This window comes from Nocardia sp. NPDC127606 (genome assembly GCF_042671725.1).
In the GTDB taxonomy this organism is placed as follows: domain Bacteria; phylum Actinomycetota; class Actinomycetes; order Mycobacteriales; family Mycobacteriaceae; genus Nocardia.
In genome coordinates this window covers 1-56,671 of the sequence record NZ_JBHXWQ010000005.1, presented here as the reverse complement: position 1 = coordinate 56,671, position 56,671 = coordinate 1, and the positions used below count along the sequence as shown (strand labels likewise).

Genomic DNA, 56,671 nt, shown 5'->3' with positions numbered 1-56,671 from the left:
CACCGCATGCCTCGAGCGCCTCGTCGGCCAGGACACGATCGATGAGATCGTCGTCGTCGACAACGGCAGCACCGACAACACCCGCGAGATCGTCGCCGACCTCGCCACCCGACATCCCAAGATCGAGCTGATCTGCGAGCCGCAGCCCGGCGTCGCGTTCGCTCGCAACACCGGCTTCGACAAGGCTCGCGGTGACTACCTCGGCCGCATCGACGCCGACACCCTCGTCTCCCCCGACTGGGGCGCCACCGTGCGCGCCCACCTCGACTCCTACTCGGACACCATGGCGGTGACCGGCATCAGCACCTATCACGACTCCCCGATCGGCATCTTCCTCGCGGCCGCGATCGGCGGGCAGGAACGGCTGGGGATGATCAAGACCCAGCCCGTCGGCAATGTGCACGGCGCCAATATGGCGATCCGGCGCTCGGCCTGGGAGCAGGTGCGTTCGGCCACCACCACCCGCCGCGACCTGCACGAAGACCTCGATCTGGCACTGTGCCTGTCGAAGGCGAAGCTGCGCATCGACCAGCTGCCGACGTTGCGAGCCGAGATCTCCGCGCGCCGTCGCAAGACCCCGCCGGACGTGTGGTGGAAGTACCAATTGCGCGGCCTGCAGACCATCGCCAATCAGGGCTACGCCATCGTGCCGTTCCATCGCGCGGTGATCACCGGCGCCTGGATCATGCACACCTCGCAGTGGCCGATCTACCGGGCGTGGGATTTCGATCGCAAGCGTTTCTCGCTGCGACCGGGGCGCCCGCGCGTTTCACCCGTCGGCGACTGAGGCTATTCCTCGGGCGTCACATAGGGATTGGGCACAGTGGGCGGGAGCAGCGCGATCGCCGAGATGCGCTGCATCCCGCACACCACCATCAGGTCCACCACGATCGAGCGCAGCTGCGCGAACACCACATGCGCCGACAAGCCCGCCCCCACCACAAGTTCGGGACGGGCAGACTTGGCGACGCTGCGCAACGACTTGAGAGCTTCGGCCTGATCGGGTTGCTCGCCCGGATCGGCCAGCATCATCTTGCGGACCACGTCGGTGGCGTGGCCCAGCTGGTCGACCAGGTCGATCAAGCGCGGATCGAGGACCTCGTCGTCGCGGACCAGGGTGAGCGAGCGGCGAAGCAGCACACGGGTATTGCGGACCGCGTTGTCGAGCGGGTCGGCCGCGTTGTGGATGCGTTCCAAACGTTTTCGGGAATTCCAGTACAGCGGTGAGATGCGGCTGATCTCACGGCCGCCCGCGAGCGCGTCGCGCAGGGCGTCGATCTGGGGCTGGGTGTCGCGGACCGCCGACAGCGAGTCGGCGACCTTCGTCGAGTTCTGTTCGAGCAGGCCCTCGGCGCAGGTGATCATCGATTTACTCATCACCGACAGCACGTCGGCGGCGTGTTCGCGGGCGCGGCGCACCGGGTGCAGTGGGATCAGCGCGACCATCACCACGCCGACGAGTCCGCCGATCAAGGCGTCGATCATGCGGTTCGGACCCGCGCCGGGCGCCTGGTTCAAGGTCGAGACCAGCACGGCCGAACCCGCCGCCTGCATGGTCATGAGCGCGCCGCTGCCGAGAAAGACCGACACCGCCATGGCGCCGCCGACCACCAGGGCCACCTGCCAGACGCCGGTCCCGACCTGGGCGATGAACAGGTCGCCGATGCCGATGCCGACCGCGACACCCACCACCAGTTCCACCGACCGGCGCACTCGCGCACCGAACGAGATACCGATGGAGACCACGGCGGCGGTCGGCGCGAAGAACGGCTCGATGTGGCCGACGAGGTTGTGGGCGATGAACCACGCCAGCGCGGCGCCGAGCGCGCACTGGATGATCGGGATCGCCGAGAGCCGCAGGCGCTCGATCGACGCCCGGTACCGGCCGACGGTGCTGACCTTGGCGGCCGCGACAACCGGCGTGGCAACGGCGACGAAAGGCTTGTGTTCGCTCACCTACGACTCGGACCCGACCGCTGGCTCAGTCCAGGCCGAGTTCGTTCGCCGCGCGCGGGTCGCAGTCTTCGAGCAGGTCGAGGCAGCGCGCGTACTCCTCGGTCTCGCCGATCGTCTTCGCCGCGCTCGCCAGCGCGCCGACGCTGCGCAGGAAGCCCTGGTTGGGTTCGTGGCTCCACGGGACGGGGCCGAAACCCTTCCAGCCGTTGCGCCGCAGCAGGTCGAGGCCGCGGTGGTAGCCGGTGCGGGCGAAGGCGTAGGCCGCGACGGTGTCGTGGTTCACCTCGCCGCCCGCGCGTCGCAGAGCGGCCTCTGCCAGCTGGGCCCACGCGATCGACGCGGCCGGGAACTGCGCCGCGACCTCGACCGGGTCGGTGCCCGCGGCGATGGCGTCTTCGGCGTCGATCAGTTCGGGAAGGAGGACCGGCTGCGGTCCGAGCAGGTCACCGAAGGAGGTCATGGGTTCATTGTGCACCGAGGCTGTGGCAGATGGTGACCGGCCCGCACCTTCGAGGCCTGCCTTCCCCTTCGCCGCGGCCGTGCGCGAGAGACTTGGGACCGCTTCGCGGCTGTGCCTATTAGGCTGAGCGCAGAGTGCAACGTTCGAGCCTGAGCGAGGGGTACAGAGGTGTCCGACCCGACCGACGAGAACAACCCGGCAGCAGAGTCTGCCGGTCCCGGCGCGCCCGGCCAGCGTGACGATTCGTCCGCGTCCCCTCCCGGCGCACCGGAGTCGGTCACCGAGCCGGACCGGGCGACGAGGCCGCCGGTGAGTCCTGATGAGACGGTGGTGATCCGGCGAGGAGATCTGCCGGGTCGACCCGATGACGGTGCGCGCGTGCAGGACGCACGTTCCGGTGGGACGCAGCCCGCCCCGGGGCCGGGCGACCGACCTGGTGGCGCGCAGCGCCCGGGTGGACCCGTGGCTCCCGGTGGATCTCGGGTGCAGGGTGGGTCTGCCCAAGATGGACCTCGCGCACCGCAGGGTAACGCCGCTGGTGGGCGGCCGGGTGGCACTGCGCCCGGCGGACAACAGCCTTCGGGGCCGGGTGCACAGCAGTCGTGGGGCCGGCCGGGGTTCACGCCCGGAGGGGCGCGGCCGGGAGCGGGACAGCCGGGCAATGTCGCTGGTGCTCAACAACCTTCAGGTCATCCGGGCAATGCGCCTGGTGCACAACCGCATTCGGGTCAGGGCGGGCCGCGGGCCGCGAGTCCGGTCGGCCGGCCCGGTTCGCCGCAGGGCGGCGGACCACAAGTGGGACGCGGACCGAGCGGTGGACCCCAGGCGGGATACGGGCCGGGCGGTCGTCCCGGTTCGCAACCGCCGGCGGGGCGCGGGCCGAGTGGGCCGGGTTCTCAGCAAGGAGGCGGACCGCAAGCAGGGCGCGGGCCGAGTAGTCCGGGTACCCCGCATGCAGGTGGACCGCCAGCGGGACGCGGGCCGGGTTCTCAGCAAGGTGGTGGACCGCACGCGGGCTATGGACCGGGCGGTGGCCCGGGCTCGCAGCAGGCCGGTGGACCCCGTGTCGAGGGCGGCAATGCCGGTGCGCCCGGTGCTCGGCAGCCGGGCGGACCGGGCCCTGTGAGTGGTGGATCACAGCCTGCCGGACCGGGTGGCGATTCGCGAGTCGGTGGTGGCTCGCCTTCCGTCGGGCGGCAAGGGAACGTGCCCTCGGGTTCGAATGGCCGACCAGGCGAGCAAGGGGCGGAACAGGATTCAGCTGACGGCGGCTCGCCGTTGGCCGGATTGTCGAAGGGGTTGCCCGGCGGGAGCCGGGGCGACCAAGCGAAGGTTTCGGGCCCTGCGGCGCGGGACGAGCAGGGTGCCAACCTCGCCGGACCGGACGCGCCGACGACCGCGATGTCGATTCCCGGGCGGAATCCGACGGCGGGGCGCGGGGGTTCGGCGGATGACCGCACGGTGAAAATGGGTGGCTCCCAGGCGAAATCGGCTCAGGCCGATGTGCCGACCGCCGCGATGAACAGGGCCGATCTCGCAGCGGCGACGGATGCGGAGTTCGGCGACGAATCCGCACCGGATGACACAACCGCACGTGGCGCGGTGGCCGGAGCAGCGGCGGCAGGTGCCGTCGCCGCAGGTGCCGCAGCGGCGGCGACAGCGAGTGGCGGGTCCGACGAGGCGTCGGATGCGCGGGGCTCGAAGTCGAACGCCGAGGACAGCTCCGACACGCAGGCGCAGGACGGCGACAGCTCCACGGAAGGGGCGGCAGCCGAAGCTGATTCGAGTGCGTCGGCCACCGCGGAGCAGAAGGACGACCCGACTGCCGCTGCGAACACCGAGGCCGACTCGGTCACGACCACCGGGTCCACCGCCACAGAGCCCGCAAGCACCGCGCCCGCAAGCACCGCACCCTCGCCTGCCGAGCAAGCAGCGGACGCCGAGGCAGCAGGATCCGAAGCCGTCAAGGCCGGTGCTGTTGCGGGACAGGGTGACTCGCGGGGCGACAAGCCGGTCGACGTCGACGCGACCGAGAAGTTCCAGACCAGTGGGCCGAAGGACGCAGGCCCCCGGTCCGGGTCCGGGTCCGAGGATCGGACCGTGGCGATGCGGACAGTGAGTTCGGCGGACGCACCGACCACCGCGATGCCGGTGCAGCGGCCGAAGACCACCGGGCCGGGCGGGACCGACCGGGTCGTGCCGCCCGCCGGTGGGCGGCCGGCGATGACGCCGCCGCCGAATACGCCGCGCGGTCCTGCCGGTCCCCGACAGGCAGGACAGCCCGGGATCGGCGGTCCTGCCGGTCCGGGTCAGCACCCCGCGGGTCCGGGACAGCAGGGACCTGCGGGTCCCGGCCAATACGGACAGGGACCGGTTCAGCAGGGACCAGCACGAGGTCAGCAAGGCCCCGGTCAGCAAGGGCCTGCGGGCCCGCGCCCCGGCGGACCCGCGGCGGCCGGTCTGTCCGGACTCACGGCCGCGGGCAATCAGTCCCCCGGTGGCCCCGCCCCGGCCGAATCCGATCAGCAGGGAATCGAGGAGACTCAGCCGTCGCCGCCGCGCGGGCCGGGTGCGCCGCAGCGGACGGGCGGATCGGCGCCTTCGCCCGCGGATATCCAGCCGACTCGACCGGCCCAGCAGTTGGCCGAGGGGCAGCGGCAGGTGGCTCCGCCGCAGCGGATCGGGGTCCAGCAGAGTGAGGAGCCCGGTGAGGCCGGGGCCAAGCGGTCCAAGAAGTGGTTCCTGGCTGCCGGTGGCGCCTCGGCGCTGGTCGTCGCCTTGATCGCGACGGTCGTGGCACTGATGGGCGGTGCGGACGATTCGCCCGAGGGACAGGTGAAGGCGGTGATCGGGGACTACACCGACGCGCTGCGTAGCGGTGACCTGGAGGACCTGCGGGCGAGTACGTGTGGCGAGCTGCACACGTTCTATCAGGGCATCACTCCCGAGCAGTTCAAGGGCGTGCACGAGGTCTCGACCGAGCGCGGTTCCATTCCGGTGGTCGACAGCGTGGACGCGGTGCGGATCACCGGTGACACCGCCCTGGCCCAGGCCACGGTGTACACCACGGCGGACCCGTCGAAACGGACCGCGCGCACGTTCGACCTGCAGCGCACCGACGGTAGCTGGAAGGTGTGCGACCCCGCGGGAACTCCCTGATCGTGCGCCGACCCGTCGTAGTGGGCTCTTCTGCCTGCTATGACGGGTCACACATAACTGGTGATCCAGACGGGTGAACAAGTAAAGTTTTCCGGATCATGAGCAGGGAACAGACAGTGGAGCAGCCGGACATCGATGCTGTGGTCCCGGATGCGACGCTGGTCGGTCAGCGCTTCGCCTTCCGCGATCACTACGAAGTCGGCCGCGAGAAAATCCGGGAATTCGCTCGCGCGGTGCAGAATCTGCACCCCGCCCATCAGCAGGAAGTCGACGCGCGCAAGCTCGGCTACGACGGGGTGATCGCCCCGCCGACCTTCGCGTCGGTGATCGGCATGACCGCCACCCGCGCCCTGCTCGACAGCGTGCTCACCGAGTACGACCTGTCGCAGGTGCTGCAGACCGACCAGGTCTTCGAGTTGTTCCTCCCGATGCTGGCGGGCGACCGGATCAGCACCGAGATCGAGATCGAGTCGATTCGCCAGTTCGCCGACAACGACTTCATCAATGTCGGCTTCAAACTGCGCAACCAGCACGACCAGGTCGCCGTGCAGGGCACCACCACGATCGTGGCCCGGCGCGGCATCGAGGTCGACCCCAACATCGTCGAGGCCGTCGAGAACATCAGCATGCATCCGCGCCCCGACACCATCGGCGGCGTCGGCACCGGCGATCTCCTGATCCGCCACACCGGCCCTGCCCCCGCGCTCCCCGTGCGCGAGATCGTCGCGGTCAACACCACCCCCGAATTCGACTCGCTGGCAAAGGGAACCGAACTTCCCCCCGCCACCGCCCGCCTGACCCGCGGCGACCTGGCCAACTACGCGGGCGTGTCCGGCGACCCCAACCCGATCCACTTCAGCGACCGCGCCGCCGAACTGGCCGGGCTCCCCACCGTGGTCGCGCACGGCCTGCTCACCATGGGTCTTACCGCGCAGTACCTGACCGACTGGCTGGGCGACCCGACCGCCATCGAGAAGCTGAGCGTCCGCTTCTCGGGATTCGTCCCGGTTCCCCCCGCCGAGGCAGGCGTCATCGAATTCTCGGGAAAGATCAAGTCGATCGATCCCGACCGTCGCGCGGCGACCGTGCTGCTGAGCGGAGTCTCCGAGGGCCGCAAGCTCTTCGGCCGAGCGGCAGCCGAAATCCGCCTGACGTAGCACCTGCCCATCCCAGGTCGGCCACGACCCATGGCCGTGGCGGACCTGGGACCCGGGCCTACTTCACCGCGATGAACACCAGAACAGTTCCGCCGATACGGATTACATCCCCATCGGCCAGCAGTGCCCCGTTGTCGATCGGCACCTCGTTGACATAGACCCCGTTGGCCGAGTGCAGGTCCTTGATCAACAGCCCGGCACGGCTGGGCATGATGTGCGCGTGGTACCGGCTCGCCTTCGGATCATCGAGAACGAGTTCGTTATCCGTCATCCGGCCGATCCTGATCCCCCCGTGGGGAATCGGCAGCGTCCGCCCGTCAGCGAATCGCAGATTGCCGTTGCGAATCGACTGCGGCACCTCGGTGACAGTCTCGGTCATCGCCGCGGCCACCTGATCAGATCGCCTGGACGCCAACACATTCAACGGTTCCTGGCGCAGCACCTGCCGCTCCAGCTCGATCAGCGCGGCCCCTGGGTCGATTCCCAGTTCCTCGGCCAGCACGGTGCGCACCCGCCGGCACGCCTCCAGCGCGTCCGCCTGCCGCCCGGACAGATACAGCGCGGTGATCAACTGCCCCCACAGCGGCTCGCGCAGCGGATGCTCGTTGGTCATCGACACCAACTCGCCGATCACCGAAGATGCCCGGCCGCAGGCGATTTCCGCGTCGACGCGCGCGGAGACGGCAAGCAGCCGCTCCTCGTTCATCGCGGTGGCGAACCCGTCGGCGAATTGCAATCCGGCCAGGTCGGCCAGTGCCCGCCCGGTCCATTCCCGCAGTGCCGCACCGAAAAGATTGGCGGCACCAGGGTGGTCCCCGACGTCCAAACACCGCGAACCCGCTTCGCGCGCGCTCTCGAAACGTCCGAGATCGCACGCGGTATCGGGGATTTCGAGCCGATAGCCCGCACCCTCGGTCCGCAGCACCTGCGCGGAGTCGATCCCCGCATTGCGCAGCGCTTTGCGGATATTCGACACGAACACCTGCAGGCTGGCGGCGTAGGAATCCGGCGGATCCTCGTTCCAGACCATCTCGGCGAGCACAGCAGAAGACACCGCGCGCCGCCGATTGACGGTGAGCGCGGCAAGGAGAGCGCGCGGCTTGGGCCCGCCGACCGCTACCGGCTCGCCGCCGACGAGCAGTCGAACGGGCCCGAGCACACGGACATCAAGACTCATGAGCTCGGGCCCCGTTTGCTGGTACGAAAATCAGGAACCGCTGACGGAGCGTCCGGCCGACTTCAGGTCGTTGCACGCCTCTGTCACGCGCGCGGCCATCGAGGTCTCGGCCTTCTTCAGGTAGCTGCGCGGGTCGTAAACCTTCTTGTTACCGACCTCACCGTCGATCTTCAGCACACCGTCGTAGTTGGCGAGCATGTGACCGGCGACCGGGCGGGTGAAGGCGTACTGGGTGTCGGTGTCGACGTTCATCTTCACCACGCCGTAGCGCAGCGAGTCCTCGATCTCGGACTTCAGCGAGCCCGAACCACCGTGGAACACGAAGTCGAACGGCTGCGCACCGGACTCGAGGCCCAGCTTCTCGGCCGCGACGCGCTGGCCCTCGGCCAGCACCTCGGGCTTGAGCACCACGTTGCCCGGCTTGTACACACCGTGCACGTTGCCGAAGGTGGCGGCCAGCAGGTACTGCCCGTTCTCGCCCGCGCCGAGCGCGGCGATGGTCTTCTCGAAGTCCTCGGGCGAGGTGTAGAGCTTGTCGTTGATCTCGGCCTCGACGCCGTCTTCCTCGCCGCCGACGACGCCGATCTCGACCTCGAGGATGATGTTGGCCGACTTACAGGCCTTCAGCAGCTCCTGGGCGATCTCGAGGTTCTCGTCGATCGGGATGGCCGAGCCGTCCCACATGTGCGACTGGAACAGCGGGTTCAGACCGGCGTTCACGCGGTCCTGCGAGATCGCGATCAGCGGACGCACGTAGGTGTCCAGCTTGTCCTTGGGGCAGTGGTCGGTGTGCAGCGCGATCGTCACGTCGTACTTCGCGGCGACGATGTGCGCGAACTCGGCCAGTGCCACCGCGCCGGTGACCATGTCCTTCACACCGAGGCCGGAGCCGAACTCGGCGCCACCGGTGGAGAACTGGATGATGCCGTCACTGCCCGCGTCGGCGAAGCCCTTGATGGCGGCGTTGATCGTCTCCGACGACGTGCAGTTGATAGCCGGGAACGCGAACGAGTGCGCCTTGGCCCGGCCGAGCATCTCGGCGTAGACCTCCGGGGTCGCGATAGGCACAGCAGTGACCTCCGTCTTGTGGGGAGCAAAAACCAATTCTGTCAGGCCACACCCTAAATTAGGAAGGCGACGGCGAGATCACCCGGTGGGGCGAGGTTCACCCGCAGGGCACTCATGTCACAGATCGGACCGGTACTGTGGGGGCCGTGACTTTGCTGGCGGTATCCGATGCGGTGACGAACAACCTTGCGTTGACCCAGTTGCTGGACCCGATGTATCTGCTCCAGGAAACCTGGCTGAAGAACGCGGTGCTACCGGCCATCCTGGCGATTGTGTTCATCGAGACGGGTCTGCTGTTCCCGTTGCTGCCCGGTGACTCGCTGCTGTTCACCGGCGGCATGCTCGCGGCGCAGCCGGGCTCGACCCTCTCGATCTGGGTGCTCGTGCCGTTGGTGATTCTCACAGCCTTCGCCGGCGACCAGTGTGCGTATTGGATCGGCCGCAAGATCGGTCCGGCCATCTTCAAGAAGGAAGACAGCCGCTTTTTCAAGAAGCACTACGTCACCGAGACGCACGAGTTCTTCGAGAAGCACGGCCCCAAGACCATCATTCTGGCCAGGTTCGTGCCGATCGTGCGCACGTTCATGCCGGTGCTGGCGGGTGTGTCGAAGATGAGCTACCGCAAGTACGTGGCGTTCGACATCGTCGGCGCGGTGCTGTGGGGTGGCGGCGTCACGATCCTGGGCTACTTCCTCGGCAACGTGCCCTTCATCCGCGACCACATCGAGGGAATCTTCCTGCTGATCGTGTTCGTCTCGATCCTGCCCGCGATCATCACGGTCGGTAAGAAGGTGCTCGAGCGCCGCAACGCACCGGCCGCGCCGGCGCAGAGCGGCGAGCTGGCTGCTTCGACGAACGAGACGCACTGATCCCTGTGGCCGCAGTACCGTCGACCCTCGCTATGGGCAGCTTCGATCCGCTGATCTCAGCAGGCCCCGCTGTGGTCTGCACGGTGGTGCTAGTTTTCGTCTTTCTCGAATGTGCGTTCATCATCGGGCTGTTCCTGCCCGGTGATTCCATGCTGATCACCGCGGGCATCGTGCTCGCCTCGCACGCCAATGGCGAGGCGCAGGTCTGGGCGTTGTCGGTGGGCACGATGCTCGCCGCGATCGCGGGTAATCAGGTGGGTTATGTCGTCGGGGCGCGGACCGGGCATCGCCTGGTCGCGCGCAAGAACGGCCGGTATATCAACACCAAGAATCTGGCCAAGGTCACCGGTCTGCTCGAACGGCACGGGTTCCTCGCGGTGCTGGTGGCCCGCTGGATTCCGTGGGTGCGCACGCTGTGCCCGATGGTGGCGGGTGCGGCCGGGATGGATCATCGGCGCTACACCGTCGCCAGCACGCTCGGCGCGGTCATCTGGGCGCCGGTGCTGTTGCTGATCGGGTACTACGCGGGCGAGTTCCTCGAGCAGGTCCCGTGGCTGATGCCCGCCGTGATCGGCACGCTGGTCGTCGGTCTGATCATCGGCACCGTCCTCGGTATCCGGCACTACCGCCAGGAGATGGCGAGGCCGGTCGAGGATTACGACCTCGAGCCGAGCGTCGCGGTCGAGTCCGAGCGCTGAGCTACAACCCGGCCGCGGTGACCTGGTAGGCCGCTTCCATCAGCATCCAGCCGGACAGCTGCACGGACAGGTCGCGTTCGGGCACCGCCGAGGCCGTCACCGAACCGCCCGCGGTGAATTTGCCCGCGCCCGCGGTGCCGCCCGGCAGCCTGGCCGGTTTGCTCCAGTCGAATCCGAACAGCGGCTCGCCTTCGAACTCGAGCCGGTTGGCCCAGGCGGCGGTGGCCGAGGCTTTGACGATGGCCGCGGCGGTGCGCCGATCGGTTTCGGCCTGCTTGCCCTCGCCGGGCAACATCAGCGCGACCACCGCGAGGTAGCGCGCCAGCACGCCGTTGAACAGGCCACCGTCACCGCCGCCTCCGCCGTTGATCACCTGGCGGGTGGTCATGCGCTCTTCCACCGCGGCCAGCAGGCTGCTGACCCGTTCTATGTGGCGTTCGTCGTCGTCGGTGTGCACGGCCAGTTCGGCTTCCAGACCGAGGACCACACCCTGGCAGTAGCTGAACACCGGGCGTTCGATCTCGCCCGAGGGTAGGTGGATCCCGTCGAGGATCAGGCCGGATTCGGGGTCGCGGAGGGTGGCGTCGAGCCAGTCGGCCATCTCTCGCGCGCGCTCCACCCGGCCGAGGCGTAAGAGCGCGATGCCCGCCGGGCCGTTGGCGGGGGCGTTGAAGAAGTCCGATTTGATCCGCCACGGAATGCCGCCGCCGACCTCGGGTTCCCAGGCGCCGTAGAGCTTCTGCTCGAGGGCGAGCAGGCCGCTGCGGGCCGAGGTGAGCTCCTGCGTGCGCTCGGCGCGTTCCAGGGCGATGGCCAGCCAGGCCATGTCGTCGTAGTAGCGATTGGTCCAGCCGGTGATGTTGCGTAGCCGGATGCCGCGGGCGATCGCGCCGATGCGCCTGCGGCGGGCAGGGGTGGGGACACGATTGGCGGCGTCGACCGCCACGTCGAGCAGGTGGGCCTGCCACCAGTAGTGCCAGCCCGCGAACGCCCGTTCGCGACGCGTCGCCGGCCAGCCGACAACTCCCAATTCCGTTCCGGGACAACCCCACAGCGTCCGCAGATGCCGCGAGACGATCGCGGACTCGGCCATATCGGCACGCTCGGACCACAGCGCCGGGGTGGGCACGGATCCGGCGCGATCAGAGGGCTGGGGGCGCCGGCCGCTGCGCGAGGTCATGGCTCCATGGTGCCAGGTGGTACCGACATTCCGTGCCCATTCCGTTACCAGGCCGCAGACAGGTCGGCGTGTTGGCGGATCCAGGCGTGCATGGCGATGCCCGCGGCGACACCGGCGTTGATGCTGCGGGTCGAGCCGAACTGGGCGATCGAAACGGTCAGGGCCGCTGCGTCTTTCGCGTCGTCGCTGACGCCGGGGCCCTCCTGGCCGAACAGCAGCAGGCAGTCACGCGGCAGTTCGGCGGTCTCGAGCGGGACCGCGCCGGGCACATTGTCGACGGCGACCACCGTCAAACCCTCGCGCGCGGCGAACTCACGCAGTTCGGCGAGGTCGCTGTGGTGGACGAGATGCTGGTAGCGGTCGGTGACCATGGCGCCACGACGGTTCCAGCGCCGTCTGCCGACGATGTGCACCGCGGCGGCGGCGAAGGCGTTGGCCGTACGAACCACGGTGCCGATGTTGGCGTCGTGACCGAAGTTCTCGATGGCCACGTGAAAGGGGAAGCGGCGGGCGTCGATGTCGGCGACGATCGCCTCGCGGGTCCAGTAGCGGTAGGCGTCGACGACGTTGCGCCGGTCGCCCTCGGCCAGCAGAACAGGGTCGTAGCGCGCGTCGGTGGGGACGGGGGTGCCGTATTCCTGCTCCCACGGACCGAGGCCGTGCGGGTGCTCGCCCCACTCGGTCGGGCCCGCGACCTCTGCTTCATTCACCCGGCAATGCTAGGCGGGGGCTCGCTACGACGAGGAATCGGCCATCGCGCCGACGACCATCAGCACCAGGGCGGCACCGAAGATCAGGACGGTGAAGGCCAGCAAGCACGTGCCGACGATTCCGAGGATGTACCCGGCATATACCTGTCTGCGGCCACCGATCTGTCCACCGGAGCCATCGATTTCGGCGAGCACGCTGCGGCCCTTGAGCCAGGCGAACGGAGCGCAGAATCCGCACAGCGACATGCCCAGCACGCCGAGGATGAGGACGGTGGTGGCCTGCGGATGCTCGGGCGGCGGGCCGTAATAACCCTGGGGATAGCCCTGCGGATAGCCCTGGGGCCCGTTGTCCGGGTAACTCATGTCCGAAGCGTAATCGTGACAGCCCCGAAGCGCCGTTTATCCTGGAGGGACAGAGTCTTTTCGGTGGTGAGCGTGATGGATCATGCGCGGGTATCGCGGGCGCTGATCGGCGTCGTAGCGGGGTATCTGATCGCGCTCGCGGTGTGGTTGGGGTGGTTGGCGCCGCACGCACCACCGGGAACGGCGCCGTTCCAGGTGATGATCATGGTCGGGCTGTTCGGTTCGGCGTGCGGGATCGCGATGACCTGGGCTTCGATGCCGACGCGGGCGGATCGGCGGTTGCTCAGGCACGGGCTCGAGGGGTGGGCGCGCATCGACGGGGTGCATCCGTTGAGCCGGACCGATCACGCGAGTGAGCTCACCGAGTTCGAGGTGGAACTCACGGTGCCCGGGTCCGAGAGTTATTACGGGACGATCGTGGTGGATGTGATGCCGGTACACAAGACGAGAATGGTTGTCGGGCAGACAGTTCCGATTCGGGTGGACCCGCAGGACCGGGATCGGATCATCCTGGCGCTGTGAGCGGGGCGTGTCCGTTCGTCCGCGCGGGGGCAACAGCGGGCTCCGGGCTGTTCGACGGCGCGGGAGACGGGAGGCCGACGATCGGGCGACCGCGGCGGAGGGTGCGCTGCCAGCGCAGGGGGTCGAAGACGGCCGGGTCGGTCTCTTCGATGAACGAGCGGATCAGCGCGACGAAGCGGTCGGGGTCGAAGTGATGCGGGAAATGACCTGCGCCCGCGAAGATTTCGATGCGACTGCCAGGGAAGGCGCGGTGCGCGCGATCGGCGTGACCCGACGGGATGACGGTGTCGCGGGTGCCGCCGACGACCAGCGTGGGGAGGTGGGCGGCGAGATAGCCGCGGTCGAGCATGGTGATCGTCTGGCCGCGGCGGTCGGCGGCCGCGCGGATGGTGCGCAGGAAGGCGTTGCGGGCGCCGGAGTCGGAGAGGTGGCCGTAGAGGCGGAGCACGTATTCGGCATCGGGACCCAGGCCCAGGCCTCCCAGCGCGGTGACGATCGGCACCGCGGCCGTCACCGCGGTGCGGACCGGCCAGCTGGTGATCGCCATCAGCGCCGGGCCGGCGCCCGCCAGTGTCGCGAGCCGGAACGCGGGGTGCACCCCCGCACCCATTCCCGCCGGGCACACCAGTGCGATCCGCTCCACCTTCTCGGGAAACTGGTAGGCGAACTGCATCGCGACGCCGCCGCCGAGCGAGTGCCCGACGACCGTGATCCGCTCGATGCCAAGGATGCTGAGCAGATCGCGCATGCCGTTGGCGTAGGCCGCCACGGCGTAGTCGCCACGCGGCTTGTCCGATTCGCCGTGACCGAGCAGGTCAGGTGCGATCACCGTGTAGTGCTCGGCGAGCGCGTCGAAGACCGGCGCCCACGTCCCCGAGCTGTCGGTGATGCCGTGGATGAGCAGCAGCGGCGGACCGGTTCCGGCCATCCGGAACGCCCGGCGATACCCGTGCACCTCGATGAACTGCGCTTCCCCACTCATCTACGAAGCGTGCGCGCGAGGTGTTGCATCGCGACGACACGGAAGTAAGCGGCACGTGACACCCCGTATCAGGAACCCACCGACTATCGGTGCACAACCTGGGTCCGGCTCGAATCCCTGGGCGGCGGAACCGTGAGGAGGTATTGCGCGGCGGCGTACGTCGCGAGAATGACGCCCTCGGTGACCCGGCGGGTGCGATCGTCGCGGGCGAAGAGGCGCCGCAGCACGATCAGGCCGTCCGAAATCGTGAACAGCAAGGCGCCGACACCGAACCCGCTGCGCGGGTCCGCGTTCGGAATGTTCAGGCCCGCGATGTTTTTCGCATCCGGGGCGAGAGCTGGGTCCGAAGCGAGGGTCGCGGCCGTGCCCAATGTCGCGCCGTAGGCGGTGAGCGGCAGGACGAGGTTCGGGGCTTTGGCGCGCAGCAAGCCCGCCGCGCCGACCCAGGCCACCACGCGCGGGAGGGCGATCTCGGGGCGAGGCCGGGCACCGCGCTTCCACCACAGCAGGGAGTAGCCGGTTTGCATGACCGCGAAGGACGACGCGCCCGCGATGAGGCGGCGGTCGTCGTCGGGGTCGAGCAGCAGCACATCGCCGACCGTCGCGGCGGCGAGCGAGCCGAGCAGCAGGCGGCGTTCGGCCGGATCGAGATCGACGCCGCTGGTCACCGTGTCGGCGGCGAGCAGCGGCATCAGCAGTGGCTTGGCGACCCATTGCAGGCGGTCACGACCGGTGACGGCACCGAACACGGTGACCGCCGCCGCCCCCAGATAAGCGGCGCGCAACCCTCGCATCTCAGAAGCTCGGTTCCTTCGGGGCGGGCGGCAGGGTCACTACCTGGCCCGCGTAACTCAGACCCGCGCCGAAGCCGAGCAGTAGCGCGAGCTGACCGCCCTTCGCCTTCCCGGTGACCAGCATTTCCTCGATCGCCAGTGGCACCGAGGCGGCGGAGGTGTTGCCGGTGTTCTCGATGTCGTTGGCGATCGGGACGCTCTCGGCCAGGCCGAGATTCTTCTTCATCAATTCGTTGATCCGGGCATTGGCCTGGTGCGGGACGAACACCTCGATGTCCTCCTTGGCCACGCCGGAGGAGTCGAGCGCCGCGGAGAGCGCGCGCGGCAGCGTGACCGCGGCCCAGCGGAAGACCTTCGGGCCCTCCATGTGCAGCGACATCCGGCCGACGGCCTCGACCGCCGGATCGGTGCCCTGCAGGGCCTGGGCCTTGTTCATGTACTCCAGGAAATCGACGTCCTGGGCGATGGCTTCGGCGTTCTCGCCGTCGCTGCCCCAGACCGTCGGGGAGATGCCGTTGTCCTCGGCCGGGCCGACGACGACAGCGCCGGCGCCGTCACCGAAGATCATCGCGGTGCCGCGGTCGGTGGGGTCGAGGCCGACGGTCATCGTCTCGGCGCCGATCACCAGCACGTAGTCGAACGAGCCGGCGCGGATCAGGTCGGCGGCGACACCGAGTCCGTAACAGAAGCCACCGCAACCGGACGTTAAATCGAAGGCGGCGACCCCGTTGAGGCCCAGGTCGAAGGCCACCGAGGGCGCGCCGTGCGGGGTGAGCTTGAGCCAGCTCGACGTGCACAGGATGACCGCGCCGATCTTGGAGCGATCGATCGGGGTGTTGTTCAGCGCACGCTCACCGGCGGCCGCGGCGATCGACCGGATCGTCTCGTCGCCACTGATCCAGCGCCGGTTGTGGATGCCGGTGCGCTCGAAGATCCAGTCGGGCGTCGAGTCGAGGGTCTCGCACACTTCGGCGTTGGTGACGATGCGCTGCGGACGGTAGGCACCGATCCCGAGCATCGCAACGTTGTCGCGACCTTTGTTTACTGCAATGCTCACCACAGGTGACTCACACGTCCTTCAGACTTTCCGGACAGACCACGTCGTCGTCCGGGTTCGGCGTTGTTCAGGCTATCCCAGGGCGAGATCGTCGAGACCGAGGATGGATCGATATTCCAGCCCCTCCTCGGCAATCACCTGGTCAGCACCGGTTTCCCGGTCGACAACGGTGGCAACGCCGACCACGATCGCGCCCGCGTCACGCAATGCGCGCACCGCGGTGAGCGGCGAGTTGCCGGTGGTGGTGGTGTCCTCGACGACGAGCACGCGCTTGCCGACGATGTTGGGGCCCTCGATCTGGCGCTGCATGCCGTGCGCCTTGGCCGCCTTGCGGACCACGAAGGCGTCGATCGGGCGACCCGGCGCGTGCATCACGGCCATCGCGACCGGATCCGCGCCCATGGTGAGCCCGCCGACAGCGTCGAAGTCCCAGTCGGCGACGAGCTCGCGCAGCAGCGTTCCGATCAGCGGCGCCGCCTGGTGGTGCAGCGTCGCGCGGCGCAGGTCGACGTAGTAGTCGGCTTCCTTGCCCGAGGACAGCGTCACCTTGCCGTGCACGACCGCGAGCTCGCGCACGAGGGCGGCCAGCTGGTCGCGATCGGCCTTCGTGAGCGCCTGACGTGCTTGGTCGATCATCTAAGTCATGTCCTTCCGCGTGCGTTGAAGAGTCCGCGATTCATGCGGGTCACCAGGGTGCGCGGGACGAAGCCCGCTACCGCGGTGAGCACCTTGTACTGCACGCCGGGCACGCTGATCACCCGGCCGGAATCCAGATCCTGCAGGCACCCGTCGACGACCTGGTCGACGTCGAGCCACAGGCGCTTGGGCAGCGAACTCATCTCGATGCCCGCGCGCTCGTGGAACTCGGTGTGCACGAATCCGGGGCACAGCGCTTGGATGCGAACACCGGTGCCCACCAATCCACCCGCTAAACCCTCCGTGAAGGATACGACGTAGGCCTTGGAGGCCGAGTAGGTCGACCCCCGTCCGGGGATCAACCCGGCCACACTCGCCACATTCACGATCGAACCCGCGCCCGCCGCGATCATCGGCGGCAGGGCTGCCCTGGTGAGTTGCAGGACCGAGGTGACGTTGACGTCGAGCTGAGCCTGCAGCTCCGCGGGCTCGAGGGTCCAGAACTCACCCGAATGCGCGAAACCCGCGTTGTTGACGAGGAATTCGATGCCCTGGGCCGCTCGGGCCGCGACGCGAGCGCGATCGTCGTCATCGGCCAGGTCGGCGACGAGGACTTCGGCCGACGTGGCGAAACGGCGGGCCACATCGTCGGCGAGTTCGCGCAGGCGTTCCTCGTTCCTGGCGACGAGGACCAGGTCGTAGCCGAGGGCGGCGAGACGGTGGGCGAAACCTTGCCCGATGCCGGACGTCGGTCCGGTGATCATCGCGACGGGGCGGCGTTCGCCCGGCAGGCGTAAAGGACTATCAGACATCGCTGGTCGATTCCGGTCGACGGGGTACCGCGACGACTACCGCGGCAGGTGGATCACTTCGGAACAGGGCCCTGGTAGGGGCGGAAACCGGGGTGGAACGGTCCACCCGGCTGACCCGATTCCGCGTCGTCGAGCGGTGGCTCGGCGCGGGGACGCGGCTCGGGGACGACGGCCAGCGACGGGCGCTTCGGCGGTTCGCCGAGCGGGCGTCGGCCGGGCGCGGGCTGGTCTTCGAACTCGGGGTCGTCGAGATCGGGGTCGTAGTCGGCGGGGAGTGCGGGGGCGCGGCCGCCGATCGGGGCGCGATCGTCTACGGCGCGGGTTGCGGCGCCACGCGTCGCGGAGGGCTCATCGTCTTCGGGGAATCGGGCCGCGGAGCCGCGGGGGGCGTAGGGCTCGTCATCGGAGTCGAGTTCGTCGGGGCCCGGGAAACGGGCGCGGCCGCGTTCTTCCACGTCGGCGTATTCCGCACGGCCCGAAGCGAATTCGCGATCCTCGTCTTCTTCGTCGTACTCGGGGCGGAATCCGGGTGCGAGATTCGCACTCGACCGCGGACGGGTGAACTCGTTCGGCTCGGCCACCGGGGGCAGCACGTGCAGTAGGCCGGACAGGCGGAGCACCACGTCGATGGCGGTCTCCCAGTCCTTGGATCCGCTGCCGACGGGGAGCATGCCGAGGGTCCAGTTGCCCTCACTCCACAGCATCTGCACGGTGTCGGACAGCGACTCGATGAAGCCGACCATCCGCTGATCCACCGCGTGGCGCGCGATCTCGGGGTCGGTGGCGAACACGACCCGGTCGCCGATGGCGCCGAGCAGTTCCAGATCGTGGTCCTTCGGCGGCGCCGCGGTCTTGAGCCGCATGTCGACATCGATCTCGGAGCCGATCTGGCGTCGCACGGCCACCAGGGTCGCGGCGTCCTCCAGGTCGAAGAGCACGAACTTCTCGCCCTTGCGAATACCGGAGACCACGTCGACCGCCGAGAGGTAGCCGAGCTTGGCCAGCGCGCCACGGCGCCACGTCGAGGCGAGCGCGGGCTCCACCGACACGTAGGTGTAGCCCTGGGACTTCGCCCACACCTGTCTCGCGTGTCCGGTGCGCTGCCGCTGGACCCGATCGAAATACAACAGGACGACCGCACCCACGAGTGCGATCGCTGCTAACCCGAACCACATAGCCGTCATCGTCGCCTAGCCTATCCAGCCGTCGCCGTGATTGCCCGGTAGCACCGGGGATTCGACGCGCGGGTCGCTCATCGGGGGCCGCCCGGCAACGCCGTACTGATAATGATCTTGGCGTGGATCGACCCGTCTGGGTTCTTGTCGCCCTGCACCATAACCATGTCGCCGACGGGAAGCTCGCTCGCCTTCGTGCTGGTCAGCGAGATCACCTGGGTGGCATCGTCGATCAGCACTCGTACGTCGGATCCACCGAGGGTGCTCATGGTGATCTCGGTACCGGTATTGGCGGTGATACTGCCCATGGTGGCGCCGAGGTCTTCGCCGCCGCCGAGACCGGGCAAGCCGGGGAGTCCGCTCGCGCTCGGCGGAGAGCCCGGAGTGGTTTGTTTCTGTGTCGGCGGGACGAGCAGTTGGCTGGTCGTCGGCGCCGAGGCGGTGTTGTCGTCCGAGCCGTTCCCGCTCAGCACGAGACCGGCCAGCACCCCACCGACCGCGATCAACGCCAGCACGCCCAAGCCGAGCGCGATCCACAACCCGATGTGACGTTTGGGCGGTTCGTCCTGGTCACCGTCCTGCGGCCGCGGCGGATAACCCGGCGGCGGCGCGGCGGGATAGCCCTGGCCATAGCCGGGTGGCGGTGCCTGGTAGCCCTGGTCGTACCCGGGCGGCGCCTGCTGCGGCGGAGGTTGAGCCGCGGGATAGCCACTTTCGTAGTCACCCCATTGCGCGTCGTGCGGCGGCAACGCCTGCGTCGGGTTCGACGGTTGCCCCCACTCGTCGAACGAATTGCCTCCGTACGGCGTGGTCGAGTCGGTGCCCGGCGAACCCAGCCGTTCGGTCGGCGAATCCTCCGGGCGTTGCCCCCACGGATCGTTCGGGTTCGTCATGGGCTCCAGGGTAGGACAGCCCGGTGCGTTTGGGAGGTCCCTACGCACCGGGCTGTGGATAAATCACGAGCTGTGGACAACCTCGCGTTCGACGACGAGCTTGTCGGTGGCGTCGTCCACACTCACCTTCACCGTGTCACCGTCGGCGACCGAACCGGACAGGAGCGCCTTGGCCAGGCTGTCGCCGATGGCCTGCTGGATCAGCCTGCGCAAGGGCCGGGCGCCGTAGGCCGGGTCGTAGCCGCGCACGGCCAGCCATTTCTTCGCCTCCTCGGTGACATCGAGGGTCAGCCTGCGCTGTGAGAGCCGTTTCTGCAGCTGACGCAGGTTGATGTCGACAATCGACTCCAATTGCTCGGCGTCGAGCGCGTGGAACATCACCACGTCGTCGAGCCGGTTGATGAACTCCGGCTTGAACGCGCGCCGCACCGCCTCCATCACCTGATCGCGGTCGCCACCGGCGCCGAGATTGGAGGTGAGAATGAGGATCGTATTGCGGAAGTCGACCGTGCGACCCTGGCTGTCGGTGAGCCTGCCTTCGTCGAGAACTTGCAACAAAATGTCGAAGACGTCCGGGTGCGCCTTCTCGATCTCGTCGAACAGCACCACCGAATACGGTCGCCTGCGCACCGCTTCGGTGAGCTGGCCACCCTGGTCGTAGCCGACATATCCGGGCGGCGCGCCGACGAGGCGAGCCACCGAGTGCTTCTCGCTGTACTCGCTCATGTCGATGCGCACCATGGCGCGTTCGTCGGCGAACAGGAAGTCGGCGAGCGATTTCGCCAGCTCCGTCTTGCCGACACCGGTCGGGCCGACGAACAGGAACGAGCCCGTGGGACGGTTCGGATCGGCGACACCGGCGCGCGCCCTGCGGACCGCGTCCGACACGGCCTGCACCGCTTCTTCCTGCCCGACGACGCGGCCCGCGACCTCGGTCTCCATCCGCAACAGCTTGGCGGTCTCACCTTCGAGCATGCGCCCGACCGGCACACCCGTCCACGCCGAGACGACGTCGGCGATGTCGTCGGGAGTGACCTCTTCGTTGAGCATCACCTCGCCACTGGCGGCAGTGCCGCTCGCGGCTTCGGCGGCGGCGAGTTCCTTCTCCAGCGCCGGGATCCTGCCGTAGCGCAGCTCGGCGGCCTTGCCCAGATCGCCGTCACGCTCGGCCCGCTCGGACTCCCCACGCAGCGCCTCGAGCTGCTCTTTGACCCCGCGCACCGAGTCGATCGCGTTCTTCTCGTTCTGCCAGCGCGTGGTGAGCTGACCAAGCTTCTCCCGGTCGTCGGCGAGTTCCTGACGCAGCTTTTCCAGACGCTGCTCAGACGCGGCGTCGGTCTCCTTCTCGAGCGCGACCTCCTCGATCTCAAGGCGTCGCACCGCCCGTTCCACCTCGTCGATCTCGACCGGCCGCGAGTCGATTTCCATGCGCAGTCGCGAGGCCGATTCGTCGATCAGGTCGATCGCCTTGTCGGGCAGGAACCGCGAGGTGATGTAGCGGTCCGAGAGCGTCGCGGCCGCCACCAGCGCGGAGTCGGTGATCCGCACGCCGTGGTGCACCTCGTAGCGCTCCTTGATGCCGCGCAGGATGCCGATGGTGTCGGCCACCGACGGCTCGCCGACCAGCACCTGCTGAAATCGCCGTTCGAGCGCGGCGTCCTTCTCGATGTACTTGCGGTACTCGTCGAGGGTGGTCGCGCCGACCAGGCGCAGCTCGCCGCGGGCCAGCAGCGGCTTGATCATGTTGCCCGCGTCCATCGCCGAGTCGCCGGTGCCGCCCGCGCCGACGATGGTGTGCAGCTCGTCGATGAAGGTGATGATCTCGCCCGCGCTGTTCTTGATGTCGTCGAGCACGGCCTTGAGCCGCTCCTCGAATTCACCGCGATACTTCGCGCCCGCCACCATCGCGCCGAGATCGAGCGAGACGACCTTCTTGTTGCGCAACGACTCCGGCACATCGCCTTCGATGATGCGCCGCGCCAGCCCTTCGACGATGGCGGTCTTGCCGACGCCGGGTTCGCCGATGAGGACGGGGTTGTTCTTGGTGCGCCTGCTGAGCACCTGGACGACGCGCCGAATCTCGGTATCGCGCCCGATGACCGGGTCGAGTTTGCCCGCGCGAGCCGCTTCGGTGAGGTCGGTGGAGTACTTCTCCAGTGCCTGGTAGCTGGCTTCCGGGTCGGGGCTGGTCACGCGGGCGCTGCCGCGGACCGTGGCGAACGCGTCGCGCAATGCCTCCGGGCTTGCGCCGTGCTTGCGCAGCAGCTTCGCCACTTCGGAATCGCCGTCGGCCAGGCCGACCAGCAGGTTCTCGGTGGAGACGTACTCGTCGCCGAGTTCGGTGGCCAGTCGCTGAGCGGCCGTGATCGCGGCCAGGGACTCCCGGCCGAGCTGGGGTGTGGTGGTGGCGCCGGTGGCACGCGGCAGTTTGTCGGCGATGTCGCCCGCCTCGCGTTCGACGGTCGCCGGGTCGACACCGATAGCCTTGAGCAGCGGTGCGGCGATGCCGTCGGTCTGGTCGAGCAACGCCACCAGCAAGTGCGCCGGACGGATCTCCGGATTGCCTGCGGCGGAAGCGGCCTGCAGAGCGGCGGTCAGCGCCGCCTGCGTCTTGGTGGTGGGATTGAACGAGTCCACGAATCTCCTTGTGTGTGTCCGGTATCGACTTGTTCAACGCTCACAAAGTTGAGTCTGTTCCGCTCAACTTCAAAAATTTTCACGGACTTCGAATCCGGGCTTCACGGTACGCCGCGACACCACCGAAGACGATCAATCACTGCATGTCGAACGGCTATCCGCCTAGGATTGCGGTGCCCGGCTCCACCCGAAGATGCGAGGAGTTCACCCCCTATGCGCGCGATCGTGGTTCAGAAGTTCGGCGCCACACCCGAGCTCGCCGATGTGCCGGTACCCGACGCGGGTCCCGGTGAGGTTCAAGTGGCGCTCGACGCGGCCGGGGTCAACCCGTTCGACCTGAAAATGGCCGATGGCATCCTGGAGGGCAAGATGCCCACCGACTTCCCGATGATCCTCGGCGTCGACGGCGCGGGCACCGTCTCGGCGATCGGCACGGGCGTCACCAAGTTCAAGGTCGGCGACAAGGTGGTCGGCAAATTCCTGACCGCGCCCGCGGGCCACGGCAGTTGGGCGCAGTACGCCACGGTCCCCGAGGACGCGACCCTCGTCCCCATCCCCGACGGCGTCACCACCGTGGCCGCGGCGGCGCTGCCGGTCGCCGGCGTGACGGCCCAGGATCTGGTGGACGCCGCGCACATCCAGCCCGGCCAGACGGTGCTGATCGTCGGCGCGACCGGCGGTGTGGGTTCCTTCCTCGTCCAGCTGGCCAATATCGCCGGCGCCCATGTGATCGCGACCGCCCGCGGCGACGCCACCGACCAGGTCGCGCGCCTCGGCGCCGCCGAGACTGTCGACTACACCCAGATCCGCCCCGCCGACCCGAATTTCGACGATCCGGACCCGGCCACCCGCAAGGACTCGAGCATCACCGACGCCGTCCGCTTCACCCACCCCGACGGCATCGACGTCCTGTTCGACCTGGTCAGCTCCGCAGGCGATTTCGCCTCGCACGCCACGCTCGTCCGTCGCGGCGGCCACGCCTACTCGACAACCTGGGCAGCCGACGAAGCCGTGCTGCGCGACCGCGACATCACCGGCGGAAACTTCGAATCCAAAGGCCGCTCACCGGAATTGAGCCGCCTGCTGTCCCGGGTCTCCGCAGGTGATGTGGTCGTCCCGGTGCAGATGACGGTCCCGCTGGAGGCCGCTCCCGCCGTCCTCGGCCAGGGCAGCGCCCGCGGAAAAACCGTCCTCGCCATCTGATCCACGCCCGATAGGGTCGTCATCCCTAGTTCCTGTCCGAGGTCGGAGAGTTCATCAGCTGCGGCGCGGCTGCGGGAAGCACTGCGGCGCCGATAATCCCCGAGGTCGTCGTAGCGGACGCACGCCGCGACGAGGAGTGCTCGATCAGCGGGGGAGGTAGGTGCCGGTGCGGGCTTTGGTGGCTGTGGTGGTGAGGATGGTGGCGAGGGTGGATTGGATTCTGGTGGGGGTGGTGGGTTTGGCGATGAAGGTGGTTTCGCCGTAGAAGACGTAGCGGCCGTCGCCGGGGATGTCGTGGAGTTGGAAGTCGTCGCGGCCTTCGGTGTGGCGGTTGTCGACGCTGGCGTGAGCGTAGACGCCGATGTGGGTGAGGGTGGTGGTGGGTTTGGCCAGGAAGGATTCGAGTTGTTCCCGGGGGGTGGGGTTCCAGCGGTCGCGGACGTGCGGGCGGGGAGCCGCGAGTTCTGCTGCGGTGACGCGGATTTCGCGGCCCTTGCCGGGGGCGACCTTGGGGAGCGTGGACAGGACTGCGCCGGCCAGGGCTTCGGGGTCGAAGAGGTGCAGGGTGATGTCGCCGGGGTTGGTCTCGTCGCCGGGGGCCTGGACCGCGAGCGAGGCGTAGGTGTCTCGGGTGCCGCCGTGGGCGCGGATCGTTTTCACGCCCTTGGCCGCGCCCGCCACTTCGACGCGGGCGTGAGGGGCGAGCAGGGCGGCCATGGCGCGGTCGAGATCGCTGTCGAACTCGGCCATCAGGTTCTCCGCGGCCTTGCTGCGCAGACGCAGGACCTCGGCGTGGGTTTCGACGTCGGTATGGCGGTGATGCAGGGGGTACGGAAGGACGTCGCGGCCCGCGGCTTCCCACAGGGTGCGGAAATCCAACGCGGAGAGATGCCAGGTACGCACGGGAGATCTACTCTGTTCCATCAGGATTGGCGACTAGTCGGCGCCGATGACGGGCGGGACCATCTTGGGCAGGGTGTCCAGACCGGTGAGTTCGTCACCGTTCTCCTGAGTGATGAGGTAGTCGGGGATCCCCTTGGTCGATTCGTCGTCCTTGCCGCCGCCCTTACCCGCACCGGGGCTCATCATGCCGGGCATACCGGAACGGCCCGCTGTGCCCGCGCCGGTTCCACGGCCCCCGGCGGCGCCGGTAGACGTCGGGCTTCCGGCAACCGCACCACCCGGCGTTCCCGCGCCCGGTGTGCCCGCACCCGGCGAACCACCGCCGGGCGAGCCTGCGCCACTCGGTGATCCGGACGGCGAGCCCGAACCGGGGACGGTGGAGCTCGGGGTGGTCGAGGCGGGGGTCGTCGAGGCCGGCTCCGTCGACTGGGGAGTAGTCGATTCGGGGGTGGTCGAATCGTCGGTCGAATCGTCGGTGTCGTCCGGGTCGGTGGTGGGAGTGGTCGACGCCGGGGTGGTGGGCTGCGTCGTCGTGGACTGGGTGGTGGACTGCGTTGTCGAACCCTGAGTCGTGGATTGTGTTGTGCTGCGCTTCGTTTCGGGTTCGCCGCCGTCTTCGACGGTCTTCGGGATGGGGATCACCGGGACTTTGTTGTCGGACTCGTAAATAACGGGGGCGTAGACGGTTTGGAGGATACGAACGGCTTCGACTCGCGCGTTCTCTTGCGCGACATCATCATTGCGCCACCCACGGCCGGTGAGTAGAGCGCCGACATTGTCGAGACCGCTGCGGTGCTCAGGCTCGTGGGGGACGAGGCGTTTTGTCGGTTCGAGGCCGGTGCGGAGTTCGTCCAGTTTGGTGGCCGTGAGCGCGGAGGCGGTCGTGACCTTCTTGCCCGTGGCGTCGTAAGCCGCAACGGTTTGCGCGGCCGCGTTCGCTGCGGAACCCGCCCAGACATCGGGCGACATGCCGCGCGCTATCTGCTTGCGGAATTCGTCCAGGGAAGTGCTGTTGCGGGTGGAGATTTCGTTCCACGCGGTGATCAGACTGTTGACTGCGTCGAGATCGATCTTGTCGACCTTGGTACGCAGTTCCGCGACAGTTCCCGGGAAACCATCGTTCTTCGCCACGGTGACGGGGCGGTACTCGCCGTCGAAGCCGAGGTCGCCCGCCTTCTTTCGGTTGCTGTCCCGCTGAGTGTTGTACTTGTTCTGGATGTCTGCGATGTCGGAGCTATCGAGCTCGCCGTCGTCGCCGGAAAACGGAGACATGACGAAGTTGCGGAGGCCGCCGAATAGATCGATGCCGCCGATGCTCTGCATGCCGGTCATGTCAGCTCACCTGCCCGGTGACGTAGTCGAGGGCATTGGCGTTTTCGATGTCTTTGCCTGCGATGCGTTTGAAGGAGATCGCGAAAACTTCGCGTAGTTGCTCCACAGCTTCGATGTCCTTCTTCACCACGGCGTCGACCGAGTTCTGGTCGCCGGTCGCCTGAAGGAGGAACTTCTTCTCGAGGTCCTTGCCGATCTGGAAGTCACCGAAGCCGCTGACGTTCTGCACTCGCCGGGTGATGCCGAAAATCTCTCGGAGATCGGCCAGGCGATCATCGCACGCCTTGAACATATGGAATGCCGCAGCTTCGTCGTTCAGATAGACCTCGCCCGCCTTCGCTTGGGCGAGCAATGCACTGTAGGCGGTGTTTTCACTCACGAACCCTCCCCGGCTCAGTTCGGAAAAATCGGAACGAGCACTTCACCGACCTGCTGCAGATAATCGCAGGGATCGTTCAGACCGGTCTTCAAGGGCGAATTGAGGATCTGCAGTTGGACGATGCCCTGCTCGGCAGGAAAGACCACGTCACAACCGAGATCCTTCGATGCACCCGTGACCTTGAACTCGCGCCCTGCACGACCCGCGATGGTCACGTCTTGGAAGTCGACGTTCCCAGGCTTCTGCTCGAACTCATCCACAGTCTTGTTCGTGGTGTACACGGTCAGCGCAAAGTCGGGCGAATCCCATGCGCAGATCTCCCACCCCGACATCGGATGCCCGCCGAGACCCTTCTCCTCCGTAGCCGGATCCACCCCAGCCTCACTCAACGCAGCATCGGATATCTCCGTGCACGGATTCCACAACACCGGCTCGGCCGTGGTCGTCGCCCCCTTCGACGTCGACTCCCCCGAGTCGCACCCGACCAGCCCGACAACCGCCAAACCGGCAACCACCATCGCCGTACCTGCGCGTTTCATCCCCACCCCTTCCGGCCGAGTACTGCCTTGACCAGGCACATTAGCACGGTCAAACGACCAGAGCCGGGGCCGCGTAAGTTGTCCGATCATGAGCGAACTTCGACTTTCGGCGCCGTTCGACGGGCGCAATCCCGAGGGCAAACCGGTGGTGAACCGGTCGGCGGTGGACTCCGATATCCAGGATCGGGTGCTGTCCTACCTCGAGCACGCGCCGGTGATTCTGAGCGCCCGCGGCCACGACGCCGACGAGTTCGACCCCACCCGGCGCGACGTGCCGTTGAACTTCCATACCGACGGCGCGTTCGTCTGGCCGGGCGCGGTTCCCTACTACCTGCGCAAGTACGGGCTGCCGCCGGAGGCCGCGCTGGTCCAGCACATCGTCGGCAAGGGGTTCGAGGTCGGGGAGGTCGACGAGGGGGCACGGCAGGCGGCGCTGCGGAAGGTCGCCGACTGACGCGGTCTCAGCGCAGGCGGTGCGGCAGCGCTGCCAGGCCGGGGCCGCGCAGGTTCGTCACGGCGACCGATCTGCCGGTCATCAGCAGCAGGAGGCCGAGGATGGGGCCGTGTACCGGAGTGCCTGCGCCCGTTGACCATTCGATGTCCTGGGCGTGGACGATCACGTCGAAGAAGATGTTGCGGTAGCTGGTCACGGCAGGCAGGCGGCGCGAGGCCGCGTGTACGCGGATCTCGCCGGCCAGGTTCCTGTTCGTCCCGTACCGGGAGATGGAGCGCCGGGTATTCGCCGCGCTCACCGCGGGCGGTCACGCCGAACTCACCCCGGCCAAGGCCCTGCTCCGTGAAATCACCGACCCTTACGCATGAACCGGCCGTGGGCAACGCGCTACCAGCTTCGCTGCACCGTCGCCTTCGAGCCGGCTACCAAGCTGCTCGCCGGGACATCATCAGCGACGACCGCACCCGCGGCGATCACCGCGTCGCGACCGATGCTCACGCCGGGCAGAATCATCGCGCCCGCGCCGATCCACACGTTGTCCGCGACGTCGATCGGCGCGCCGGTGAGGAAACGGCGTCGTTCCTCCGGGTCGACGGGATGGCCCATGGTGATGAAGGTGGCCTTCGGACCGACCATCACGCCCCGACCCAACCGGATTCCCGCGTAGTCGAGGAACGTGCAGCCCTGGTTGATGAACACGCGCTCGGCCAGGTCCAGGTTCAGGCCGTGATCGGTATAGAACGGCGGGTAGATCGTGAGACCCGCCGGCAGCGGACGGCCGAGGATCCCTTCGAGCAGCGCCGCCTTCCCCGACTCGTCGTCGAAGGGCAGCGAGTTCAGCCGGGACGTCAACGCGCTGACCTTCAGCACCCGCTCGTGCATCGCCGTGAACTCGGCACCGAGCACCCGTTCACCCTGGGCCAGGAGTTCGGGATCGTGAATCAACATGAGATTGTCGCTCGCCATCGGTCGATTCTCACGCACCCCCGTTCGATAAGAGATACTACGGTATGCGCGCTCGGATCTGCCGACGGAAGCTATTGCTGCGCAAGGCATCTCGATCGGGTAGCGTCGCGCACAGTGTGAGTTCGGACAGCTATGACGGGGGAACCCATGGTTGACATTCTGCAGGTGGACGCGGACGCGCTGCGGGAACTGGGCAAGACATTGACGGGGCAGGCCGATCTCCTCACCGGCATCACAGTAAATGTCACCGTCACCATGCCCGGCTCGCCCGTCCACAGCGTCACCACAGCGATCGATGAGAACGCGGAGGCCGCGTTCCACGCGATGGGCGAGCGCATCGGGCAGATGGCCCGCGTAGCCGGTTCCGGCGCGAAGACATACGAAGAAGTCGACCAGGCCTTCGGGGAACAATCCCGAAAGTTGGCGTGAGTCGACCGTGGCAACGATCAGTCATGTGCGAGGCTGCCAGCCCTCGACCATGGTGACCTTCAGCACGGCCCTCACCACGGGCACCGGCGAATTCACCAAACAGGTCGGCAACATGGCCTCCGCCGTCGACAAGACCGTGACCGGATGGAAGGGCGTCGCGAGCGCGGCGGCGTCGGCCGGTTCGGTCTCGCAGAAATTGATCGGCACCCGAATCGACGAAGTGGTCACCTCCGTCGCGGAGTACTACAAGACCTTCGGGACCCGGCTGGACGGGACGCGCACGTCGGTACTCGACATCGTCGACAATGCCGCGCCAGCGGCAGGCATGAAGGTCGCCGACGACGGCACCGTCACGCCGCCGAAGTATCCGGCGACCGAAAGCACGATGATGACCTTCATCATGCAGGCCAAACTGAATGGTCAGGCGGCCTTTTTCCAGGGCCGGCTGACGGGATTGCTCAAAGACTTCAGCGACGTCGAGCAGCATGCCGCCACCGCGATCAAACTCGGCGTCGACGCGCTGCAGCAGCTCAAAGACAAACCCACCGTGTCGATACCGGATCTGCCCTCGCTGACCACCACCCCGGACGGCCGATACCGGATCGGCGACCCGAAGGCGCCGACACTCGAGCACGACGACACCTTCATCTACAATTCGAAGGACTCCAACTTCCAGGACTGGCTCAACAAGCAGAAGTGGCAGGCCAAGCTGCTCGGCGGCGAGTACATCAAGTCCGAATTGGACGATGCCACCGCGTTGTACCGGCACTACTGGGACAACAACGGCAAGAAGATCGCCTTCGACTACGACGAGGCCTACAAGGAAGATCCCACGGTTCGTGGCTCCGTCGATACCGAGGTCGCCAACATGGCCGCCGCCGCGGACTATTTCGCGAGAACGGGCAACAAGAACTTCAAAATCACCGGTGATCCGACAACCGGCAGCACGAGTACCGAGAATTGGCAGAAGACGATCGGCGATTACCAGCAATGGAGCCACGCCAATGCCCGCGTCGAAGGTAACCGGGTGGTCATGGACGTCACCGTGGAAGCGGCGGACTACTACAATTTCGACAAGGACAAGAGCGATATCGCCACCGGCGCACCGGATTCGGACAACGGTCGCTTCGCCGAGATAGGCTGGGCCAAACCGTTCGAATCGCACGGCAGCGTCACCCGGACGGTGTCCTGGGAACTCGGGCAGCCACCGTCGAGCGGCGTCACGGCTGAAACGTCGAGCCCCGACCGCAACCCGGGTCGCGAGGACCGCTCCGACGGCCGCAACGACGGCGACAGCGGCCGCATGCCCGACAACGATCGCAGCACCGGAGAGGGTCGCCCGAAGTGAGAACCCCGCAGCGCGTCGCCTCGATCGTGGCGATTCCGCTCGTCACGCTGGCCGTGTTCGGCTGTTCCACCGCACCTTCCGACTCGAATTCGCAGGAAAGGACCAGCAGCGTGTCCAACGAACTGCGCCGCGACCCGGAGCCGATGCAGAAATACTTCCCGATCATCGGCAAGCCGGTCGAGGTGTTCTGGCTGGGCCGCAACAACGCGAGTGGCGCGCCCGGCCTGACCACCTACTGGGTCGAGGCGGTCGTCGAACTCGAACCCGACACCGCCGCCGCCCTGCGCACCGGCCTCGTCGCGCAGGCACAGCCACCGGCCCTGCCGGACGTGTTGCGCACCGAGGTGCCCGCGGGCTCGTACGTCACCGGTCCCGAATTCGACACCGCGCTCGGCGGCTCCGCCGAATGGAACGGCACCGCGACCGGATACCTGCACACCGAGAAACCGATCCTGGTATTCACCGCGACCTCCGGCGGCTGAGATGGCGAGTCGATACGACGAGCTGGGCCTCAAAGTCCAACGGGCCCAGCATGCGCTGGAGAAGATCCGTGGCATCGGCACGGTCGACGGGGTGACCGTCGAGGTCGATGCCGAAAGCCAGGTAGTCGCGGTGAGCGGCCCGCACGGCGAGAAGATCCTCGCGGCGTATCGGCTGGCGGTACTGGAGATGCAACCCCGAGTCACCGCCGCGATGCGCGAACTCGCGGCCGATCCCCGGGTGGAATCGACAATGGCGTTCATCGCCGACGATGCCGTCGCGATCGAGCTTCCGCAGCCCGAACCCCACGACGAGGAAGACGAAGCCGGCATCTTCGAACGCGGCTGGTAGCCCACCCGAGATCACCGACACGTATCGATGATGGGGAGAGCGTGCCGATCGGCGCCGGGGGGTTTACGATCCGTGCGGCTGGGAACAGGCGTACCTGCGCATTCGTTGCGACTATGCGCGGCTGCGGATCGCTTCGCGGCTGCGCATCACGATGCGTGACGAGCATCCCTGCACCGAGACGACGGTTTCGGGGGATACTGGGGAGGGTGGCACCGACGGGTGAGCCACATTGCGGCAATTGCAGAGAAATGGAGCTTGACGACGTGGATGCGCGTTCGCTTGCGCTGGTCCGCGCCGATTTCCGCGGGGTGTCGGAGACACCCGGTGGGTCCGAGCGGCTGATCAGCGCTTTCTACGGTCACCTGTTCGCACAGGACCCGAGGTTGCGTGAGCTTTTTCCGCCTGCCATGGACATGCAGGCCAAGCGGATCACGACGGCGGTGCAGTTCGTCCTCGACCATCTCGAGGACTTCGAACGCGCCCAGCGCTTCCTCGAGCAACTTGCCCGCGACCATCGCAAGTACGGGGTCGAGGCCGACCACTACGACATGGCCGGACGCGCGCTGCTCGCGGCGTTGCGCACCTTCCACGGCAATCGCTGGACCGGAGAACTCGATGAGGGCTGGCGTGACATCACGCTGCTGATCTCGGCGTCGATGGCGATCGGCGCCAACGAGGACACCTCGCAGCCGTACTGGGACGCGACCGTGGTGGGTCATCGGCGGGTGCTCGACGATCTGGCGATCGTGCGGTTACAGGCCGACGGGCCCATACCGTTCAAGGCCGGACAGTATGTGCCGGTCGCGGTGCCGCAGCGGCCGAATATGTGGCGCTATTTCTCCCCCGCCATCCCCGCGAACCCGTATGGCGAGATCGAATTCCATGTGCGGCGGATCAGTGGCGGCTGGGTGAGTCCGGCGATCGTCAACGACACCAAGGTCGGGGACCGGTGGAAGATCGCCGGGCCGCTCGGTGGGTTGCACGTGGACCGGGAGTCGGGCCGCGACGTGCTGATGATCGGCTCCGGCACGGGCATCGCGCCGTTGCGGGCGCAGCTGATCGAGATGAGTCAGCGGGGGATCAATCCGCGCGTGCACTTCTTCATCGGCGGACGCTATCCCGGCGACCTCTACGACGTGGACAACATGTGGCAGCTCTCGCAGTCCAACCCGTGGTTGACCGTGGTGCCGGTCTGCGAGGAACACACCAATCCCTGGTGGTATCCCCAGGATTCGGGTGAGACGCCGATGGGCATGCCGCGCCGCCTGGTCGGTAATCTAGGAGCGGTGGTGACCAGCTTCGGCGCGTGGTCGGACCGTCAGATCCAGATCGCGGGATCGCCGTCGATGATCGCCAACACCCGTTACGCGCTCCAGCGGGCCGGTACGTCGAGTGAGATCATCGCCGCCGACCCCGTCTGAACCCGCCCGCGACATCGCGAAAGAGGCTGATGAGCAACGCTTTTCCCGACCCCGCCTGGACGGCGACCGTCGTCGGTCACCACCGCTTGCGCCACGACCTCGCCGTGATCCGGCTGATCGGCGATTTCGTGCCGTTCGAGGCTGGGGGTTCGGTGGAGGTCGAGGTGCCGCAGCATCCGGGCGTGCGGCGGCGGTTCTCCCCCGCGCTGCCGCCCTCGCTGGACGGCAAGCTCGAGTTCCATGTGCGGACGGTGCCCGGTGGGTGGTGTTCGAGTTCCATCGTCACCGACACCAAACCCGGTGACCAGTGGCGAATCAACGCGCCCCATGGGGTTTTCGCGATCGATCCCGATGCGGTCGAGGTGGTGATGATCGCCGGCGGTACCGGGCTGGCGCCGATGCGCGCCCAGATCCTGGACCTGGCCCGTCGCGACACTCCGCCGCGCACCTATCTGTTCTTCGGTGGCCGCTCGCCCCGCGACCTCTACGCCAACGACATGCTGTTCCTGCTGTCGGGCGAATTGCCGTGGCTTTCCGTCATTCCGGTTGTCGAGAGTCCGGATGACCCTGCGGTGCGCGATGAATGGCACGAGCAGACCCGCTCCGACGTGGGCTTCAGCCCCGAAGAAATGCTGCACGGCACCCTCGCCGACGTCGCCGCCGCGCACGGCCCCTTCACCAAACACCAGGTACTGGTCTGCGGTTCACCCGCGATGGTCCGCACCACCGTCGACCGTCTGGTCGAAACGGGAACTCCCCCGGCCAACATCATCTCCGAAGGCGCCTGAGAACCACGGGCCGGTTTCGCGGCCGGCCCGCGGTCAGAACAAGGGGTCGTGGCGGATCGATTGGGCTTGGGTGCCTGCCGCCATGAGGCGGAACTTGGTGGTCTGGACCATCGAGGGCGAGCCGACGATTTGGACATCGCGGTCTGCCCAGGGGCCGTAGCTGGCGACGACCTTGCCGATTTGGCCGGTCATGCGGGGTTCCAGGCCGGGTAGATCCGGCTGGGGTTCGCCGGAGTCGTAGTACCACCAGGGGTTTTCGTCACTCTCGGTGACGGGGGTGACGGTGAGCCATTTGTTGGCGATGGCGAGCTGGCTCAGGACCTGGAGGTCGTAGAGATCGCAGGGGTGGTGGCCGCCGACGAACAGGTGGACCTTCGGGTTGACCCGGCGCTGGGCCATCGCCATGATCTGCGCGCGCAGGGGGGCGATGCCGGTGCCGCAGCCGACCATCAGCATCTTGCGTTTGGTGTTGCGCGGCACGCCGAGGCCGCCGAGGGGTGAGCCCAGCGCCCACTGATCACCGACGGCGGTGTGCGCGACCATGGCGGGGCTGACCCAGCCGCCGAGCACGCCGCGCACGTGGAACTCGATCTCGCCGTTGGGATTGGCCGGGTTCGCGGGCGAGAGATAGCGCCACATCCGCGGCCGCGAGGGGATCTGCACGCTGAGGTACTGACCGGCGGCGTACTGCATCGGCACGTCGAGCTGGACCCGGACGATCGAGAGATTGCGCAGCACCTCGCGATGTTCGACGACGGTGCCCGTCCAGGTAGCCGGTGTGGTCTCCTTGTCGGCGGCGCTGATCATCGCGCCGCTGATGGTGGCCAGACCTTCGTCCCACGCGCTGGCGACCTCGTCGGTCCACATCTCCGCACCGGCGAACAACCGCATGGCGGATTTCAGCGAGTTGGCCACGGCCACATAGTGCGCCGGTTGCACGCCGTATTTGCGATGGTCACGCCCGAGCTGGGCCAGGAACGGCAGCAGCTTGTCGGGCTCTTCGAGCCGGTCGAGGGCGTAGGAGATCGCCGTGACGAGTCGGTCGCGCTGGGAATCCATGGCAGCCGGGAAGTAGTCGCGGACACCGGGGTAGTCCGTGAAGAGGATCGAGTAGAACGACCTCGACAGCTTCTCGGGTCCACCTTCTTCCGCAGCAACCGCCTTGAACGTAGTACGGATCAAAGCGACAGTCCGCGAATCCATATGTGTCACAACCTCGTTTCGCCATCGAACGCTAGCCGCGCCGGCGAGTGACGGGCTGGGAGGACACTCGTCAGCAGCCGATGCGAGAAGTCTAGGCGAGGTTTGCCAGCTTAGGAATCGTACTCTTAAACATCACGCATGTAATTCGCGAAATACCAGGCGGTTCCCAGTAGTTTCTCATGAAAACATACCTGAAGCCCGTTAATTGAGGGTGAACAGCCGCTCACGATTCTCGAAACCGCCAGGCATATCAGGCAATTGGTGACCAATGGCCCTGGTAGAGCGACCCTTCCGCAACGTCGACCGCAGGTGGCAATCCGACGCGCCGAGCCATGACACGCGGGGTCGGCGCACCGGAGTGGCTGGTCGAGGGCAGCGAATTGCCTTCCCATTGATCCGAATTCAGCATCCGGACAGCAAACTTTTGGACGTCCACGGTGACAAATCCCCACCTCAGCGCGCCGAGACGCCACTTTCGATCAGCAAGATCACGAATAAGTGAGTTGCTGGAGAGTCACCAGCCGGTCGCCGGGGGTTGACCGGAGACGAACGAGCCCCCGGCTCGCACCCGCCACAGCGGATGGGCGAACCGGAGGCTCGTCGAATCGAAGACGACTCAGCGCCGATGCCGTGGCTGCCACACCACGAGCGCGGTACTGCGTGCGGGCGGCGACAGATCGGGCCGGTAGCCCGCCCGCAACCGCTCCATCTCCGCGCTCATCTCCTCGACGCGCTGCTGCAACGCCTCCACCTGATTGGTGAGCTCGATGATGCGCTTGATGCCGGCGAGATTGACGCCCTCGTCCTGCGACAGGCGCTGCACCTCGCGCAGCACCTCGACATCGCGGGCCGAATAACGGCGTCCGCCACCCGAGGTCCGTTGCGGGGTGACCAAACCCAGCCGGTCGTAGGTACGCAACGTCTGCGCGTGCATCCCCGCCAGTTGAGCCGCCACCGAGATCATGAAGAACTCGGCACGCGCGGCGGCACCCGAAACGGACTTCGGATCATCGGACATCGTCAAGCACCCGCCCATCCCGCACGCGGTTCGAAGCCACTGGCCTTCTCCGCCTCCTGGTAGCGCTTGAGCGCATCGGTGGCGTCGGAGTCGAGCGATTGCGGTACCGCGACCTTCACCGTGACCAGCAGGTCACCGGCGCCGCCCGCCGCACCGCGCTTGGGCACGCCACGACCACGAACTCGCAGGATACGCCCGTCGGCGGTGCCCGGGGGCACCTTCACGCCGACCCGGCCGTCGAGCGTCGGTACGGAAACTGTTGTCCCCAGTACCAATTCGCTGTAGCTCACCGGGAGCACCAGGGTGAGGTCGTCGCCCTGGCGGCCGAAGACCTTGTCCTGGCTGACGTGCACGGTGACATACAGATCACCCGAAGGCGCACCGCGCAGACCCGCCTCACCCTGACCGGCCAGCCGGATCTTCTGACCGTCACTGACGCCCGGAGGAATCCGGACGGTGATGGTGCGGGTGCGGTTCTGGATACCGGTGCCCGAGCAGTCGGTGCACGGGTCGTCGATGATCGACCCGGTGCCGCGGCAGTCGTCGCAGGGCTCGCTGAAACCGAACGCGCCCTGATTGCGGCTGACCACGCCCGCACCGTTGCAGTGCGGGCACACGCGCGGGCTGGTGCCCGGCTTGGCGCCGCTGCCGTGACAGGTGGTGCACGGCGAGGGACTCGTCATCCGCAGCGGAACGGTGACGCCCTGGGCTGCCTCACGGAACCCCAGCGTCGTCTCGGTCTCCACATCGGAGCCGCGGCGCGGACGAGCCGCCGCCCGGCCACCGCCGCCGCCACGGTTGAACAGCCCGCCCAGCAGATCGCCGAGCCCGCCGTCGCCCGCGGCGCCGGTACCACCGGCCTGACCGAAGATGTCGCCGATGTTGAAGTCCTGCGAGAAGCCGCCGCCGGCACCGGGACTGAACCCGCCGCCGCCGTAGGCTCGTCCGCCACCGCCGCCGCCCGCGAACATGCGACGCGTCTCGTCGTACTCCTTGCGCTTGGCAGGATCCGACAGCACCGCATTGGCTTCGCTCACGGTCTTGAACCGCTCCTCGGCCTTGGTGTCACCCGGGTTGGAATCCGGGTGCAGGTCGCGGGCGAGCTTGCGGTAGGCCTTCTTGATCTCGTCCTGCGAGGCGCCGGAGGAGACACCCAGCTCCTTGTAGAAGTCCTTTTCGATCCACTCCCGTTGGCTCACCGGGCATCTCCTCCTTTCGCGTTCTTATTGACTGTCGCCGGCATCCGGATCCGATGCCCCCGCGGCCTCGGCATCGGTTACCCCGACCAGCGCGTGCCGAAGCACCCGGTCGCCGAACCGATAGCCCTTGCGCATGACGATGCCGATCACCGGGTCGGCGCCCGAACCCTCGTGCTGCACTGCCTCGTGCAGCGTGGGGTCGAACGGGTCACCGGTGGCACCGAATTCGACGAGACCCTGTTTGGTGAGCGCGGTCTCGAGCTTGTCGGCGACGGACTTCAGCGGGCCGGAATCGAGGTCGCCGTGCGCCCTCGCCCGATCCAGATCGTCCAGCACCGCGAGCAATTCGGTGACCACCGACGCCTTGGCGGCGTCGATGTTGGCCTGACGGTCGCGCTCGACCCGGCGGCGGTAGTTCGCGTATTCCGCGGTCAACCGCTGCAGGTCGGCGGTGCGCTCGGCCAGCTCGTCGTTCTCCGGCTCGACAACGTCGGCGTCGAGGGCGGAGTCCGCCGTGGCGGCCTCCGCGTTCTCGTCCGTGGTGTCTTCCAGGATGTCGTCGACCAACTCCTGCTCCGAGGAGTTCGCCTCGGTCACTTCTTGTCCGTGTCGACCGGCTCGTCCACGACCTCCGCGTCGACGACCTGATCGTCATCGGCCTGGCTCGGGCCCGCACCGTTGCCGGACTGCGCGTCGGCGGCGGCGCTGGCCTCGTAGATCGCCTGGCCGAGGGCCTGCGACTCGGTGGCCAGCTTCTCCACGGCCGACTTCACCGCGGAGATATCGGTGCCCTCGAGTGCCTGCTTGGCCTCGGCGACCGCGGTCTCCACCTTCGCCAGCTGATCGGCGGAGACCTGTGCGCCACCCTCGCTCAGCTTCTGCTCGTTGATGAACTTCTCGGTCTGGTGCACCAGCGACTCGGCCTGGTTGCGGGTCTCGGCCTCTTCACGGCGCGCCTTGTCGTCGGCGGCGTGCGCCTCGGCGTCGGCGACCATGCGGTCGATCTCTTCCTTGGACAGACCGGAGCCGTCCTGGATCTTGATCTTGTTTTCCTTGCCGGTGCCCTTGTCCTTCGCGGTGACGTGCACGATGCCGTTGGCGTCGATGTCGAAGGTGACCTCGATCTGCGGCACGCCGCGCGGGGCCGGGGGCAGGCCGGTGAGCTCGAAGGAGCCCAGCAGCTTGTTGTGCGAGGCGATCTCGCGCTCACCCTGGAACACCTGGATCTGCACCGAAGGCTGGTTGTCGTCAGCGGTGGTGAAGGTTTCCGAGCGCTTGGTGGGGATGGTGGTGTTGCGCTCGATGAGCTTGGTCATCACGCCACCCTTGGTCTCGATGCCCAGCGACAGCGGGGTGACATCGAGCAGCAGGACGTCCTTGACCTCGCCCTTGAGCACGCCGGCCTGCAGTGCGGCGCCGACGGCGACGACCTCGTCCGGGTTCACGCCCTTGTTGGGCTCACGGCCGCCGGTCAGTTCCTTGACCAGGTCGGACACGGCGGGCATACGGGTGGAGCCACCGACGAGCACGACGTGGTCGATGTCGGCCACGTTCAGGCCCGAGTCCTTGATCACGGACTGGAACGGCGCGCGGGTGCGATCCAGCAGATCAGAGGTGATCTTCTGGAACTCCGAGCGGGTGAGCTGCTCGTCGAGGAACAGCGGGTTCTTGTCCGCGTCGACGGTGATGTAGGGCAGGTTGATCGAGGTGGACTGGCCCGAGGACAGTTCGATCTTGGCCTTCTCTGCAGCCTCACGCAGACGCTGCATGGCCATCTTGTCCTTGGTCAGGTCGATGCCCGAGGACGCCTTGAACTTGTCGACCAGCCAGGACACGACGCGCTCGTCCCAGTCGTCGCCACCGAGGTGGTTGTCACCGGAGGTCGCGCGGACCTCGACGACGCCCTCGCCGATTTCCAGCAGCGAGACGTCGAAGGTGCCGCCACCGAGGTCGAAGACCAGGATGGTCTGCTCTTTGTCGCCCTTGTCCAGGCCGTACGCCAGCGCGGCCGCGGTGGGCTCGTTGACGATGCGCAGCACGTTGAGGCCGGCGATCTGGCCGGCTTCCTTGGTGGCCTGACGCTGGGCGTCTTCGAAGTAGGCCGGGACGGTGATCACGGCGTCGGTGATCTCCTCGCCCAGGTAGGCCTCGGCGTCGCGCTTCAGCTTCATCAGCGTGCGCGCGGAGATCTCCTGCGGCGTGTACTTCTTGTCGTCGATCTCGACGTTCCAGTCGGTGCCGATGTGGCGCTTGACCGAGCGGATGGTGCGGTCGACGTTGGTGACCGCCTGGTTCTTCGCGGGCTGACCGACGAGAACCTCGCCGTTCTTCGCGAAGGCGACGATCGAGGGGGTGGTGCGCGAGCCTTCCGAGTTCGCGACGACGACCGGCTCGCCGCCTTCGAGCACGGCGACGACGGAGTTCGTGGTCCCGAGGTCGATTCCGACCGCACGAGCCATAGTGGTTTCCTCCTGTTTGACGTTCGGTTATTGCAACGCTGAGCGCAGTGGGCTCAATCCTGCCTTCGAGATCCACCGTGAGTCAACCCGAAGTTGAGTCAGGTCCGCTCATGTTGTTGATCAGCACAACCAGTAGCTGCGGCGATTCATTCCCGCCACCCGAAAAAATTTCCCGGCCCCGGAGCCATTCTTGCCACGAGTGCGCTCAACTGCAGCCCTCGATGCGCGATCGTGACGGTCCGGAGACCATCGCCGGGCTATCGGGTGAGGCCGGGATGGATGCCGGGGCGAAGGCCGTTGCCCTCGGCGGTTCGGCGCAGGAGGTCGAGGAAGAGCGCGCGGTCCTCGGGAGACAGGGGCGACAGGAGTTCGGCGTCCAGCTCGGCCACTCGCCGCTCGGCTTCGGCCAGCAGAGCGTGAGCGGCGGGCAGGAGATGCAGGGCGTGCGCGCGCCGGTCACTGGGGTGGCGGCGACGCTCCACGAGGTTGCGTTTCTCCAGGTCGTCCACCAGGCCGACCATGACATTGCGGTGGATCTCCAGCGCCTCGCCGAGCTCCTGCTGCGTGCGGCCGTCGTGGGCGCTCAGGAGTTTCAGCATGCCGAAGTGGCGGGGCTTGATGCCCAGCGGCGCCAGCAGATCACTGAAGCGATAGGCGGTATGGAAGCCCAGTTGGCCGAGGAGGAATCCGGCGTGGGTCGACAGCTGCGTCGGGTCGGTCACACCCCTACGATACGCCGATTAACGCACCATTCATGATTGCCCTATTGATTGATAATCACTCGAGGTGCATAGTTTGAGAGGTCCCCTACTCGAAGAGAGACTCTCGTGACTACCTCCCCCACTCCCCCCGCCCCGGATCCACGGCGCTGGATCGCGTTCGCGGTGGTGCTGGCCGCCGGCTTCATGGATCTACTCGACGTGACCATCGTCAATGTGGCCGTGCCGAGCATTCGGAACGACCTGCACGCCGAGTACTCCCAGCTCGAATGGATCATCGCGGCTTACGTTCTCGCCTTCGCCGCGGTGCTGATCACCGGCGGCCGGCTCGGCGACATCTACGGTCGCAAACGCGTATTCCTCACCGGCATGGCCGGTTTCACGATCGCCTCGGCGGCGTGCGGACTGGCCACCGATCCCACCGTGCTCATCGGCTCCCGCTTCGCGCAGGGTGCGATGGGAGCGCTGATGGTGCCCCAGATCCTGGCCATCATTCAGACGACATTCCCGAAAGAGGAGCGAGCCAAAGCGATTGCCGTCTACAGCGGTGTCGGCGGCTCGGCCTCAGCGGTCGGCCTCGCACTCGGCGGCGTGCTGGTGCAGGCCGACCTGTTCGGGTTGGCGTGGCGGCCGATCTTCTTGGTGAACATTCCGGTCGGCATCGCGGGGTTCATCGCGGCGTGGTTCGTGATGAGCGATTCGAAGTCGGCCAGGCCGCCCCGGCTGGACCCGGTCGGGATGGCGCTGGCGGTTTCGGCCGTACTGCTGCTGGTCTACCCGTTGACCGAGGGACGTCGACTCGACTGGCCCGCATGGACTTTCGTGATGATGGGGATGGCTCTCGCGGTGTTCGCCTGGTTCCTGTTCTACGAGCGCGGCCTTGCGCGGACCGGACGTTCGCCGCTGGTCGACCTCGGACTGTTCCGGTCGCGGCCGTTCGCGATCGGGCTGGGGACCTGGTTGCTCTTCTGGATCGCCATGGGTGGGTTCTTCCTGGTATGGACGTTGTTCATGCAGGGCGGACTCGGGTGGTCGCCGTTGCGGGCCGGGCTCACCTCGGCGCTGTTCGCGGTGGGCGCCGGTGTGGGAGCAGGGCTTTCGGTCGGGGTGCTGGCCGCTAGATACGGGCGCCGGGTGTTGATGGTCGGGGCGCTGGTGAATGCGACGGGGTTCGCGCTCTACGGAGCGATGGGGGTGCGGTACGGGAGCGAGTTCACTTCATGGCAGATGGCGTTGCCGTTGGTGATCACCGGCGCGGGGTTCGGGATGGTGGTGGCGCCGACGCTGGACCTGCTGCTCGGGCAGGTGCCGCTGCGGGAGGCGGGGTCGGCCTCCGGGCTGCTGAACACGGGGCAGCAGTTGGGAACCGCGCTGGGCGTCGCGTTGGTCGGCGTGCTGTTCTTCACCGCGCTGGACCGGGATTCAGATATCGGGGTGGCCGCCGTGACGCCCCAGATCCGGGCGGAGCTGGCGCTCGAGGGAATGCCGGTACAGGTCCAGGATCAGATCGTGGCCGGGTTCGCGGCATGCGTGCGCGATCGGTCGGCGCAGGATGATCCGGCCGTGACACCCGCTAGTTGTCAGTCGAATCCTGTTGGCGACTCGGTGGTTTCGCGAGTACTCGCCGAGGCAGGCACCGAGGCCAACGCGGTGAACTTCGCTGAGACGTTCCGGTACACGCTGTTCTACGGCGCCGGGATGCTCCTGGTGGTGTGTCTCGGATTCTTCGCACTGCCGAAGGAGGCCAAGCTGGAACAGCGCGTGCTCGATGACGAGCCGGAAAACGTCACGGTATGAAACACGAAGGGTGGAAGCACATGTACTCAGTTGATCTGCTGGCCGTCGGGCGCGGGCGCGAAGTTGTCGATGCCGCACTCGGCTATGTGGGCGGGCTCGGATATCGCGTCCTCGGGTCGACCACCGACGAGGAGGCGCTCGCGATCCTCGAGCGCGAGCAGGTTCGCCTGCTGGTGGTCGGAGGTGGCGTCGAAGCCGAATCCCGGAAGGTGTTGACGGCTGCGGCCCAGGAGCACGGCGCCACCGTGATCCAGGCGGAGCGCGCCGGGCGCGGGATCGAGCAGTACCTCGCGGAGGAGGTTGTGCCGACGCTGCGTGAGTGATCAGCCTTTTCCGCACACTCGTTGCCCTGATTTTTCGGGGCAACGATAGGGGTGCGAACAGTCTTGTCGGACACTAGTTTCAGAAGCATGCGTGCATCGATGGGCAAGATTCAGTGGAAGCGGGCGTTCGGCGGGGTGGCAGTGGTCGCCGCCCTGGCCGGAGGCGGGATGGTCGCGTCCGCCGGGAGCGCCGCGGCCGACAGCGGCGTTGCCATTGCTGATGACGGGTGCACGTTCTCGTCGGTCGGGGGGTCGTGCAGCGATCCGGGGCCGGTGGGGAACGCGTTGATCGCGGTTCGAGAGTTCGCGAAGAGCCTGGGGTACGGGACCGGAAGTTCCTCGGGGACCGCCTACTTCATCTGATCGGCTTGGTGGGCCGCGGCTGCGGGAGTTCGGCCAGGATTCCCTCGGCGCTGCGGGCCGCGGCGCGGCAGGCGGTGGCGGTTGATCGGTCGGCGAGAGGGTGGGCCGCACGGGCCCGCCAGGTACGGACGGCGGCGAAAGCCGTGGCGCGCAGGGAATCCGGGTCGGACTCCGCGGGCAGTCCGAGGCGTAGGTGCGCCGCGACGCCGACACCGCCGAGAATGCGGTGCAGGTCGGCGAGTACCGGTGGCGGCAGCGGCAATTCGTCGGCGCGCAGGCGTCCGAGCAGTCGGAGTTCGGTGAAACCGTGCACATCGGCGAGCCGGGCACGCACGCGGGGCCGCAGGCGATCGGCTTCGGTGCCGGGGAAAGCGGCCAGGATCCGGTCCAGCGTGCTCAGCGCCGAGTGCGCCTTCAACTCCTCGGCGCGCTGGCCGAATTGGACCTCGAGAACCGAGCGCAGTTCCTCGATGCCACTGCGGGCCGCCAATTCCGCTGCCAGGGCGGATGAATCGCGGGCGCCGAGCCGAATCAGCATGGTGGCCATGCGAATACCGAACAGGCCGAAGCGATCCACCAGCTGCGCACGCAGTTCCGGCGCGACCGGTAGCGCGATGTCGGCGCGGGCGAATCGGTCCGCCGAGAGCAACGCGATCCCGAGATCCTCCGCGGGCACCGTGGACAGCGCCTCGAAAGCCGCGAACTCCGGCTGTCGCAGGGTCGCCGCGGCGAAGGCGAGCAGGCCGGCCACCGGAATCACCGCCTGGCACAGGCCGGTTCGTTCCAGCTCGTCCGCGAACCGAGCGGCGACATCGCGCGCCGAATGCAGCGCGTCGATACGACCGGAGCCGATCTCGTCGGCGCGCGACACCACCCCGATCACGCCTAGCGGCCCCGAACCACCGGCGCCCGCACCGATCTGCTCGAGAAAACGCACGTCGGCGGCATCGAGACGGCGCAACAGGTAGACGACGGCGTCGGCGCCGGACACCGACAGCGGCGCGGCTCGCGAATCATCCTCGACATCAGCGGGGGTGAGCAGTCGTGCGGTGCGCAGCGACACCTCACGTGACAGCGACGACGTGCCAGGGGTGTCGATGATCGTGGTCTGCGACAACGCGGCCGACGGCCAGCCGACCTCGAGATGGTCCACCGCACGGGGACCGCGCGCATCCCAGCTCAGACCGTTCAGGTCGAAGGTCAGTCCGTGCGCACCACTGCCGCGTCGCACGATCACGTTCGCGCGCGATCCGTCGGCCGCGTGCGCGGTGACCGTGGGGGTAGTGGCGTCGCGGTACCAGGTGACGACGCGGGTGCACTCGGTGGCGTCGGTCGGGGCGACGGCCTGGCCCACCAGCGCGTTCAGCAACGTCGACTTGCCCGCCTTGATCGAACCGGCCAGCGCGACCCGCAGCGGCTCACGCAAGCGGTAGTCGCATTCGGCCAGCAGCGTGCGCGCGTACTCGTCGCGCCCGAACGCCCGCGCCGCCGCGCCGATCAGCTCGTGCGCTTCGGCCAGGATCCTGGGTGTGGTCCGGTCGCCGGGCGCGGCGGTGTCGAAACGGTGGGTCACCCAGATACCGTACCGTCGGCCCGTCTCAGTTCGCCTGCATCGATTCCGCGTAACGGCGCAACTCGGCGACCGCGTGCAGTTGGCGTTCCAGCACGACGGTGCGCTCGGCGCGGTGCGTGGCGGCCATCGCCGCCGCCTCCTGCGCGGCCCGCAGGGAAGCATCGATCGAACGCAGGCTGCGCTCGGCCACACCGGCGAAGTGATCGCGCAGCGCACGGTGGATGCGGTGCAGCCGGTCCTTGGTGTCCTTGGCTGCCTGGAACGCCACGTCGTCGAGGAACCGTCGCACTTCACCGTTGGCCTCGATGCGGCGTCGCGCCAGCCGGGCGGACTTGTCGTCACGGTAGGCCTTGCCGCCGACGATCAGGCCCGCGCCCAGCGAGATCGGATTCAGCATGGCCAGGCCGGCGAAGGTCGTGGCAAGGCCGATCATCAGCACGCCGCCGTAGGAACCGCGCATACCGACCAGCACCTTGCTCGTGAAGCCGATATCCGGCTCGAGATCGGCCAATGAACCCGAGCCGGCCAGGCTGCTCTCATCGTCCATCCCGGCGTGCACCTCCGGCAGATCGACCGCGCCGACCTCGGCGAAATGGCCCGCGATCCGTTCGGCGAGCAGTTCGGCTCGGCGGTGGGTCAGCAGGAGATTGTCGCCGAGGGCGGTGTCGACGGAGCCGGTCAGCCATTCCGTGATCGCGCCCCAATGCCTGCCCGGGTCGTTCTCGTCGATCCACTCCTGGCCCGTGCGGGCGATGCCGCGCAGCCGGTCACGCAGGTCGTGATCCACGTCGCCGACGAGGTCGGTGATGCCGTCGGTGAGGGTCTGCTGCCAGCTCGCGGTGCGCCGCTGCAACTCCTCGGCGGCCGCACGCGCCGACTGCAACTCGGTAACCGCTGCCGCGCCACCGGCCGGATCGCGCAGCGCGACCAGCTCGCTGCCCAACGCCAGCGCCAGATGCTCTGCCGCCGAATGCAATTCACGAGCCACGGCCTGCCGTGTGACCGCCTGATCCCGGGCGACGACCCGATCGCGCAGGAAACCGAACAGCACGCCGAAACCGGACTCCAGGCCCAGCTGCGCGTCCTGCAAGCGCAAGGCGTGCGCACGCAGCAGCGCCGATACCGGGATCAGGGCGACATCGGTTTGCGCGCGCGTCAGATGGGCTCGGTCGGCCTCCAGCACTTGGCGCCAGTGCGGGTAGAGGTCGGTCTTGGTGAGCAGAACGGCGACCGCGGGACACATTTCGCGGATCTGCCGGACGAAGGTGAGTTCGGGTTCGGTGAGCTCGGTGGAGGCATCGGAGAGCACGAGCACGGCGTCGGCGGCCGCGGCGAGGCTGAGTACACTTGCGGCGCAAGCACTTCCATGACCACCGACGCCGGGGGTATCGATCAGGACGATGCCGTCGGCCAGCAACTGGCTGGGGAGCTCCGCCTCGATCCGCACGACCTGTCTGCCCTGTGCCAGCGGCGTGCGGGAATCGACGGCGCCGATCTCCTCGAACGGGATCTCGACCCGCGACTCGTCGGTGCCTGGTGCGGTGAGCACCAGGTACGCCCGCTGCTGCGCGCCGTAGGACAGCTGCAGGGGCAACACGGTGGTCGCGTCGTCACCGACCCGGCACACATCCAACCCGAGCAGCGCGTTCACGAACCTGCTCTTGCCCTGACCGAGCTGACCCGTGACGACGATCCGGTGCCGCGGGTCGCGCACCCGCACGGCCACCTTCTCCAGACGTCCGACCAGGTCGTCACGGCCCGCGGCGTGGGCCGCCGCGACGGTGTCGGACAACACCGTCGTCAGCGGCACCACGTTCGGTGCGAGAACAGTCATTCCTTCGCCCGTTTCGCTCAGTGGAACAGTCCGTCGGTGTGCATCTCGGCACCGGTGTCGGTGACGGTGCTCGATTCACCGAACAGCGATGTCTCGGCGCCACCGAGGCTGGAACCGTGCAGGCCCGAACCGAACGCGCTCGATACGTCGACGCCGGACCAGGTGTCGGCCGCGGTGGTGACCGCGCCCTGAGTCGTCGCACCGACGGTGCCGGAAGTGTCGATCTGGGTTGTCGAGGTCGTCGTGGTCTGGCCGGAGAGGCCGCCGACCGCGGCGGTGCCGCCCTGCGCTGTGCCGTCGACGGCGGAGGTGAAGCCGCCCGACACCTGGGTGCCGCCGGTGATCGCGCCCGACAGTCCCGCGTCGCCGAGTCCGCCGAGTCCGGTTTCGAGGCCGGTTCCTGTTTCGGCGCCGCCGATCGCGGAACCTGTCAGGCCGGTCTCCACGGCACCGGTCAACCCTGTCTGCGCACCGCCGACGACGGAACCCGCGAGGCCGGCGCCTGCGTCGGCGACGCCGTTCAGGCCGGCGTGGGCGCCACCCGTCAGATCGGCACCGGACTGGACGGCGCCGTTCACTCCTGCCTGCGCGCCCGAGGTGAGAGAGCCGGTCACGTCGGTGCCGACAGTCGTCGCGGTCTCGAGGCCGCCGTGCAGACCGGTGGTCAGCCCGATACCCGACGTGGTGGACAGCGCTGATTCCAATCCGGTCGTGATCTGTCCGGAGCCGCCGCCGCTGAGTACTTCGTCGACACCGAACCCGGTCCCCGCTCCACCCGTGAAGCCGCCCGTCAGATCCGTACCCGCCGACACGGCGCCACCGAACCCGGTTTCGAGACCGGTGCCCAGGTCCGCGCCCGCGCCGACCACACCGTCGAGACCGGTGATCGCCGACGTGGTGGCGGCGGCGCCCAGCCCGCCGGCGGCCTGCGCCCCCACGCCGGCTGCGGCGCCGAGCCCACCGGCAGCCTGCGCGCCCGCGTTGGCGACCGCACCGAGACCACCGCCGACGCCGGCACCGAGACCTCCCGCGGCCGTGGTCGCACCGCTCAAACCGGCTTCGAGCCCACCGCCCAGACCAGCGGCGACATCGACCGCGCCATCCAAGCCGGTGGCGATATCGCCACCGGCGGTCAACGCCCCGTCGAGACCGGCGCCCGCGCCGACCGCGCTGGACAACGCGCCACCGAGACCGGCACCGGCCGCCCCGGTCAGCTCGCCGCCGAGACCGACTCCGGCACCTACCGCACCGTCGAGACCAGCGGCAAGATCCGCGCCTGCGCCTGCCGCACCCGTGAGCACACCGCCCAGACCCACACCCGCACCGGCCGCACCGCCCAGCGCAGCATCCAGGCCGGTCTCGAGTTCGGCACCCGCGCCGACCGCGCCCGTGAGCGCCTCACCGAGACCAGCGCCCGCGCCGACCGTGCCGGCCAAATTACCGCCGAGACCGGCGGCAAGGTCCGCCCCCGCACCGACCGCACCCGACAGGGCACCGTCGAGACCGGCACCGATTCCACCGTTCAGCGTGGTGTCGAGTCCCGCACCGAGATCCGCGCCAACACCGGCCGCGCCATTCAGTGCGCCGCCGAGACCGGCGGCAAGATCGCCACCCACGTCGACCGCGCCACCGAGACCAGCGGCCAGGTCACCACCAATACCGACCGCACCGTTCACAGCACCACCGAGACCAGCAGCCAAATCACCACCAATACCGACCGCACCGTTCACAGCACCACCGAGACCAGCAGCCAAATCACCACCAACACCGACCGCACCGTTCACAGCACCACCGAGACCAGCAGCCAAATCACCACCAACACCGACCGCACCGTTCAAAGCTCCGCCGAGGTTCGCACCGAGGTCGAGGGCGCTGTCGATCGCGCCGTTCAGGCCGAGGCCCGCGCCGAGGGCGCCGGTCACACCGGCGGCCAGGTCGGCGCCGAGGCCGGCGTTCACATCGACGTTCGCGCCGGTGACGGCGTCGAGTGCGACATCGAGGCCGGCGCCCACCTGGGCGGCGGCGTCGGCGACGACCGAGGCTACAGCGCCGAGGCCGACGTCGAGACCGAGGTCGAGGTCGGCATCGGCGGCTGCGGCCGCGGTGACGGCGGCGGCCGCGGTGGCCGTGCCCGCCAGGGCCGCGCTCGTGCTCGCCGCGGCGCCGGCGGCTACGATCGCCTGCAGCTGGGAGCCGCCGCTGACCAGCGCGGATTCCGCCACCATCGGGGCGACGGCGGAAATGTCCTCGGGGGTCACCGCGAGGCCTGCCTCGGCCAGCGCGAGGCACGGGTTGGCGCAGTAACTCGCCGCGGCGTCCGGGTCGCGCAGCAGATTGAGGATGAACTCCAGAATCGCGTTCGGTGTCATCGAGATCAGCTCCTCCAGATCATGGGCGGTGATGCCCGATCTGTTTGTCGTTGGAATGTCTTTCACGCTAGGCGAGTCCGTCGTTACAGATAACGGGGCGAATACCTAGTCCCGCCGGGCGTACCCCATTAGGGGCCGACCACCGATTAGGGGAATTTCCCCGTACTTGCCCCGTCGCAGGTAACAGCTGCCCCCTAGCAACCGACAGATCGAGTGGGACGCTGCCATCGGCGATCTCGCTGTGCACAAGCGTCTACCGGCCCACCGGAAGTCCTGCGAACGGGGTTGTCCAATGACAGAGCGTCTGGCGCTCGGCATCACTGTCGGAGCGGCGAATTCGGCCGCCGCGGCCACGACAGCCGACGGGACCGGTGCCACCGTTCTCACACACCGCAGCGCACTGATGCTCGGCGCCGACGGATCGGTGAGCTTCGCCGACACGGTGCGCCACCATCGCGGAGTGATCATCGACGACTACGTGTCCCGAGTCGGCGATCCGGTAGATCTGCTGGCAGAGGATGGTTCCGCCCACGACGCAGCCGATTTGGTCGCTGCCGCGACCCGTGCGCTGATCGCCGAACTCGCCGGCGTGGCCACCGACGCGCCGACCACCGTCGCGTGCTACCCGGCATGGTGGCCGGAGCACACCGTCGAGGCCGCCAGGTCCGCGCTCGCGCGCTCCGGCCTGCCCGAGGTGACGCTGGTGCCCGAGCCACTGGCCGCGGTGCGCAGATACGAGATCGAGCACGGACAGCTCGAAGACGGCGCGCTGGTCGTGTACGACCTCGGCGCGAGCGGATCGACCGTGTCGGTCCTGCGCACCGGCGAGCAGGCCGGACTGCTCGGCACCCCGGCGCACAGCACGGCGATCGCCGGTTCCGAATTCGATCTACTGACCATGCGCTATGTGCTGGCAAATGTTCTGAACGGAAACGACATCGATCCATTCGATCCCGTTGTCGAAGAAGAATTGTCGGCATTGCGACAACGCTGCAGAATTGCGAAAGAAGAACTTTCCAGAATTACCGCGACGGCGATTCCGGTCGGCATGCTCGACGCCTCGGTCCACACCGAACAGGTCCGGCTGACCCGGGGCGAACTCGAAGATCTGCTGCGCCCTTCCCTGCTCGACTCGATGAGCCTGCTCCAGGACGCGGTGCGCCGGGCCGGACTCACCCTCGGCGATGTCGGCCGGGTGCTGCTCACCGGTGGCGGTGGCGCGATTCCCCTGGTCGCCGAGCTGATCTCCACCGAATTCGGTCTGCCGGTGATCGCCTGCGCCGACCCGGCGACCTGCACCGCACGCGGCGCGGCCGAGATCGCCCTCGACGTCGCCGCGATCAGCGTGCCCACCGAGGCCATCCCGGTCGTGCCGGTAGCACCGGCATCGGCGGCCGTGGCACCGGCCGTCGAGGGACTCGCGCTGCCACCGTCCGAGCCGGTACGGACCAAGATGTTCACGGCCAAACGCTCGGCGATCGTCGCGGCGGCGGCCTTGACCATGGCCGCGCTCGCCACCGGGACTCTCGCGCTCGGTGGCGCCACCCAGTTCTCACCCACCGGACCCGCCGAGACCACCGTTGCCCCCTCGGTCCCCGCCGCCCCCGCGGCGACCGGCGCGGGCGGCGCGGCCGGGACGGCGAATGCCACGAACTCCGTGGTCACCGACCCGGCCAGGCCGGGAGCGGTCGACACCACAGCAGCACCATCGGGTGCGATCCCGGTCGGCACGACCAACGCCGGAGCTCCCGGCGGCACGCCCGCGGCGGGAACTCCGGCACCCGCCGGAGCACCCACCGGTGGAGCGCCCGCCGCCGACGGAACACCGGCGACCGCGGGCCAGCCAGGCCCCACCGAGCAGCAACCGGCCCAGGCGCCGCCCGCAGGGCAGTCCCCGGCGCCCGCCCCGGCTCCGGCGCCTGCCCCCGCGCCAGCACCCGCCCCGGCTCCGGCGCCGGCACCCGCTCCCGCACCGACCCGGCCGCAGGTCCCCACTATCAAGGTCGACCCCGGCGGCCTGCTCGACGACGTGGGCGGCGCGGTCGGCGAAACCCTCGAATCGGGTACACAACTGCCCGGCAAGGTCCTCGGAGGAAATGGTGGCTGAGATCGCCTACGACGCCTTCCCGAATGCCCGAAACGTTTTCCGCGATCTCGACACCGCCGACCAGCAGACGGTGCTGCTCTTGATCCGCGGCCGAGCCGGGACCGGAAAAACGTTCCTACTCGACGCCGTTCGCGCACATCTGCGTCGCCGCGGCATCCCGGTCGTCGAATCCGCGGCCGACGACGTCGAGAACGGGGTACCCGACCGGGCGGTGCTCGTCGCCGACAACGTCCACAGCTACAGCGACGCCGAGCTTCGCGCCCTCTGCGAGGCCATCGAAACCGGCCAACGCTCCGTCGTGCTGACCACCCAGCCTCGACCACACGATCCCCAGCTGCGCGCGCTGGCCGACGCGGTGGCGCGCAACGGCCGCACGGTGGATCTGCGAGCACTGGGAAGTGCCCACATCACCTCGTTCGCCAGGGAACTCGGCGTGGCTGTGTCCCAGCCGCTCGCGGCGCATATCCATCAGCTGACGGCGGGAATCCCGGGCGGTGTCGTCGCGGCGCTGAAGGGTGCCCATGCCGCGTCGCTGGAGACCTGCGGGGCAGCGGTCGACGAAGCCGTCACCGTCTGGACGCGGACGCTGCTCGAAGCGGTCGAACCCGAGTTGCTGGAAACGCTGGTCATCGCGGCGACCGGAACCGGCTTGGACGCCACCGAACTCACCGAGGTGCTCGGTGTGGACACCGCCACCGCCCACGAGCTGATCGACCGAGCCAGATCGGGCGCCCTCGTCACCGATGCCGATCTGCTCCTCGCGCCCGCCGTCGGTCCGCTGCGGACACTGCTCGGCGATCGTCGCTATGTCGATGTGCAGCGCAGGCTGCTCACCGCGCGCCTCGACGCCGGTCTGCTGCGCGATCGCACCGCGCTGATCCTGGCCGAGTCCGGTGTCGTCGATGCCCGCCTCGCCGAGTTCCTCTGTCGCACAGCCGAGAAATCCGACGAGGCGACCCGCTGCTACGCGGCCGCGGCCGCGGCGGGCGCGGCGGTGGAGTCGATCGCGCTGCGCTGGGCCGAGGCCGCCGCGCACGCGGGTGACACCGATACCGCGCTGCGCCTGGCCGAACCGCTGCTGACCGCCGAGAACGTCGCGCGCACCGACCTCGTCGCCGCGGTGCGCATCTGCGCGAGCGTGCTCATCCGCCGAGGACTGGTGAGCCGCGCGGCCGGACTGTACAACTGGCTCGGACCCGATCGAATCGGCGCCGACTGGGCGCCCGCGGCCATAGTCCTCACCCTGGCCGGTGAACAGGCCGGTGCCGCGCGCATGTCCGAAGCAGCACAGCACTGGCCGCCGACCGAGGCCGACGCGGGCGCTCGGCTGATCGCGGGCGCGCTCGACGAATCGCTCGACCCGCACGGAACCGGAACGGCCGCGGCGATTTCCGCCCTGATCCAGGCGGGCAACACCGGCGACGATCGCTATCTGCCCTGCTCGGCGGTCTCGATCGCCACGCTGCTCTGCCTCGGCAGCGGCGAGCCCCGTCGCGCCGGTGACGCGCTGCGTCGGGCGGCGGGCACGGGCGGCGGCCGACAGCTTCCGGTGCTGACTGCCTGGACCGCACTGCTCGGCGGCGACGAACGCCGCGCCGCGAGCACCCTCGCCGAGATCGACATCCCCGCCCTTACGCCCCGCGATCAACTCCTCGCCCATGCCCTCACCGTGGGGTTGGCCCGTCGCGGCGGTGATCACGCCGCCCTGGCTCGTGCGTGGCACGCGGCCTGCCCACTGTTCGACGAGCTGGAAGCCGACCTGTTGAGCCTGTTGCCGATCGGCGAACTGTGGCTGGCCGGCATCCGCTTGGGAGACGCGCGCCGGATCGAACCGCTCGTCGATGCCGCCAGGGCGCTGGTCCGCAAAGTGGGCCGCGCACCCGCCTGGACCAATTCCTTCCACTGGTACGGAGTGCAGGCCGCGCTGGCCGACGAGTCGCCCCGCGCGCTGCTGCCCCACGCCCACGCGCTGAAGACGGCGGCGGAAGCGGGTGACCGGCAGGCCACCGTGCTGGCCGATGCCGGGCGCACCTGGGTGCTCGTGCTGCGTGGGCAGGTGACCGCGGCCGATGTGCAGGCCGCGGTCTCGGCACTGGCCGAGCTCGGGCTCACCTGGGACGCCGCCCGCCTGGCCAGCGAGGCCGCCCTCGCGGCGAGCGACTCGACCACCGCCACCGCTCTGCTCAAGCTCGCGCGTTCGGTGCGCACGCAAGCCCAGCCGGTCGAGCCACTGCGACCGAGCGCACAACCACAGCCGCCCGCGGCCGGTCCCACGCCCCTGACCAGCGATTCCGGCACGCTCAGCGACCGTGAGCGCGAGGTGGCCGAGCTGGTCCTGCTCGGCCTTACCTATCGCGAGATCGGCGCGAGGCTGTACATTTCCGCGAAGACCGTCGAGCATCACGTCGCGCGAATCCGACGTCGAATAGGCGCGCGCTCACGATCGGAATTACTGTCAATGCTGCGCGCGATGGGACACGGCCAACTGCTGGTGTGACTCGCGCGGACGAAGTCGACGCCGAAATGAGGGGTGTTCCGCCGATGGCCACTGGGGTCGGCCTGCGTATCGCCGATGACGAATGCATCGCCACGGTGGTTACCGAGGACGGCACGGTTCAGGTGATCGAGCGTGCTTCGGTTCTGCACATGTCCGACGACGGTGACGCCGCCCTCGGCGGACCAGCTCCCACCGGGCATGCCCACTCGATCGCCGGTTTCGTGCGCGCGATCGGTGATCCGGCCGGTGTCGATGTCGACGGCGGCGAGGCCTATCGCGCCGAAGACCTCCTCGCAACAGCCATGTTCTGCCTGATCGATCTCACCACCGAGCACCTCAGCGGCCCGGCCGAGTTCTACGCGACCCATCCCGCGGGCTGGTCGACCGAGGTCGTGCGCGGCGTGCGCGAGGCTTTGGACTATCTGGGCTTGAAGTCGGTGGCCCTGCTCGGCGAGGACGAGCTGCCCCAGCCCCAGGGCGGTGCCGATCCTGGCAAGACCTTCGCCAACGCCGCCGCCCAGGCCGCGCTGGTCGCGGTGCTGGCGACCCCGGCGGGCGCGACCCCGCCCGACCCGATCGTCACCGAGAACGCCACGGTCGCCACCGATGTGATGCCCGCGCTACAGCCGCCCTCGGTGACCGCGCAGGCGTACTCGGCGGCGCTGCCGGTCTCACCGCGGCCGACGAAGGCGATGGCGCCGATCGCGCCCGCCCCGATCGCGGAGCCCGCGGTGGCGCCCGCCCGCGAACCCGCGCGCAACAAGACCCCGCTGCTGATCGCCGCCGCCGCGCTCATCGGTCTGCTGATCGGCGGCATCGCGGTCTCGGTCCTGATCCGCGATGCCGAAACCGTCACACCGCCGACGATTTCCGATGCCAGCCCGGAAACGCTGTCCCCCACCCCGGCGCCCGCGCCGCCGCCGCTGCCGATTGTCGAGTCGACCACGCCCCCGCCGGTCACCACGACCGACGAACCGGAACCGACGACCACCACCGAGGCGCCGCCGACCACCACCCCGGAACCGACCACCACCCCGCCGACGACCACGCCGAGCCCCACCACCACCCGGCCTCGGTCACCCTTCGGGACCTACCCGCCGGGCTCGCTCCCCGCGCCCCTGACCATCCCGGGGCAGCGCTGAATCCAGCAGCCGGACGGTAACCGCGCCAGCTGGGCGAGCGTGCCCTAGAGTGATGCGCTGACCGACATGATCGCCGCCGGCGGTGTTCTCGGTCACTGGTTGTCGACGAAGGGATTTCATGCGCAAGTTGGTGGCGCGTCGCGCCGCGGTCAAGGCAGCCTCCGCCGGGTTCGCCGCGACTGTTCTTCTCGCACCCCTGCTCGGATCCGGCACCGCGTCATCGGAACCTGTTGCGCCACTACAACTTTCAGCCGATGCGTTACCCGGCGAATTGGTGACCGCACTGTCGCGTGACCTCGGGATGACCCCCACCGAGTACCTCGATCGTGCCGCGCGCGCCCAGCAGTTGCGCGACTACGCGACCGACTTCCGCGCCGCGAACCCCGACACCTTCGCCGGCGCCTGGCTCACGCCAGAGGGCAAGGCCGTCGTCGCCACCACCGACGCCGAGGCGGGCAAGCTCGTCACCGCCGCCGGCTACCAGACCCACCTCGCGCCGATCTCGGCCGGTGGGCTGGAAGGCGCGCTGGTGCAACTGAGTCAGTGGATCGCGAGCCTGCCGCCCGCGATCTCCGCGCCGATCAGCTCGATCGCGATCGACGCGCTCAACAGCCAACTCGTGCTCAACGTGGCCAACACCGGCACCGGCCACATGCTCAACCTGCCCACCCTGATCGCCACCATCAAGGTGGTGCTCTCGCCCGGCGGCGGCGGTCCGGTGGAGTACAAGCCGATGGGCGGCGACACCTACATCACCGCGACCAAGGACCTGCACGACGCCGACCTGCGCGGAGTCGACGTCTGCTCGTTCGGGTTCAACAGCACCGACGCCGCGGGCAACGCGCTCAATATCTCCGCGGGCCACTGCAACCCGAACGTCGACAACGGCGGCACGGCCTCGGTCTACGTCCCGAACGTGCGCGACATCCCCAACAGTCCCGAAGTCGGCACCTTCGCCCGCGCGGTGCTCGGCGGCCCCGCCTCGCTGGACTACTCGGTGATCAAGCTCAACGAGCGCGCGGTGAACGCCGGCATGGACCAGCCGCGCGTGCGCGGCGCCGAGGGCACCACCCTGACGCTCACCGGCACCGCCGAACCCGTCACCGGCGCACCGGTCTGCAAGACCGGCCAGTCCTCCACCTTCACCTGTGGATTCGTCTCGGCCGATCACGTGGAGACCCAGCTGTTCACCGAGGCGGGCGTCAGCAAGACGATCCGCGGCTTCGCCAGCACCGCCTGCACCCTCGGCGGCGACAGTGGTGGCGCCATCGTGTCCGGCACGCTCGCCCTCGGCATCACCAGCGGCTCGAACGCCTCGGGCGCGCCCAACTGCACCGAGGCCAACACCCAGCTCGCCCCCTACGGCGGCACCGCGTCGCTCGGCGTCCCGATCCGGCCCATCCTGGCCGACATCGAGGCGACATCGGGCGGCGGCCTCGGCAGCGGAATCATGGTGCGCACCAAGCCCAACGCGGGCTGAGCGCGGACGAATCACCGACCGGACCGGGTGAGCGAAATCTCTTGCCCGGTCCGAGTAGGCATAAGTCGCTCGAGCCCATATAGTTCGGACCATGCTCCTGCCACGTATGGGTCGTACCCCGTCCGCGCGAAGCTCGAGAAGAGCTCGGAAATCTATGATCGCCGCTTCGGCGGCGTTTCTGCTGTTCGGCCCCACGATGGCGGTTGCCGACGCACAGCCCGCGCACGCAGATCTGCCCGCCCAGCTCATCGAGGCGGTCACCCGGGATCTGAAGATCTCCCCCGACGAGTACCTGCGCCGCGCCGATGTCGCGCAGCAGGTCGCCGCGTTCTCCACCACCGCGCAGCGTCAGTTCCCGCAGGTCTTCGCCGGTTCCTGGCTGAGCGACCAGGGCAACGCCGTCGTCGCGCTGTCGCACGGCCCCGGCGCCGACCAGGCCCGTGAAGCCGCGCAGTCGGCCGGTTTCGAGGTCCGCAACGTCGCCAAGAGCGAGTCCACCCTGCGCGGCGAGAAGACCGCGTTCGAGAACTGGCTCGCCGCCGCACCGCCGGAGATCGCCGCGCTGGTGCGTGGCGTCGTCGTCGACACCGTGAACAACTCGATCGCGGTCCGCGTCCAGCAGGCCGGTCTCCCGCTGCCCAGCTTCATCGACCCCTCCCGCGTCATCGTCACCGCACCGCCGGTGGCGGGCGAGCGCGTCGACCTGACCGCCACCCCCGTCGCCGGTGACGGCAACGGTGCGCTGGCAGGCGGCGACGGCTACGCCTCGGTGATCGGCCGCAGCTCGCTGCGCTGCTCGCTCGGCTTCAACGGCACCGACCGCTCGGGCAACGTCGTCAACATCTCGGCGGGCCACTGCAACCCCGACATCGAGTCGGCGGGCACCGGCAACGCCGCCGCCGTGTACGAGGTCAACGGCGACCGCGCCGGCGCTCAGCTCGGCACCTTCCAGAAGTCGGTGCTCGGCGAGCAGGACTACTCGATCATCCGCGTCAACGACAACGCGCGCGCCCGCTTCGAGAACAACCTGGTCCGCATCCCCGGCCAGGCCCCCATCGCCGTCGACGGTGTGGCCACCCCCGTGGTCGGCGCCCCCGTCTGCAAGTCCGGCGCCCGCACCGGCTTCAGCTGCGGCGTGATCAACGGTGTCGACCAGACCGTCCAGGTCGGCGACCGCCAGCTCACCCAGAGCTTCTCGGCCAATATCTGCGCCCTCCCCGGCGACTCCGGCGGCGCCATCGTCACCGGCCGCCTCGCCCTCGGCATCTCCAGCGCGTCCTCGGTCGCCGATTTCCCCATCTGCGAGATCCCGAACATCATCGGCGCCATCACCGGCGACACCCCCCAGCTGTTCGCCCAGCCCCTGACCGTCGTCCTCTCGGACAACCCCGGTCTGGCGGTCCGCACCAACTGATCACCACCATGTAGGCACAGAGCAGCCCCGAAAAGGCCGGTAGCACTCCCGCTACCGGCCTTTCGGCTGTCTGACCACTCCTCTTCCCCCCGAGTCATCAGCGTGCCGTCCGGTAGCCCGACCGTCAGCCACACCGTGCACCCCAGTTCCGCCATGACCGCACTCCCAACCCCGCCCCCGCGACCCCTAGGGAGCGGCGGCCACGAAGTGGCCGGTCCGCGGCCGGGCCGCCGGTCAGGCGCCGGGGCGTACGCGACGAAGGAGCAAGCCCCGGTG

Annotated in this window: 53 protein-coding genes (1 of these 53 cut by a window edge); 23 read left to right on the top strand and 30 right to left on the bottom strand. The window is 68.3% G+C overall.

The window, feature by feature from the left end:
* Window positions 1–787, top strand: partial view of a glycosyltransferase gene (locus ACFVJ5_RS22480; RefSeq protein WP_379222791.1) — the 3' portion only. 68 nt of this gene lie to the left of the window's left edge; 787 of the gene's 855 nt are visible here — the last part of the coding sequence; its start codon lies off the left edge, out of view; its stop codon occupies window positions 785–787.
* Window positions 788–789: 2 nt separating this feature from the next.
* Here ACFVJ5_RS22480 and ACFVJ5_RS22475 read toward each other — a convergent pair whose 3' ends face one another.
* Together ACFVJ5_RS22475 and ACFVJ5_RS22470 are read right to left on the bottom strand one after the other, a co-directional pair.
* Window positions 790–1,956 (bottom strand): aromatic acid exporter family protein, encoded by a 1,167-nt coding sequence (locus tag ACFVJ5_RS22475; protein WP_379222789.1) that lies wholly within the window; start codon window positions 1,954–1,956, stop codon window positions 790–792.
* A gap of 25 nt (window positions 1,957–1,981) precedes the next feature.
* Window positions 1,982–2,416, bottom strand: a complete 435-nt coding sequence (locus tag ACFVJ5_RS22470; RefSeq protein ID WP_379222787.1) for a DUF3151 domain-containing protein — start codon at window positions 2,414–2,416, stop codon at window positions 1,982–1,984.
* 814 nt (window positions 2,417–3,230) lie between these two features.
* Between ACFVJ5_RS22470 and ACFVJ5_RS22465 the strand changes: the two genes are divergently transcribed.
* From ACFVJ5_RS22465 to ACFVJ5_RS22455, 3 genes are all read left to right on the top strand, one after another.
* On the top strand, window positions 3,231–3,542 hold the full coding sequence (locus ACFVJ5_RS22465; protein ID WP_379222785.1) for a hypothetical protein: 312 nt from the start codon (window positions 3,231–3,233) through the stop codon (window positions 3,540–3,542).
* A 341-nt stretch (window positions 3,543–3,883) separates the two neighbouring features.
* Window positions 3,884–5,575 carry a hypothetical protein gene (locus tag ACFVJ5_RS22460; protein ID WP_379222783.1) on the top strand — a complete coding sequence of 564 codons (1,692 nt, stop codon included), beginning with the start codon at window positions 3,884–3,886 and terminating at the stop codon, window positions 5,573–5,575.
* Between the two features lie 98 nt (window positions 5,576–5,673).
* Entirely contained in the window at window positions 5,674–6,732 is a 1,059-nt protein-coding gene (locus ACFVJ5_RS22455; RefSeq protein WP_379222781.1) for a fused (3R)-hydroxyacyl-ACP dehydratase subunits HadA/HadB, read from the top strand.
* A gap of 58 nt (window positions 6,733–6,790) precedes the next feature.
* Here the strand turns inward: ACFVJ5_RS22455 and ACFVJ5_RS22450 are convergent, their stop codons facing one another.
* Window positions 6,791–7,909 carry a BTAD domain-containing putative transcriptional regulator gene (locus ACFVJ5_RS22450; RefSeq protein ID WP_379222779.1) on the bottom strand — a complete coding sequence of 373 codons (1,119 nt, stop codon included), beginning with the start codon at window positions 7,907–7,909 and terminating at the stop codon, window positions 6,791–6,793.
* A 30-nt stretch (window positions 7,910–7,939) separates the two neighbouring features.
* The gene (fbaA, locus tag ACFVJ5_RS22445) at window positions 7,940–8,977 is read right to left on the bottom strand and encodes a class II fructose-bisphosphate aldolase (RefSeq protein WP_358184881.1); all 1,038 of its coding nucleotides are present in this window, start codon (window positions 8,975–8,977) and stop codon (window positions 7,940–7,942) included.
* Window positions 8,978–9,189: 212 nt separating this feature from the next.
* Here fbaA and ACFVJ5_RS22440 point away from each other — a divergent pair, with 212 nt between their 5' ends.
* Window positions 9,190–9,846, top strand: a complete 657-nt coding sequence (locus tag ACFVJ5_RS22440; protein ID WP_378634467.1) for a DedA family protein — start codon at window positions 9,190–9,192, stop codon at window positions 9,844–9,846.
* A gap of 32 nt (window positions 9,847–9,878) precedes the next feature.
* On the top strand, window positions 9,879–10,544 hold the full coding sequence (locus ACFVJ5_RS22435) for a DedA family protein (RefSeq protein ID WP_379223375.1): 666 nt from the start codon (window positions 9,879–9,881) through the stop codon (window positions 10,542–10,544).
* Window position 10,545: 1 nt separating this feature from the next.
* On the opposite strand, the gene ACFVJ5_RS22430 is transcribed toward ACFVJ5_RS22435, so the two are convergent.
* The 3 genes from ACFVJ5_RS22430 to ACFVJ5_RS22420 all read right to left on the bottom strand — a co-directional run bounded on the left by ACFVJ5_RS22430 (window position 10,546) and on the right by ACFVJ5_RS22420 (window position 12,797).
* A complete protein-coding gene (locus ACFVJ5_RS22430; RefSeq protein WP_379223373.1) occupies window positions 10,546–11,637 on the bottom strand; it encodes a glycoside hydrolase family 76 protein in 1,092 nt (363 codons plus the stop codon).
* Window positions 11,638–11,768: 131 nt separating this feature from the next.
* Window positions 11,769–12,434 carry a TrmH family RNA methyltransferase gene (locus tag ACFVJ5_RS22425; protein WP_379222777.1) on the bottom strand — a complete coding sequence of 222 codons (666 nt, stop codon included), beginning with the start codon at window positions 12,432–12,434 and terminating at the stop codon, window positions 11,769–11,771.
* 24 nt (window positions 12,435–12,458) lie between these two features.
* Window positions 12,459–12,797, bottom strand: a complete 339-nt coding sequence (locus ACFVJ5_RS22420; RefSeq protein ID WP_379222775.1) for a DUF4190 domain-containing protein — start codon at window positions 12,795–12,797, stop codon at window positions 12,459–12,461.
* A gap of 75 nt (window positions 12,798–12,872) precedes the next feature.
* Here ACFVJ5_RS22420 and ACFVJ5_RS22415 point away from each other — a divergent pair, with 75 nt between their 5' ends.
* Window positions 12,873–13,319, top strand: a complete 447-nt coding sequence (locus ACFVJ5_RS22415) for a hypothetical protein (protein ID WP_379223371.1) — start codon at window positions 12,873–12,875, stop codon at window positions 13,317–13,319.
* On the opposite strand, the gene ACFVJ5_RS22410 is transcribed toward ACFVJ5_RS22415, so the two are convergent.
* The 8 genes from ACFVJ5_RS22410 to clpB all read right to left on the bottom strand — a co-directional run bounded on the left by ACFVJ5_RS22410 (window position 13,303) and on the right by clpB (window position 22,305).
* A complete protein-coding gene (locus tag ACFVJ5_RS22410) occupies window positions 13,303–14,301 on the bottom strand; it encodes an alpha/beta fold hydrolase (protein WP_379222774.1) in 999 nt (332 codons plus the stop codon). The two genes, ACFVJ5_RS22415 and ACFVJ5_RS22410, sit on opposite strands and share 17 nt — an antisense overlap.
* A gap of 83 nt (window positions 14,302–14,384) precedes the next feature.
* Window positions 14,385–15,095, bottom strand: coding sequence for a lysoplasmalogenase family protein (locus tag ACFVJ5_RS22405; protein WP_379222772.1), 711 nt, complete (start codon window positions 15,093–15,095; stop codon window positions 14,385–14,387).
* A 1-nt stretch (window position 15,096) separates the two neighbouring features.
* Window positions 15,097–16,155 (bottom strand): beta-ketoacyl-ACP synthase 3, encoded by a 1,059-nt coding sequence (locus ACFVJ5_RS22400; protein WP_379222770.1) that lies wholly within the window; start codon window positions 16,153–16,155, stop codon window positions 15,097–15,099.
* Between the two features lie 69 nt (window positions 16,156–16,224).
* The gene (pyrE, locus tag ACFVJ5_RS22395) at window positions 16,225–16,788 is read right to left on the bottom strand and encodes an orotate phosphoribosyltransferase (protein WP_358061648.1); all 564 of its coding nucleotides are present in this window, start codon (window positions 16,786–16,788) and stop codon (window positions 16,225–16,227) included.
* Window positions 16,789–16,793: 5 nt separating this feature from the next.
* Complete coding sequence (locus ACFVJ5_RS22390; protein WP_379222768.1) at window positions 16,794–17,600, bottom strand: SDR family NAD(P)-dependent oxidoreductase; 807 nt, start codon at window positions 17,598–17,600, stop codon at window positions 16,794–16,796.
* 53 nt (window positions 17,601–17,653) lie between these two features.
* A complete protein-coding gene (locus tag ACFVJ5_RS22385; protein ID WP_379222766.1) occupies window positions 17,654–18,784 on the bottom strand; it encodes a hypothetical protein in 1,131 nt (376 codons plus the stop codon).
* 68 nt (window positions 18,785–18,852) lie between these two features.
* Window positions 18,853–19,668 carry a DUF5666 domain-containing protein gene (locus ACFVJ5_RS22380; protein ID WP_379222764.1) on the bottom strand — a complete coding sequence of 272 codons (816 nt, stop codon included), beginning with the start codon at window positions 19,666–19,668 and terminating at the stop codon, window positions 18,853–18,855.
* 63 nt (window positions 19,669–19,731) lie between these two features.
* The gene (gene clpB / locus ACFVJ5_RS22375; protein WP_379222762.1) at window positions 19,732–22,305 is read right to left on the bottom strand and encodes an ATP-dependent chaperone ClpB; all 2,574 of its coding nucleotides are present in this window, start codon (window positions 22,303–22,305) and stop codon (window positions 19,732–19,734) included.
* A gap of 213 nt (window positions 22,306–22,518) precedes the next feature.
* Between clpB and ACFVJ5_RS22370 the strand changes: the two genes are divergently transcribed.
* Window positions 22,519–23,508: an NADP-dependent oxidoreductase gene (locus ACFVJ5_RS22370; RefSeq protein WP_379222760.1), complete on the top strand. Its 990-nt coding sequence runs from the start codon at window positions 22,519–22,521 to the stop codon at window positions 23,506–23,508.
* A gap of 144 nt (window positions 23,509–23,652) precedes the next feature.
* On the opposite strand, the gene ACFVJ5_RS22365 is transcribed toward ACFVJ5_RS22370, so the two are convergent.
* The 4 genes from ACFVJ5_RS22365 to ACFVJ5_RS22350 are packed head-to-tail and all read right to left on the bottom strand — an operon-like array spanning window position 23,653 to window position 26,661.
* The gene (locus ACFVJ5_RS22365) at window positions 23,653–24,411 is read right to left on the bottom strand and encodes an ESX secretion-associated protein EspG (protein ID WP_379222758.1); all 759 of its coding nucleotides are present in this window, start codon (window positions 24,409–24,411) and stop codon (window positions 23,653–23,655) included.
* A 33-nt stretch (window positions 24,412–24,444) separates the two neighbouring features.
* Window positions 24,445–25,743 (bottom strand): hypothetical protein, encoded by a 1,299-nt coding sequence (locus ACFVJ5_RS22360; protein WP_379222756.1) that lies wholly within the window; start codon window positions 25,741–25,743, stop codon window positions 24,445–24,447.
* Window position 25,744: 1 nt separating this feature from the next.
* On the bottom strand, window positions 25,745–26,122 hold the full coding sequence (locus tag ACFVJ5_RS22355; protein WP_379222755.1) for a hypothetical protein: 378 nt from the start codon (window positions 26,120–26,122) through the stop codon (window positions 25,745–25,747).
* Between the two features lie 14 nt (window positions 26,123–26,136).
* Window positions 26,137–26,661 (bottom strand): DUF3558 domain-containing protein, encoded by a 525-nt coding sequence (locus ACFVJ5_RS22350; protein ID WP_379222753.1) that lies wholly within the window; start codon window positions 26,659–26,661, stop codon window positions 26,137–26,139.
* An 88-nt stretch (window positions 26,662–26,749) separates the two neighbouring features.
* Between ACFVJ5_RS22350 and ACFVJ5_RS22345 the strand changes: the two genes are divergently transcribed.
* A complete protein-coding gene (locus ACFVJ5_RS22345) occupies window positions 26,750–27,115 on the top strand; it encodes a hypothetical protein (RefSeq protein WP_379222751.1) in 366 nt (121 codons plus the stop codon).
* Between the two features lie 7 nt (window positions 27,116–27,122).
* Here the strand turns inward: ACFVJ5_RS22345 and ACFVJ5_RS22340 are convergent, their stop codons facing one another.
* Both ACFVJ5_RS22340 and ACFVJ5_RS22335 read right to left on the bottom strand, forming a co-directional pair.
* On the bottom strand, window positions 27,123–27,311 hold the full coding sequence (locus ACFVJ5_RS22340) for a hypothetical protein (RefSeq protein WP_379222750.1): 189 nt from the start codon (window positions 27,309–27,311) through the stop codon (window positions 27,123–27,125).
* 191 nt (window positions 27,312–27,502) lie between these two features.
* The gene (locus tag ACFVJ5_RS22335; protein WP_379222748.1) at window positions 27,503–28,081 is read right to left on the bottom strand and encodes a DapH/DapD/GlmU-related protein; all 579 of its coding nucleotides are present in this window, start codon (window positions 28,079–28,081) and stop codon (window positions 27,503–27,505) included.
* A gap of 147 nt (window positions 28,082–28,228) precedes the next feature.
* On the opposite strand from ACFVJ5_RS22335, the gene ACFVJ5_RS22330 reads away from it, so the two are divergent.
* From ACFVJ5_RS22330 to ACFVJ5_RS22305, 6 genes are all read left to right on the top strand, one after another.
* Complete coding sequence (locus ACFVJ5_RS22330; protein WP_379222746.1) at window positions 28,229–28,510, top strand: hypothetical protein; 282 nt, start codon at window positions 28,229–28,231, stop codon at window positions 28,508–28,510.
* Window positions 28,511–28,517: 7 nt separating this feature from the next.
* The gene (locus tag ACFVJ5_RS22325; RefSeq protein ID WP_379222745.1) at window positions 28,518–29,858 is read left to right on the top strand and encodes a hypothetical protein; all 1,341 of its coding nucleotides are present in this window, start codon (window positions 28,518–28,520) and stop codon (window positions 29,856–29,858) included.
* A complete protein-coding gene (locus ACFVJ5_RS22320; RefSeq protein ID WP_379222743.1) occupies window positions 29,855–30,340 on the top strand; it encodes a hypothetical protein in 486 nt (161 codons plus the stop codon). Before ACFVJ5_RS22325 ends, ACFVJ5_RS22320 begins: the two co-directional genes overlap by 4 nt.
* A gap of 1 nt (window position 30,341) precedes the next feature.
* Complete coding sequence (locus tag ACFVJ5_RS22315) at window positions 30,342–30,689, top strand: hypothetical protein (RefSeq protein WP_379222741.1); 348 nt, start codon at window positions 30,342–30,344, stop codon at window positions 30,687–30,689.
* 263 nt (window positions 30,690–30,952) lie between these two features.
* On the top strand, window positions 30,953–32,110 hold the full coding sequence (locus ACFVJ5_RS22310) for an FAD-binding oxidoreductase (protein ID WP_379222739.1): 1,158 nt from the start codon (window positions 30,953–30,955) through the stop codon (window positions 32,108–32,110).
* A gap of 29 nt (window positions 32,111–32,139) precedes the next feature.
* A complete protein-coding gene (locus ACFVJ5_RS22305) occupies window positions 32,140–32,898 on the top strand; it encodes an FAD-binding oxidoreductase (RefSeq protein ID WP_379222737.1) in 759 nt (252 codons plus the stop codon).
* A 33-nt stretch (window positions 32,899–32,931) separates the two neighbouring features.
* Here ACFVJ5_RS22305 and ACFVJ5_RS22300 read toward each other — a convergent pair whose 3' ends face one another.
* From ACFVJ5_RS22300 to ACFVJ5_RS22275, 6 genes are all read right to left on the bottom strand, one after another.
* Window positions 32,932–34,101, bottom strand: coding sequence for an FAD-binding oxidoreductase (locus ACFVJ5_RS22300; RefSeq protein ID WP_378633533.1), 1,170 nt, complete (start codon window positions 34,099–34,101; stop codon window positions 32,932–32,934).
* A 616-nt stretch (window positions 34,102–34,717) separates the two neighbouring features.
* A complete protein-coding gene (locus tag ACFVJ5_RS22295) occupies window positions 34,718–35,119 on the bottom strand; it encodes a heat shock protein transcriptional repressor HspR (protein WP_056823480.1) in 402 nt (133 codons plus the stop codon).
* A 2-nt stretch (window positions 35,120–35,121) separates the two neighbouring features.
* The gene (dnaJ, locus tag ACFVJ5_RS22290; protein ID WP_379222735.1) at window positions 35,122–36,318 is read right to left on the bottom strand and encodes a molecular chaperone DnaJ; all 1,197 of its coding nucleotides are present in this window, start codon (window positions 36,316–36,318) and stop codon (window positions 35,122–35,124) included.
* Window positions 36,319–36,342: 24 nt separating this feature from the next.
* A complete protein-coding gene (grpE, locus tag ACFVJ5_RS22285) occupies window positions 36,343–36,870 on the bottom strand; it encodes a nucleotide exchange factor GrpE (protein ID WP_379223370.1) in 528 nt (175 codons plus the stop codon).
* A gap of 41 nt (window positions 36,871–36,911) precedes the next feature.
* Window positions 36,912–38,777: a molecular chaperone DnaK gene (dnaK, locus tag ACFVJ5_RS22280; RefSeq protein WP_379222733.1), complete on the bottom strand. Its 1,866-nt coding sequence runs from the start codon at window positions 38,775–38,777 to the stop codon at window positions 36,912–36,914.
* A 257-nt stretch (window positions 38,778–39,034) separates the two neighbouring features.
* The gene (locus ACFVJ5_RS22275) at window positions 39,035–39,499 is read right to left on the bottom strand and encodes a MarR family winged helix-turn-helix transcriptional regulator (RefSeq protein WP_379222731.1); all 465 of its coding nucleotides are present in this window, start codon (window positions 39,497–39,499) and stop codon (window positions 39,035–39,037) included.
* 105 nt (window positions 39,500–39,604) lie between these two features.
* Here ACFVJ5_RS22275 and ACFVJ5_RS22270 point away from each other — a divergent pair, with 105 nt between their 5' ends.
* The 3 genes from ACFVJ5_RS22270 to ACFVJ5_RS22260 all read left to right on the top strand — a co-directional run bounded on the left by ACFVJ5_RS22270 (window position 39,605) and on the right by ACFVJ5_RS22260 (window position 41,979).
* Window positions 39,605–41,293, top strand: a complete 1,689-nt coding sequence (locus ACFVJ5_RS22270; RefSeq protein WP_379222729.1) for an MFS transporter — start codon at window positions 39,605–39,607, stop codon at window positions 41,291–41,293.
* A 20-nt stretch (window positions 41,294–41,313) separates the two neighbouring features.
* Window positions 41,314–41,616: a hypothetical protein gene (locus ACFVJ5_RS22265; RefSeq protein ID WP_379222727.1), complete on the top strand. Its 303-nt coding sequence runs from the start codon at window positions 41,314–41,316 to the stop codon at window positions 41,614–41,616.
* An 87-nt stretch (window positions 41,617–41,703) separates the two neighbouring features.
* Entirely contained in the window at window positions 41,704–41,979 is a 276-nt protein-coding gene (locus tag ACFVJ5_RS22260; RefSeq protein ID WP_379222725.1) for a hypothetical protein, read from the top strand.
* Here ACFVJ5_RS22260 and ACFVJ5_RS22255 read toward each other — a convergent pair.
* The 3 genes from ACFVJ5_RS22255 to ACFVJ5_RS22245 are packed head-to-tail and all read right to left on the bottom strand — an operon-like array spanning window position 41,972 to window position 47,755.
* On the bottom strand, window positions 41,972–43,552 hold the full coding sequence (locus tag ACFVJ5_RS22255; protein ID WP_379222724.1) for a dynamin family protein: 1,581 nt from the start codon (window positions 43,550–43,552) through the stop codon (window positions 41,972–41,974). The two genes, ACFVJ5_RS22260 and ACFVJ5_RS22255, sit on opposite strands and share 8 nt — an antisense overlap.
* Before the next feature lie 25 nt (window positions 43,553–43,577).
* Window positions 43,578–45,386 carry a dynamin family protein gene (locus ACFVJ5_RS22250; protein WP_379222722.1) on the bottom strand — a complete coding sequence of 603 codons (1,809 nt, stop codon included), beginning with the start codon at window positions 45,384–45,386 and terminating at the stop codon, window positions 43,578–43,580.
* Between the two features lie 17 nt (window positions 45,387–45,403).
* Entirely contained in the window at window positions 45,404–47,755 is a 2,352-nt protein-coding gene (locus ACFVJ5_RS22245; RefSeq protein WP_379222720.1) for an IniB N-terminal domain-containing protein, read from the bottom strand.
* A gap of 292 nt (window positions 47,756–48,047) precedes the next feature.
* Here ACFVJ5_RS22245 and ACFVJ5_RS22240 point away from each other — a divergent pair, with 292 nt between their 5' ends.
* The 5 genes from ACFVJ5_RS22240 (at window position 48,048) to ACFVJ5_RS22220 (ending at window position 56,395) form a co-directional block, all read left to right on the top strand.
* A complete protein-coding gene (locus tag ACFVJ5_RS22240; RefSeq protein WP_379222718.1) occupies window positions 48,048–49,862 on the top strand; it encodes an Hsp70 family protein in 1,815 nt (604 codons plus the stop codon).
* Complete coding sequence (locus ACFVJ5_RS22235; protein WP_379222716.1) at window positions 49,855–52,359, top strand: LuxR C-terminal-related transcriptional regulator; 2,505 nt, start codon at window positions 49,855–49,857, stop codon at window positions 52,357–52,359. Before ACFVJ5_RS22240 ends, ACFVJ5_RS22235 begins: the two co-directional genes overlap by 8 nt.
* Before the next feature lie 44 nt (window positions 52,360–52,403).
* A complete protein-coding gene (locus ACFVJ5_RS22230) occupies window positions 52,404–53,501 on the top strand; it encodes a hypothetical protein (RefSeq protein WP_379222714.1) in 1,098 nt (365 codons plus the stop codon).
* Window positions 53,502–53,619: 118 nt separating this feature from the next.
* Complete coding sequence (locus ACFVJ5_RS22225) at window positions 53,620–54,981, top strand: S1 family peptidase (protein WP_379222713.1); 1,362 nt, start codon at window positions 53,620–53,622, stop codon at window positions 54,979–54,981.
* Window positions 54,982–55,135: 154 nt separating this feature from the next.
* Entirely contained in the window at window positions 55,136–56,395 is a 1,260-nt protein-coding gene (locus ACFVJ5_RS22220; protein WP_379222711.1) for a S1 family peptidase, read from the top strand.
* Window positions 56,396–56,671: the final 276 nt, after the last annotated feature.

Coding starts and splice junctions, on each gene's coding strand:
- ACFVJ5_RS22345 (WP_379222751.1), top strand. CDS start 26,750: ATGAGCGAACTTCGACTTTCGGCGCCGTTCGACGGGCGCAATCCCGAG.
- ACFVJ5_RS22370 (WP_379222760.1), top strand. CDS start 22,519: ATGCGCGCGATCGTGGTTCAGAAGTTCGGCGCCACACCCGAGCTCGCC.
- ACFVJ5_RS22295 (WP_056823480.1), bottom strand. CDS start 35,119: ATGTCCGATGATCCGAAGTCCGTTTCGGGTGCCGCCGCGCGTGCCGAG.
- dnaK (WP_379222733.1), bottom strand. CDS start 38,777: ATGGCTCGTGCGGTCGGAATCGACCTCGGGACCACGAACTCCGTCGTC.
- ACFVJ5_RS22265 (WP_379222727.1), top strand. CDS start 41,314: ATGTACTCAGTTGATCTGCTGGCCGTCGGGCGCGGGCGCGAAGTTGTC.
- ACFVJ5_RS22430 (WP_379223373.1), bottom strand. CDS start 11,637: ATGGCCGAGTCCGCGATCGTCTCGCGGCATCTGCGGACGCTGTGGGGT.
- ACFVJ5_RS22470 (WP_379222787.1), bottom strand. CDS start 2,416: ATGACCTCCTTCGGTGACCTGCTCGGACCGCAGCCGGTCCTCCTTCCC.
- ACFVJ5_RS22225 (WP_379222713.1), top strand. CDS start 53,620: ATGCGCAAGTTGGTGGCGCGTCGCGCCGCGGTCAAGGCAGCCTCCGCC.
- ACFVJ5_RS22360 (WP_379222756.1), bottom strand. CDS start 25,743: ATGACCGGCATGCAGAGCATCGGCGGCATCGATCTATTCGGCGGCCTC.
- ACFVJ5_RS22415 (WP_379223371.1), top strand. CDS start 12,873: ATGGATCATGCGCGGGTATCGCGGGCGCTGATCGGCGTCGTAGCGGGG.
- ACFVJ5_RS22385 (WP_379222766.1), bottom strand. CDS start 18,784: ATGACGGCTATGTGGTTCGGGTTAGCAGCGATCGCACTCGTGGGTGCG.
- ACFVJ5_RS22330 (WP_379222746.1), top strand. CDS start 28,229: ATGGTTGACATTCTGCAGGTGGACGCGGACGCGCTGCGGGAACTGGGC.
- ACFVJ5_RS22250 (WP_379222722.1), bottom strand. CDS start 45,386: ATGACTGTTCTCGCACCGAACGTGGTGCCGCTGACGACGGTGTTGTCC.
- ACFVJ5_RS22350 (WP_379222753.1), bottom strand. CDS start 26,661: ATGAAACGCGCAGGTACGGCGATGGTGGTTGCCGGTTTGGCGGTTGTC.
- ACFVJ5_RS22230 (WP_379222714.1), top strand. CDS start 52,404: ATGGCCACTGGGGTCGGCCTGCGTATCGCCGATGACGAATGCATCGCC.
- ACFVJ5_RS22420 (WP_379222775.1), bottom strand. CDS start 12,797: ATGAGTTACCCGGACAACGGGCCCCAGGGCTATCCGCAGGGCTATCCC.
- ACFVJ5_RS22300 (WP_378633533.1), bottom strand. CDS start 34,101: ATGGATTCGCGGACTGTCGCTTTGATCCGTACTACGTTCAAGGCGGTT.
- ACFVJ5_RS22380 (WP_379222764.1), bottom strand. CDS start 19,668: ATGACGAACCCGAACGATCCGTGGGGGCAACGCCCGGAGGATTCGCCG.
- ACFVJ5_RS22405 (WP_379222772.1), bottom strand. CDS start 15,095: ATGCGAGGGTTGCGCGCCGCTTATCTGGGGGCGGCGGCGGTCACCGTG.
- ACFVJ5_RS22460 (WP_379222783.1), top strand. CDS start 3,884: ATGGGTGGCTCCCAGGCGAAATCGGCTCAGGCCGATGTGCCGACCGCC.
- ACFVJ5_RS22240 (WP_379222718.1), top strand. CDS start 48,048: ATGACAGAGCGTCTGGCGCTCGGCATCACTGTCGGAGCGGCGAATTCG.
- ACFVJ5_RS22410 (WP_379222774.1), bottom strand. CDS start 14,301: ATGAGTGGGGAAGCGCAGTTCATCGAGGTGCACGGGTATCGCCGGGCG.
- ACFVJ5_RS22305 (WP_379222737.1), top strand. CDS start 32,140: ATGAGCAACGCTTTTCCCGACCCCGCCTGGACGGCGACCGTCGTCGGT.
- ACFVJ5_RS22450 (WP_379222779.1), bottom strand. CDS start 7,909: ATGAGTCTTGATGTCCGTGTGCTCGGGCCCGTTCGACTGCTCGTCGGC.
- ACFVJ5_RS22440 (WP_378634467.1), top strand. CDS start 9,190: ATGTATCTGCTCCAGGAAACCTGGCTGAAGAACGCGGTGCTACCGGCC.
- ACFVJ5_RS22435 (WP_379223375.1), top strand. CDS start 9,879: ATGGGCAGCTTCGATCCGCTGATCTCAGCAGGCCCCGCTGTGGTCTGC.
- ACFVJ5_RS22245 (WP_379222720.1), bottom strand. CDS start 47,755: ATGACACCGAACGCGATTCTGGAGTTCATCCTCAATCTGCTGCGCGAC.
- ACFVJ5_RS22390 (WP_379222768.1), bottom strand. CDS start 17,600: ATGTCTGATAGTCCTTTACGCCTGCCGGGCGAACGCCGCCCCGTCGCG.
- ACFVJ5_RS22260 (WP_379222725.1), top strand. CDS start 41,704: ATGCGTGCATCGATGGGCAAGATTCAGTGGAAGCGGGCGTTCGGCGGG.
- ACFVJ5_RS22315 (WP_379222741.1), top strand. CDS start 30,342: ATGGCGAGTCGATACGACGAGCTGGGCCTCAAAGTCCAACGGGCCCAG.
- pyrE (WP_358061648.1), bottom strand. CDS start 16,788: ATGATCGACCAAGCACGTCAGGCGCTCACGAAGGCCGATCGCGACCAG.
- ACFVJ5_RS22455 (WP_379222781.1), top strand. CDS start 5,674: ATGAGCAGGGAACAGACAGTGGAGCAGCCGGACATCGATGCTGTGGTC.
- ACFVJ5_RS22335 (WP_379222748.1), bottom strand. CDS start 28,081: ATGGCGAGCGACAATCTCATGTTGATTCACGATCCCGAACTCCTGGCC.
- ACFVJ5_RS22220 (WP_379222711.1), top strand. CDS start 55,136: ATGATCGCCGCTTCGGCGGCGTTTCTGCTGTTCGGCCCCACGATGGCG.